The sequence below is a fragment of the uncultured Streptococcus sp. genome, assembly GCF_901875575.1.
Classification (GTDB): Bacteria; Bacillota; Bacilli; order Lactobacillales; family Streptococcaceae; genus Streptococcus.
The window spans coordinates 229,336-286,662 of record NZ_CABFMF010000011.1 but is presented as its reverse complement, the minus strand read 5'-3'; the positions used below and the strand labels follow the sequence as shown (position 1 = coordinate 286,662).

Genomic DNA, 57,327 nt, shown 5'->3' with positions numbered 1-57,327 from the left:
CAGTCGGAAACAAGCAACTCTGCTCCAACAGAGATAACCATTAAAAGTTCACTAGACGAAGTCAAACTTTCAAAAGTTCCTGAAAAAATTGTGACCTTTGACCTCGGTGCTGCTGATACTATTCGTGCTCTAGGATTTGAAAAAAATATCGTTGGAATGCCTACAAAAACAGTACCAACCTATCTCAAAGACCTAGCTGGAAAAGTTAAAAATGTTGGTTCTATGGTTGAACCAGACCTAGAAGCCCTTGCTGCTCTTGAACCAGATTTGATTATTGCTTCACCACGTACCCAAAAATTCGTAGACAAATTCAAAGAAATCGCCCCAACCGTGCTCTTTCAAGCAAGCAAGGAAGACTATTGGACTTCAACTAAAAGCAACATTGAATCCTTAGCAAGTGCCTTCGGCGAAACTGGTACACAGAAAGCCAAGGAAGAGTTGGCTAAGCTGGACAAGAGCATTCAAGAAGTCGCTACTAAAAATGAAAATTCTGACAAAAAAGCCCTTGCTATCCTCCTCAACGAAGGAAAAATGGCAGCCTTTGGTGCCCAATCTCGTTTTTCTTTCTTGTACCAAACTTTGAAATTCAAACCAACTGATACTCAATTTGAAGATTCTCGCCACGGACAAGAAGTCAGCTTTGAAAGTGTCAAAGAAATCAACCCTGATATCCTCTTTGTTATCAACCGTACCCTTGCCATCGGTGGTGACAACTCAAGCAACGATGGCGTCCTAGAAAATGCCCTCATCGCTGAAACTCCTGCTGCTAAAAATGGGAAAATTATCCAACTAACACCAGACCTCTGGTATCTCAGCGGAGGTGGTCTTGAATCAACAAAACTCATGATTGAAGACGCACAAAAAGGCTTGAAATAAGCAACTTCAAACTCATACTCTTCGAAAATCTCTTCAAACCACGTCAACGTCGCCTTGCCGTACTCAAGTACAGCCTGCGGCTAGTTTCCTAGTTTGCTCTTTGATTTTCATTGAGTATCAACTAACATCTTTACATAATAAAACGCATCCTATCAAGCTCACTCAAACCTGATAGGATGCGTTTTTATCATTTCACTAAAATATTTTTACCTAGCCTCATTTTTCTTCTTGATTCCGTTTAAGGGAAAAATGGTCTGGGACGGGGTCCTTACCTGTTTTCGACCAGGGATGGCAACGTAAAATTCGAGCCAAGCCCATCAAAACACCCTTGAAGCCATGTTTTTCAATAGCCTGAATCATATAGTTTGAACAAGTCGGCTCAAAGCGACAAGAGGGTGGAAAGGCTGGTGAAATAAAACGTTGGTAAAAGCGCACAGGTGCTATTAACATTCGTTTCATTATTTCTTGGTTACAGCCATGGTGTGTAGTTGGCTGATTTCTTTTTTGTTAAGACGACGGGATTCACCTGGACGGAGACCTGTCAAATCTAGATGTCCAAAACGGGTCCGTGACAACTTGTCCACTTGAAGACCGACAGCTTCAAACATCTTTTTAACCTGATGGTTACGCCCTTCATGGATGGTCAACTGCACCACTGAGCGGTTTTTGACTGGATCCACTTTGAGAATCTCATAGACAGCCGGCTTGGTTTTCTTACCATCAATCTCAAGTCCACGGGTCAAGGGGCGGAGATTATCCTTATTGGCCACACCTTTAACACGCGCGACATAGACCTTGTCAATCTCATTACGAGGGTGAATCATCTCATCCGTAAAATCCCCGTCATTGGTCAAAATCAAGACTCCTGATGTATCCCAGTCCAAACGACCTACAGGGTAGATGCGTTCTTTCACATTGGGCAAGAGGTCAACAACAGTCTTGCGACCCTTATCATCTGTCACACTGGAAATGACACCGCGTGGTTTGTTAAGCAGATAATAGACCTTTTCTTCGTTGTAGATAGGTTGACCTTCAACTTCAACCTTGTCGCCTGACTTGATGGTCGTTGCTAGTTCACGCACCACCTGGCCGTTAACCGTCACCAAGCCTTGCTTGATCAGCTCTTCTGCTTTTCTCCTACTGGCCACACCTGCGTGGGCAATATACTTATTGATTCTCATCTTCTTCTATCCTTTCACCAAACAATTGGCTTTCTTGGGCTTGAATCTCAAGCTCATCAATCACTGGTAATTCTTCCAAATGATTTATCCCCATGTAATCTAGGAAATAATCTGTAGTCACATAGAGGTTGGGACGCCCCAACACTTCTTTTTTCCCGTCTTCTTTGATTAGGTCAAAAGCCTGCAACTTTGCCAAAGCCCCACTCGAGTTGACTCCACGGATAGCATCAATTTCTATCCGTGTGATGGGCTGTTTGTAGGCAATGATAGACAAGGTTTCAAGGGCAGCTCGAGATAAACTCTGGTTGATAGGTGCCTTAGAGTATTCCTTCAAAATGGCTGCAAATTGAGGATTGGTCACTAATCTATAAGCACCACCAGTCTCAATCAGAGCCAAACTGGAATCTGGGTCCTTTTCATACTTCTGGGCTAATTTTTCTAAACTCTGTTGGATGCCTGTCGGTGGCAGTGAGAGGAATTCAGCTAACTGGCGAACTCTAATCCCATCTTCCCCCGCTACAAACAAGAGCGCTTCTATTTTTGCTAAAGTACTCATATTTCCTCTCTATCAAGTCTAGCTTTGAGGCACTTGACTTTCTTCCTTCTTTTCCATGAGATAGATATCCCCAAAACTCTCATTCTGCACTAGAGTTAACTCCTGAGTTTTGATTAACTCTAAAGTTGCTAAAAAGAGGGTGATGACCTCTTGAACATTCTGAGCTTCCTTAAATAAATCTTGCAATAGTAGTTGGTCTCTTCCAGCTAACGACTCTTTCACAATAACCATCATATCCTCAATCTTATACTCATCTCGTAAGATAGTCGTATGATTTTTAGAAAACTCCTCTTTTTTCTTATTTAGAATGTTCGAAAAAGCCAAGAAGAGGTCAATGGTCGTCTTGTCATGCACAAGCTCCGCATCTTCATAAATCAACTCTGTCGGTGCTTTAGAATAATACTGGGCCCGTTCTTGGTGCTTGGCTTCCAAGTGCTCACCCAAGAGCTTGAACTTGCGGTATTCTTCGATTTGAGAAAGAAGATCCTGCTCCAGATCGTCCTCCAAGTCGGTCACTTCTGCTACCTTTGGAAGGAGTTTGCGGCTCTTAATCAGCATGAGCTGACTGGCCATGACCATATACTCACCCGTCACTTCCAGACGCATGGCCTTCAGGGTTGAGACGTAGGCTAGATACTGTTCGATGACTTCCGTAATGGGCACATCATAGATATCCATCTGGTACTTAGAGACCAGGTGCAAGAGCAAGTCCAGGGGCCCTTCAAAATCTTTTAATTTAATATCCATTATCTATATTTTTCTAAGGTCAGAACTGTTTTTAATCCTAATTTTTTTGCAATTTCGTACAAATCGACCTTGTTTTCTATTTGTCTTAGAATGAACTGTTCACGTAAGGCTTGAGCTGATAGGGATGAAAAACCTTTCTCCTTGACAAAAGCTTCTAACTGACGAAAGGCCCACTGACGGGAATAGGCTTTCCCTCCCCTTTCAAAAAGATAGGTCTGGTCTATCAAGGGTTCTAATTCTGAAAGCAAGGTCGTAGGAATAGTGACAATCCTCTGCTGGGAAGCCTTCTTGATTCGTAACACCTGAAAATCCAGATTGATATCCTCAACCTCGAGAGCTAAAATCTCACTCGGCAAGAGTCCCATTTCCAAGATAAGTAGAGCCAGTAAACGCCCCTCTGGATAATTACTTTCCTGCCAAAAAGAGTCTAGGTTTAACAGTTCTGGTTTTGAGGTCTTCTTTTCAGCTTGTTTGGTTAATTCCAAGCGGTAAAATCCGTCCACTTCTCCTTTTTGATAGAGAAAGTAGAGAAATTGATTACAGGCCGAAATCTTTCGCTTCTGGGCGCTGATTTTTAGATTGGCTAGCTGGGCTTGGTAAATCTTGAGACTAGTCTCCGAAACCCGCTCGCCAACAATGTCTAAAAATTGCTCCAGATCATACTTATAGGACTGCTTGGAATTTGCAGACAAGCCCTGCTTTCCCTCTAAAAAGTCTGAAATGCTATCTCTCATTTGCATCGAATCTCATATTCCTTACTAAAGTCATGCAAGAGGGCATTCACTGCCTTGAGGATAGACTTGCGCGTGATAATCCCTTGGAAAATCCCTGACGCATCCACAACTGGCAAGAAGGACTCATCTACCAGCTTGTGCAAGACCTCCGTAATGGTAAAATCAGGCGAAACAACCGCTACATCCGTTTTGGTCATATGAACAATATCCGTATCTGCCATGATTTCTTGACTCAAGTCATGCTCCATCTGATAAGCCATAATATCTCTAAGCCCAATCGTCCCAACAAACTGTTTTTCATCTGTCACAACAGGAACACGGGTATAGGTCATCTGACTGAGCAATAGGGTCGCATGATCTGCATTATGAGTATTAATCAACACAGCTAGATTTTCAGCAGGGGTCAAAAAAGTTTCCTCCTGCCCCAACAAGAAAGTTTCAAACTCCTTGGCAATCATCGGCTAAACTCCTTGGACAAGCCTGGGTACACCTCGTGGTCTCGTGTCAAAAAGTCCACTTTGAAATAACTGTCATCAATCTCCACACGAGCATAGAGACATTCTCTAACGGTTCCACGTGGTTGACTGATGGAACCTGGATTTAGAAAGAGAGTCTTGCCTTCCATCCAAGCATTTGGCACATGCAAGTGACCATAGAGGCAGATATCGGCCTCTTCTTCTTGAGCCCAGTAGTCCAACTTTTGAAAATTGAAATTAATGTCAAACAAGTGACCATGGGTCTGAATGATTTTAGTTGGTCCCAACTGAGTCACCAAGCGTTCTGGGTAACCTGCATAGAAGTCCATGTTCCCTTTAACAACACGGATGCCCTCCCAAAGGAGAGAATCAGGACGTAATTCAGAATCTCCGTTATGAAAAACGGCATCAACTTTGCCTACATAACGATCACGGATTTCTTCTACAATCAAGCTATCCCCATGGGAATCACTCATTACAATGATGGTTTGCTTTGCCATGATGGAAATACCTCCAAAAGTTTCTTAACGGCTAAGGCACGGTGAGATTGACTATTTTTTTCTTCAAGGGTTAATTCAGCTGAGGACTTGCCTGTCTCTCCTACAAGGAAGAGAGGGTCATAGCCGAAGCCATTTTCACCCTTAGGTTCAAAGTTAATGTAGCCTGGCCAGTCTGCTTCAACAACCAAACTTTCCTTGTTTGGGCTGGCTACGACTAGGGTTGTATGGAATTGAGCCGAACGATCCTTGAGTTCAAAGACCATGGCCAATTCGTGCAAGAGTTTGGCATTGTTTTCACGGTCAGTAGCTCCCACTCCTGCGAAACGAGCTGACCAGACACCTGGCAAGCCACCAAGGACATCAACTTTAAGACCAGAATCATCTGCCAGAACCATCTTACCCGTTAACTGAGAAATGGTTTCTGCCTTGAGGCGGGCATTTTCTTCAAAGGTCATGCCTGTTTCTGCTACTTCAGGTAGGTCTGGATAATCATTGAGGTTTTCCACATCATAGCCAAGTTTGTCAAAGATAGCTCGGAATTCCTTTGTCTTGCCCTCGTTACGAGTCGCAATCAATAAGGTTTCTCTGACCTTGCTTGTCTCAAAGAAATCATGAACATTGACCCCTTCTTTAGGCAATTCTACATACAAGAGCTGCCCATTTTCAACCAAGAGAAGGGCTCCCTGACGTTGAATAACTTCCAAATTTCGTCCCATTTCTTGGTTAAGGATATCTACTACAAAAGACAATAGACGGTAGGGAGAACCATAGCGTAAAACAGTAACTGAAAGTGGAAAACCTCGTTCCTCGTCTCGAAAGATTTTGGCCAATCCAACTAGAGGAAAATCCAAGTCTTCATCAGTCAAAGTCCGGACACCACCAAAAATACTATAGGACCCAACATACCAGTCCTGGTCATCCTTGTATTCATAAATTTTATTTGTCATAATTCTACATGCTCCACATGAATCTCTTTTTCCAGCCATTCTTCACCAATTTGTGCAAAACTTTGGCTGCTGGCTGTTGTGTAAAAACGGTGATTAAGTGGTCCAGCATCGCGACCACGATTGATTTCAAAATAATTGAGTAAGACGGAGATATCTCGCACACATTCCGCTCCACTATCGATGAGTTTGACATTCGGTCCCATAACATTTTGAATAATAGGCCTGAGGAGCGGATAGTGGGTACAGCCTAAGATTAAACTGTCCACCTTACCAACCAAGGGTCTCAGGGTTTCATAAACAACCTTTTTAGTCACACTAGTTGATAAGGCTCCTGACTCGACCAAGGGTACAAACTTAGGGCATGCCAAACTTTCTACTTGTAGGTCTGGATCCAGATCTTGAATCTTTTTACGATAAATGTCAGATTGTACAGTCATAGGCGTTCCAATCACACCTATTTTCTTACCTTGACTGGATTTGATCGCAGCTGAGGCACCTGGCAGAATCACTCCAAGCACAGGAATATCTAGCTTAGCCTTAACTTCTTCCCAAACGACTGCTGTTGCAGTGTTACAAGCAAGGACAATCATTTTGACATCCTTAGTTAAGAGAAAGTTGACCAACTGCCAAGTATATTCACGAATTTGCTCATCAGAACGAGGCCCATATGGTGCCCGCGCTGAATCTCCAATATAGACGATTTCTTCATGAGGAAGCTGGCGCATGAGCTCGCGCACAACGGTCAAGCCCCCGACACCCGAATCCAAAAAACCAATTGGTCGATTATCCATACAGTCTTCTTTCTAGTTTTCTTTTTCTGATTGATAGTTCATCATGATTAACACAACTTGAATATATTACTGATAAATTGAGAAAATCAAACTAACTCCCTCTTAATCATAATCAAATATCAATAGAATGCAAGGAAAAAGGATTATCCTTGAGAACTATTAAACATAGTGAGAAGTCTGGAACTTTCATCCCAGACTTTTCCTATTTATTTCTTTTTATTGTTAGCAAGAGCTGCTTTTTGTTGACGGATGATTTGGTGGTAAACCTGTTGTACTTTTGCTTCGCTTGGTTTTTGACCATTTGCACTTAATAAAGTACGAACTGCTTCTGCATTCAAACGTGGGTTATCAGCAAATTCTTTTTCAATTTGCTTACGAACCAAATACATACCTCCAAGAGCGCCCCCTAAGGCTGCTAAAACAATCAATACAATTGCTAAAATAAGATTCATAACATTTCTCCTGTTCCTTTTTGAGTCTATACTATTATAACACAAAGAAGGCGAACTGACTAGTTTGATTTACGCTTTCAACTATAGATTAACTATCAATAAGAACTCCTCAATTGTTTAAACAGAGGACTCCTTTCTAAGTTTAACTTACATAGATAGCCAATGTTTGATAAGGTTTAAGCAATAGTTTGTCAAGCAATTCTATTTTCTCATAGTTTAAAGGTATGATCTGTCCATTTTGGTAGGCTAATAGATAAATGGTATCCCATGTGAATTCAGATTTGTAGATTTTGCAAAACGTAAGAAATAAAAGACTGAGACACCACATCTCAGCCTTTTTCTTTATCCCAAAACTAACTCATCACTGACTAGACTTTGGCCACTATTTTTCTGGAAGAGATGCATGAGATCTTCAACCGTCAGATGCTTTTTCTCCTCTCCCTTGACATCCACCACTATCTTGCCTTGATAGAGCATAATGAGACGATTTCCGTACTCAATCGCATGGTTCATATCATGGGTAATCATCAAAGTAGTCAACTGATGGTGTTCCACAATCTTTTGCGTCAAATCCATCACCATTTGACTAGTTTTTGGATCAAGAGCCGCAGTATGTTCATCCAAAAGCAAGAGTTTGGGTTTTACCAAGGCAGCCATGATTAGGGTCAAGGCCTGTCTTTGACCTCCCGAGAGGTATTGAGTATCTACTTTTAAGCGGTTTTCAAGACCAATATTCAACTCCTTCAAGGCCTCTTGGAACTGGATTCTATCCTTCTCCTTCACACCCCAGCCAAGTCCTCTCTTCTGACCACGTCTCAAGGCAATGGCCATATTCTCCTCAATCGTCAAACGAGAAGCTGTCCCCATCTTCGGATCTTGAAAAACACGGGCAATATCCTTGGCTCTCTTTCTTACACTCATATTTTTAATGGATTTGCCTGCCAATAAAAGGTCTCCTTCGTCCACCGATAGATTGCCAGCCAAGATATTCATCAAAGTGGATTTCCCTGCTCCATTTCCACCAATCACAGATATAAAATCTCCCTCTTCAACTTCTAAATCTAATCCTTTGAGGACATGGTTCTCATTGACAGTCCCTGCTTCAAATGTCTTGTGAATATTTTCAAGTGTTAACAAACTTGCCATAACTTTCTCCCCCTATTCATTTCTCAATTTCAGACCACGAATCTTTAATCTCTTTTGCAATTCTGGTGCAAATAAAACCAAGGCTAACAAAATTGCATTAAAGAGACGAACCAGATTTTGATCTAGATTTGGAATTTCATAGATATTTAAAATAATCAAACGGTAAACAATCGCACCGATTCCGATAGATAACAAGCGGCTTCCAATGGTTAAATCGTTAATCAGGACTTCCGCAATAATCACTGCACTCAAACCAACAACGATAGTTCCTGTCCCAGAAGTCACATCTGAAAATCCATCATTTTGAGCGAACAAGGAACCACATAGGGCAATCAAGCCATTTGAAATCATGTAACCAACAATCTTCATGCTGTCTACATTGACTCCATTTGCCTCACTCATAGGAATATTGTCCCCAGTCGAACGCAAGACAAGGCCAATCTCTGTTTTCATCAAAAGAGTCAAGACTAGACAGACAAGTAAGAGACAGGCTAAACTAAGTGAGAAAACAGTTTCTTCGTTTGTCAATCCCAAGCTCGCCAATTGTTTAAAGACGGTTGCAGAATCTCCCAAGGAAAGATTGGGCACACTTCCCATGATTTTAATATTGATGGAATAAAGCCCTGTCAAGGTCACAATCCCTGTTAAGAGAGCTGGAATTTTCATCTTGGTGTGGAGCATTCCTGATACAAGACCTGCGACCATACCTGCCAGCAAAGCCAGTAAAGTCGCAATCCAAGGATTTGTCCCTACCTGTATCTGTGATACAACGACAGCTGCCCCCAGAGGAAAGGCTCCCTCAGCAGTCATATCCGCAATATCCAAAATACGGAAAGTCAAGTAGACTCCAATAGCCATAATCGACCATAGCAAACCTTCTGATAAACTAGATAATACAAAATTCATCTTAAACCTCCTTATTCCTTACCTTCTAACTTACTGATATCAATTCCTAGCGCAGCCGCCATTTCTTGATTGGTATGCAATTCCAGTTTTTCAGGCAACTCAACTGCTATATTTTCTGGCTTCTCACCTTTTAAAACACGAACCAGCATTCGTGCTGTCTGACGTCCCAATTCTTCATAATTGGTTCCGTAGTTATACAAACCACCAAGCGCAACCATTTCTGTTGAACCACCAAATACTGGTACCTTGTGTTTAATAGAAACCTGCTTGACTGTTTCCATGGTTGACGAAATGATATTGTCCGTTGGTACAAAAACCATATCCACCTCTGTCATCAAGCTCTCTGCTGCCGCCTTGACGTTGTTACTATCCAAGATTGTTTTTTCAACAACGGTAAAGCCTCTTTCTTCCAGAAGACGCTTAGCTTCATCCTTTTGGACAACCGAATTTGACTCACTCTGAGTATAAAGAATTCCAATTGATTTAGCTTTTGGCAACACTTTCTTTATTAAGTTGATTTGGGTTGAAATGGCATCTGATGACTGGTCACTTGTCCCAGTTACATTGCCTCCAGGATGTTCTCTTGACTCAACCAACTTGGCACTGACTGGGTCTGTTACAGCTGAAAAGATAACTGGTGTCGTTTGCGTCGTATTGGCCAAGCTCTGAGCAGAAGGCGTTGCAATTGCTAGAACGACATCACTGGATTCTGCTAGTTGCTGGGAAATAGTTTTTAGATTTCTTTGTTCTCCCTGTGCATTTTGAAAATCAATCTCAATATTTTCCCCCTCAACATAGCCCTGTTTAGCCAGTTCATCCACAAATCCTTCTCTAGTAGCGTCCAAAGACTGGTGGGTAATAAATTGCGAAATACCGATACGAAACACATCTTTTTTCTTATCCGCCTTCAACTGATGCAAACTGATCAGAGAGGTCAAGAGAATCCCTACAACCAAAAGAGGGGCTAGTAATTTTCGAACAACTTTCATAATGAAACTCCTTCTCAGAAAAGATAAAACAAAAAACCGCCTAGATATTATCTAAACGGATGCTTGAAATAATCTAACAAGTTACAACTTAGCTAGCCCATTTAGATATTCATCTATATGGACCACAATCAAAAATCTTAGCCACATAGATACAAACAAATTGCTTGAACTGTTTGCATCCATGGTGACATGTCTACAAACACTATCTAAAGTAGCTAAAGTAAAAGTTTTGATTCATTGTTACAGCTTGTCTTTTAATCATTCTTTTTCTGCTTTCTTTTTTGATGTTTCTTATCTTACTACCTTTTTCATCACCTGTCAAGAATATTTCAGAATTTTTTAAATTTTTTCGAAAGGGCTAACTATTAATTTATATAAATATTTTTATTCCTTTAGCTCCAACTTTCTTTTTAAGTCATTTTATGGTAAAATGAAGAGTAATAATATTTATTAAAGAGGTAAAAATATGATTGAAGCAAGCAAATTGAAAGCTGGTATGACATTTGAAACTGCAGATGGAAAATTAATCCGAGTTTTGGAAGCAAGCCACCACAAACCTGGTAAAGGGAACACTATCATGCGTATGAAATTGCGTGATGTTCGTACTGGTTCTACTTTTGATACAAGCTACCGTCCAGAAGAAAAATTCGAGCAAGCAATTATCGAGACTGTTCCAGCTCAATACTTGTACAAAATGGATGAAACTGCCTACTTCATGAATACTGAAACTTACGACCAATACGAAATTCCAGTCGTAAACGTTGAAAATGAATTGCTTTACATCCTTGAAAACTCTGATGTTAAAATCCAATTCTACGGAACTGAAGTGATCGGTGTGACTGTACCTACTACTGTTGAGTTGACTGTTGCTGAAACACAACCATCTATCAAAGGTGCTACTGTTACAGGTTCTGGTAAACCAGCAACTATGGAAACTGGACTTGTTGTCAACGTTCCAGACTTCATCGAAGCTGGACAAAAATTGATCATCAACACTGCAGAAGGAACTTACGTTTCTCGTGCCTAATCTCTAGAAAGAGGTCATTCTATGGGAATTGAAGAACAATTTGGCGAAATCGTTATCGCTCCACGTGTACTTGAAAAAATTATTGCTATCGCTACTGCTAAGGTAGACGGTGTCCATTCATTTTCAAACAAATCCGTATCTGACACCCTCTCAAAACTTTCACTCGGCCGTGGGGTTTACCTTAAAAACAGTGATGAGGAGTTAACAGCTGACATCTATCTCTACCTTGAGTACGGTGTCAAAGTTCCTAAAGTTGCTGTAGCCATTCAAAAAGCAGTTAAGGATGCAGTTCGTGATATGGCTGATGTAGAGCTTACTGCTATCAACATTCATGTTACAGGAATCGTACCAGATAAAACACCAAAACCTGAGTTGAAAGACTTATTTAATGAGGACTTCCTCAATGACTAGTCCACTATTAGAATCTAGACGTGAACTTCGTAAATGTGCTTTTCAGGCACTTATGAGTCTTGAATTCGGCACTGATACTGAAACAGCTTGCCATTTTGCTTACACACATGATCGTGAAGATGCAGATGTGCAAGTTCCTGCCTTTTTAACAGACTTGGTGTCTGGTGTTCAAACTTACAAAACAGAGTTGGATAAACAAATTAATCAGCATCTCAAGTCTGGTTGGACCGTTGAACGCTTGACCTTGGTCGAAAAGAATTTACTGCGCTTGGGAATCTTTGAAATCACTTCATTTGACACTCCTCAACTAGTCGCTGTAAATGAGGCTATTGAATTAGCAAAGGTCTTTTCAGATCAAAAATCTGCTCGTTTTATCAATGGACTCCTCAGCCAGTTTGTAACAGAAGAAAATGAATAATCTAAAAGGTGTTTGGTCATTACCAAGCACCTTTTCTTTTCGACACTCAGTAAGAGTCACATAAAAACTAGAACTGATGATCAGCTCTAGTTTTTGTGTATTCCATTGAAGAATTAGTATTTTCTAAATCGTTGGTAGCGATCTTCTAGTAATTGTTCCAAGGGTAAATGAGCTAATTTAGTCAATTCCGTTTGAAGCTCTCCTTTAACCTTTTGAATCAGTTCTTTACTAGAAAGCCCTGTTTCAGAAATTACCTTGTCAACAATTTCCATTTCTAGCAGTTCATGTGAGGTGATTTTCATCAATTCTGCAGCTTCCATGGCACGACTACCATCCTTCCATAGAATAGAGGCGAATCCTTCTGGACTGAGAATAGCATAAATAGAGTTTTCCAGCATCCAAACACGGTCTGCAACGGCTAGAGCCAAAGCCCCACCTGAACCCCCTTCACCAATGACAATCGCGATAATAGGAACTTTCAGGTCACTCATTTCCATGAGATTGCGAGCAATTGCTTCACCTTGCCCACGTTCTTCAGCCCCCACACCAGGATAGGCACCAGCAGTATTGATAAAGGTGACAACTGGACGGCCAAATTTTTCAGCCTGTTTCATCAAACGCAAGGCTTTACGATAGCCTTCAGGATGAGGTTGGCCAAAATTTCGTTTGAGATTGTCTTGTAAGCTCTTTCCTTTTTGGATACCAACAACTGTTACAGCTTGCTCTCCAAGCCAGCCGATACCACCTACAACCGCACCATCATCTCGAAAAGATCTATCGCCATGTAATTCAATAAATTCATCAAAAATGCCTGTTGCAAAATCCAAGGTTGTCAATCGGCTCTGTTCACGCGCTTCTCTGACTATTTTTGCTATATTCATCTAAGACTTCCTCCATGCAATTTGACCAAACTAGCGATTGTATCTGGTAAATCTCTTCTCTTGACGATAGCATCTACAAATCCATGTTCAAGCAGGAATTCTGCCTTTTGGAAATCATCTGGTAAGGTTTCACGAACCGTATTTTCAATAACCCTGCGCCCAGCAAAGCCAACTAAACTCTGTGGTTCTGCCAAAATGATATCACCTTCCATGGCAAAAGAAGCAGTTACTCCACCTGTCGTTGGATCTGTCAAAACTGTCAAGTAAAAAAGGCCCGCATTTGAATGGCGTTTAACAGCTGCAGAAATTTTGGCCATCTGCATAAGACTCATAATACCCTCCTGCATACGAGCTCCCCCAGAAGCTGTAAAGAGGACCACAGGTAACTTTTCTAGGGTTGCATATTCAAATAAGCGAGTAATTTTCTCACCTACAACTGTACCCATAGAGGCCATGATAAAGTTAGAATCCATGATTCCCAAGGCTATATTTTGACCTTTAATGGAGGCAATCCCTGTTACAACTGCTTCATCAAGACCTGTCTTTTCACGTATTACCTCTAGTTTCTTTTGATACCCAGGAAATTTTAGGGGATCCTTGCTTTCAATCCCTGTAAACAATTCTTTAAAGCTTCCTGTATCGATTGTCAAATCAAGACGTTCTTGAGCAGAAATGCGAAATGTATAACTACACTGCGGACAAATACGATCACTTCCCAAATCTTTTTGATAGATGGTGTGTTTACAACCCGGACATTTGGAAAATAGTTCATCTGGAACCTCTGGTTTAGCTTGAGGTTTTTCCCTCACCGAACGATTGGGGTTGATTCGAATATACTTATCTTTTTTACTAAATAGAGCCATTGATTCCCCTTTTTGGTTTAAACTCTTGAAATCTTATTATTGTTTTTCTTGGTATTTTGGCAAGAATGTTTCCATCAAGAAGGATGTATCGTAATCTCCAGCAATAACATTGCGATCTGAAATTAAATCAAGCTGGAAATCCGCATTGGTCTGCACTCCCTCAATCTCTAATTCATAAAGGGCCCGTTGCATTTTCATCAAGGCATCGAAACGATTTTCCCCATGAACAATGACTTTGGCTATCATACTATCATAGAAGGGAGGAATGGTGTAGCCTGGATAAACTGCAGAATCTACACGTAAACCAACACCTCCACTTGGTAAATAGAGATTGGTAATCTTACCTGGACTTGGAGCAAAATTGAAGGCAGGGTTTTCTGCATTGATACGACATTCAATAGCATGACCTCGTAAAACAATATCTTCTTGCTTAACAGACAGAGGTTGACCTGCCGCAATGCGAATTTGTTCCTTAACGATATCCACACCCGATACAAACTCTGTTACGGGGTGTTCTACCTGGACACGGGTGTTCATTTCCATAAAATAAAATTGTCCACTTGCTTCGTCAAGAAGAAACTCAATAGTCCCTGCATTTTCATAGCCTACAGACTCTGCAGCGCGAACAGCAGCCGCCCCAATTTCATGGCGAAGGGTCTTTCCAATTGCAATAGATGGACTCTCTTCTAATACCTTTTGATTATTTCTCTGAAGAGAACAGTCACGTTCACCCAAGTGGATTACATTTCCATGTTCGTCTCCAAGAATTTGAACCTCAATATGACGAGCTGGATAAATAACCCGTTCTATGTACATAGCACCATTACCATAGTTGGCCTTAGCTTCACTTGAAGCAGTTTCAAAAGCGGAAACAAGGTCTTCTGGTTTTTCAACCTTACGAATCCCTTTTCCGCCTCCTCCCGCTGAGGCTTTCAACATAACTGGATAACCAATTTTTTCAGCAACCAGAAGAGCTTCTTCTGAGTCATGTACTTCTCCATCTGAACCTGGAATGACAGGAACACCTGCTTTGATCATCTGAGCACGTGCATTAATCTTGTCTCCCATCATATCCATGACATGACCAGATGGGCCAATAAACTTGATTCCTACCTCTTCACACATAGTAGCAAATTTGGAATTTTCACTGAGAAATCCAAAACCTGGGTGAATGGCTTCTGCCTCAGTCAAGACTGCAGCTGATAGAACCGCATTAATATTGAGATAAGACTCTGTTGGCTTACCAGGGCCAATACAAATTGCTTCATCTGCCAAAAGCGTATGAAGGGCTTCCTTATCAGCAGTTGAATAAACCGCCACCGTCGCAATGCCCAATTCACGCGCCGCACGGATAATACGAACCGCAATTTCACCACGATTGGCAATTAAAATTTTTCGAAACATGGAGAACCTCCTTAGCTCCCGATTGCAAAGGTAAGAGTACCACTAGCTGCAAGCTTGCCATCCACTTCAGCCTTTGCTTCAACCACAGCGATTGTGCCACGACGTTTTACAAACGTTGCTGTCATAACCAATTGGTCACCTGGTACAACTTGCTTCTTGAATTTAACCTTGTCCATACCAGCGTAAAAGACCAGTTTTCCTTTATTTTCAGGTTTTGACAACTCCAAGACACCAGCTGTTTGCGCCAATGCTTCCATGATAAGAACACCTGGCATAACTGGATATTGAGGAAAATGACCATTGAAAAAAGGCTCATTGATGGTCACATTTTTGATGGCGACAATGGTATCTTCGCTCACTTCCAACACACGATCCACTAGGAGCATAGGGTAACGGTGGGGTAGAGCCTCTTTGATTCCTTGAATATCAATCATTTGATACGTACCAATCCTTTACCAAACTCTACCATTTCTTCGTTAGAAACGAGAATTTCTGTTACCACACCATCCTTAGGAGCTGGGATCTCATTCATGACTTTCATAGCTTCGATAATTACCAATGTTTGGCCTTTTTTAACACTATCACCAACTGTTACAAAGGCAGGTTTATCTGGACCAGCAGCCAAGTAAGCCACCCCAACAAGTGGGCTCTCTACAACATCTCCCTCAGCAGCCACACTTGTTTCAGCTGGCGCCGAAATTTCTTCCACTGCAGTTTCTGCTGGAACAGATACAGGAGCTACTGGACTTGGTGTTGCTAGAACGGGTGCTGGAGCGACTTGAGGTGTAACTTCAGATACAAGTCTAGCTTCATTCTTGCTAAACTGCAACTCCTCCGTCCCATTTTTATAAGAAAATTCTCTCAAACTTGACTGGTTAAATTGGGCCATCAAGTCCTTAATATCGTTTAAATTCATAATTATTTACTCTCCCAACGTTTGAAGGCAAGAACAGCATTATGTCCACCAAATCCAAAAGTATTTGAAATAGCATAAGGAATTTCTTGCTCCAAGCCTTGTCCATAAACGACATTGGCTTCAATATAGTCTGATACTTCTCTTGTTCCTGCGGTCATCGGTACGAAGTTATGGCGCATAGCCTCAATCGTGGCAATAGCTTCCACTGCTCCTGCTGCACCAAGTAAATGACCTGTAAAGGACTTAGTTGAGGAGATAGGAACTTCCTTGCCAAGAACTGCAACAACTGCTCCACTTTCTCCCTTTTCATTAGCAGGAGTTGATGTCCCGTGGGCATTGACATAAGCCACTTGTTCTGGAGAAATTTCAGCTTCTTCCAAAGCTAGTTTAATAGCTTTGATAGCTCCTTGACCTTCTGGATGTGGAGAAGTCATATGATAGGCATCACAAGTATTTCCATAACCCACCACTTCAGCCAAGATAGTAGCTCCACGTTTTTCTGCATGTTCAAGACTTTCAAGAACCAACATTCCTGAACCTTCTCCCATAACAAAACCATTGCGGTTCTTGTCAAATGGAATTGAAGCGCGACTTGGATCCTCTGTAGTTGAAAGGGCTGTTAAGGCTTGGAAACCAGCAATCGCAAAAGGTGTGATAGAAGCTTCTGAACCTCCAACCAACATCACATCTTGGAAACCAAACTTGATGGAGCGGAAAGCATCGCCAATCGCATCATTTGATGAAGCACAGGCAGTATTGATTGATTTACAAATACCATTTGCTCCAAAACGCATAGCAACATTACCAGAAGCCATATTTGGAAGGGATTTTGGAAGAGTTAATGGCTTCAAGCGTTTTGGACCTTTTTCATGAAGGCGAAGAATTTGATCTTCAATTTCCTTGATACCCCCAATTCCTGAAGCAACAATAACACCAAAACGATCCTTGTCAAGAGCTTCTACATCAAGATTGGCATAGTTTACCGCTTCTTGGGCTGCATACAAGGCATATAAAGAATAGTTATCAAAACGATTTGTATCTTTTTTTACAAAGTATTTATCAAAAGGAAAATCTTGAATCTCTGCAGCAATGTGCACATCAAAGTCACTATGATCAAATTTAGTAATTTCACCGATTCCAATTTTCCCAGTTGACAAACTATTCCAAAACTCTTCTGGAGTATTCCCAATTGGAGATGTCACTCCATATCCAGTTACAACTACACGATTTAGTTTCATCTTTTTCACCTCTAGCTTTCGCTACATACTTAAGCCACCATCAATGGCAACCACTTGGCCAGTTAGATAATCCTGACCTGCTAAAAAAACTGTTAAATCTGCAACTTGCTCTGCTTCTCCAAATTCTTTCATTGGAATTTGTGCTAGCATAGCATCTTTTACCTTATCTGATAAAATAGCTGTCATATCCGACTTAATCATCCCAGGTGCAATCGCATTCACTCTGACATTTCGATTAGCAACCTCTCGCGCCACAGACTTGGTAAAACCAATCAAACCTGCCTTTGAAGCAGCGTAGTTTGCTTGACCAACATTACCCATCAAACCAACAACACTAGACATATTGATAATTGCCCCTTCTCTGGCTTTCACCATTTGCTTCAAGACAGCTTGAGTCATATTAAAGGTCCCAGTCAAGTTAACCTTGAGCACTTTTTCAAAATCCGCTTCTGTCATCTTGAGCATAAGGGTATCTTTGGTAATCCCTGCATTATTTACTAAGACATCTACTGAACCCAATTCTGCAATTGCTTGTTCGACCATGCCTTTTGCTTCTGCAAAATCTGACACATCTCCAGAGATGGGAATCACCTTAACCCCATAATCTCTAAACTCTGCTAACAAGTCCTCTGAGATTTCCCCACGGCTGTTTAAGACAATGTTTGCTCCTGCTTGAGCAAACTTGTGAGCGATGGCAAGACCAATTCCACGACTCGAACCTGTAATAAAGATATTTTTATTTTTTAGTTGCATTCTTTTCTCCTGTTTCCTCTTGTATTTGTGGGAGAAGGGATTACTTGTTTTCTAGTAAGACTTCTAAACTCGCCTGATCTTCAACATTGGCTAGTTTAGCTGTCTTATCAATTTTTTTGACAAAGCCTGACAAGACTTTCCCCGGTCCAATTTCGATAAAGTTGGTTACGCCTGCTTCTTGCATAACTGCAATACTTTCATAAAAACGAACTGGCTCCTTGACCTGACGCGTCAAGAGTTGAGCGATATCTTCTTTTTTCATGACACTTGCTTCCGTATTGCCGACTAGGGGACAAGTGAAATCTGAAAAACTTACTTGAGCTAGAGTTTCAGCTAGTTTCTGGCTAGCAGGCTCAAGGAGAGCGGTATGAAAAGGTCCTGAAACCTTGAGAGGAATCAAGCGTTTGGCACCTGCTTCTTGCAAGAGTTCAACAGCTCGATCAACTGCAGCCACTTCTCCACCAATCACGATTTGTGCAGGTGTATTATAGTTGGCTGGGGTAACCACTCCAAGTTCAGAAGCTTTTTGACAGGCTTCTTCAATGACCTCTACTGGCGTATTGAGAACTGCCACCATCTTACCAGAGCCTGCAGGAGCCGCTTCTTCCATAAAAGCCCCGCGCTTAGCAACCAAGGCAACCGCATCTTCAAAATCCAAGGCACCGCTGGCCACCAAGGCAGAGTATTCCCCAAGGGATAAACCAGCAACCATATCAGGCTGATAGCCTTTTTCTTGCAATAGACGATAGATAGCAACTGAAGTCGCTAAAATGGCTGGTTGCGTATAGCGAGTCTGATTGAGTTTTGCTTCTTCCGTATCAATGAGATAACGCAAATCATAACCAAGAACCCGACTAGCTTGATCAATCGTTTCTTTGACAATCGGATACTGATCATAGAGATCCCGTCCCATACCTAGATACTGGGCACCTTGGCCAGCAAATAAAAAGGCTGTTTTAGTCATTTCTTACAACTCCTGCCCAACGAGAGGCTTCTTCTTGAATTTTCTTAGCTGCTCCGTAATACAAATCTTTTAGGATTTCTTCAACGGTTTCTTCTTTGGAAACAAGCCCTGCAATTTGACCTGCCATAACAGATCCACCATCCACATCTCCGTGAACAACCGCTTTGGCTAGAGCACCTGCTCCCATTTGTTCAAAAATTTCCAAATCTGGATTTTCTTGTTTAAAGGCATCTTTTTCAGCCTGTTCAAAATCACGAGTCAACTGATTTTTAATAGCACGAACAGCATGACCAAAGTGTTGAGCTGAAATCGTAGTATCAATATCTCTAGCTTTTAAAATCTTCGCCTTGTAATTTGGATGAGCATTAGACTCTTTTGCAACGACAAAACGAGTTCCAACCTGAACAGCCTCTGCACCTAGCATAAAGCCAGCTGCAGCACCTTCACCATCCGCAATCCCTCCTGCAGCAATAACAGGAATAGATACAGCAGCAGCAACCTGACGCACCAAAGTCATGGTTGTTAATTTCCCAATATGTCCCCCAGCTTCCATTCCTTCTGCAATAACAGCATCCGCACCGATTTTTTCCATGCGTTTAGCTAGAGCAACACTTGGTACAACAGGAATAACTGTAATACCAGCATCATGGAAACGTTCCATGTATTTGCTTGGATTTCCTGCGCCTGTTGTCACTACCTTAACACCTTCCTCTATAACGAGGTCTACAATATCTTCCACAAAGGGAGACAAGAGCATGATGTTGACACCAAAGGTTTTATCAGTCAATGATTTGATTTTATCAATATTTGCCTTGACAACTTCTTTAGGGGCATTCCCTCCACCGATAATCCCTAGTCCTCCAGCCTTGGAAACAGCCCCTGCCAAATCACCATCAGCAACCCAGGCCATCCCTCCTTGGAAAATAGGATAATCAATGTTCAATAATTCTGTAATACGCGTTTTCATAGTGCCTCCATCATTTCTTGCTTACGTAATAGTTCGATACTGTCATAATTTGAAAATCAAACTATTGCCTAAACAAGAGGGAGCGGGTTTCCCTACTCCTTCTATCTTATATTCTTATTTTGTTTGCTCTTCAACGTAGGCAACCAAGTCACCAACTGTTTTCAAGTCATCTTCTGCTTCGATTTGGATATCAAAAGCATCTTCAATTTCTGAGATCACTTGGAACAAGTCCAATGAATCTGCATCTAAATCATCAAAAGTTGATTCAAGTGTTACTTCTGATGCGTCTTTTCCAAGTTCCTCAACGATAATTTCTTGTACTTTTTCAAATACTGCCATAATAGGACTCCTTTAAAATAAATAGTTTTTATAACAATGTGTTCACCACATGATTACCTAAATTGTAAGAATGAGCGTGCCCCAAGTCAAGCCTCCACCGAAGCCTGATAGCAAAATAGTCTGACTACCATCTAAACGGATAAAACCTTGTTCTACACACTCTGAGAGTAAAATCGGGATACTTGCTGCACTGGTGTTGCCATATTCCATCATATTGGCTGGAAGTTTGTCTCGGTCAACACCGATTTTTCTAGCCATTTTATCCAAAATACGATCATTAGCCTGATGAAGTAGCAGATAATCCAAGTCTGTCGCCTCTATAGGAGATTCATCAATAATCTGTTTGATAGACTCGGCTACATCTCGAATAGCAAAATCAAAAACTGCACGTCCATCCATCTTCAAAAATGAATCTGCATTTTCTTGATCTGAAAATGGAGAATGTAGACCTGAATACCCATACGTCAGACATTCACTACGACTCCCATCACTATTAAGACTCTCAGCCAAGAAATGCTCTTTCTCGCTAGCTTCTAGCAAGACACCACCAGAACCATCTCCAAACAAAACAGCTGTAGATCGATCTGACCAATCGACTGCTTTAGAGAGGGTTTCACTACCAATCACCAAGCCTTTTTGAAAGCGACCAGAAGAGATAAATTTTTCAGCAGTTGACAAGGCAAATACAAATCCACTACAAGCAGCTGTAAGATCAAAAGCAAAAGCTTTTTTTGCACCAATATTAGCTTGGACACGAGCAGCTGTAGAAGGCATCATAGAATCCGGAGTAATGGTAGCTAAGATGATAAAATCCAACTCCTCTCCTGTGACCCCAGCTTTTGCCATCAGTTTCTTAGCAACTTCTGTCGCTAAATCACTAGTAGATTCTTTCCTTGAAATATGCCTCTGTCTAATCCCTGTTCGACTTGAAATCCACTCATCATTAGTATCCATCATTTGAGCTAAGTCATCATTTGTAACTACTTGCTCTGGTACATAATGAGCCACTTGGCTTATTTTCGCAAAAGCCATTATCTCAAATCCTCCAAAAATTGATAAAGATTGGTCAAGCCCTTACTCATAACTTCCATCTCCTCAGGGCACATACCGTCGATGATTTTTTCAACCATAGCCTTGTGGAAACGTTTATGGAGCCTATGCACTAAGCGACCCTTCTTTGTCAAATGCAGATAAACAACACGACGATCCGAATCGGAACGAATACGCTCAATATAACCCTTTCTTTCTAGGTTATTCAAGCTTGTCGTAACTGTACCTAGGGTTACCATCAATTCTTTTGAAACTTTACTTGGTGTTACCTCTGGAAACTTCCCTATCACATCAATCGTATGCATTTCTTTGATGGAGATATCCTTGAAACGACTACCCCTCAAGCTAACTTCCTCGATAACAAGGACATTGTTAAAAATAGATGTTAAATATTCATTAATTCGTTGGTAGTCCAATCTTCTCCCCCCTTATCCAAAAAACTTTTATTATCAAAACATTTGACTTTAGAATTATATCAAACTACAAAGAATACTGCAAGTATTTTTTTCATTTTCCACTAAATTTAGGTCGTCTTCTTTCCGAATGTGCTCGAACTCCTTCTTTAAAATCCTCTGTCTGGGCAAGGGATGCTTGAAGATTTAGTTCTAGCTCAGCATAACCTCCCCAATCTTTAAATTGGCTCTCCCAAACCAACTTCTTGATTGCTGTATAAGAATTAGCTGATCCACGTCTTAATTTTTTAAGAAGCTGTTCTCTCGTCTTTTCTAATTTATCAGCTTCACAGACCCGATAAACAAGGCCCCACTCCAAAGCTTTTTCTGCAGTTAAAGCCTCTCCTGTCATAGCTAATTGGGCAGCACGTGTCACACCAATACTTCGGCTCAAGAGATAGATCCCCCCTGCATCTGGAGCCAACCCTACTCCGACAAAGGCTTGAATGAATTTGGCTTTATCTGTAGCCAAACAGAAGTCCGCTGCGACTGCCATATTTGCTGCAGCACCAGCAACTGCTCCATCTACCTCCATCAAAACAGGTTTTGCAATTTGCTTGATTTTATAAGAAATAGTATTGACCAATTCTGCAATTTTCGTCAATGATGGAATATCATCCTCATCTACTGCTCGCTTCATCTCTACTAAATCTCCCCCAACTGAGAAGACTTTCCCATTCGCATTAATTAAGATAAAATGCACAGCTGGATTCTCTTCCGCCAGGATTAAGGCTTCTAATATTTCCTCACACATGGGAATATGGAAACCATTAGCGACATCAGGACGGTTTAAAGTAATAATTGCCAAATCCTCTTCAAGCTGATAAATAATGTGTTCCATCTGGGCTCCTTTTTTATTTTTATAAGCAAGTTAAATTATTTTATTATCAAAGTATATCTTTTTTACTCTAAAAAAGCAAGAATAAGAATGTAATAAGTGTCTCAGCCGATTTTAGATTCCTTATCTTTTCCTGTAAAATAGCTTATTTCCTTCATTTGAAAAAAGACTTTCTTTCTGCTATAATCGTATAAAATACTTACTTTAGGAGTTCTTATGAAAGTTGTTAAATTTGGAGGTAGCTCTCTTGCCTCTGCTAGTCAATTAGAAAAAGTTTTGAATATCGTAAAAAGTGATAAGGAACGTCGTTTTGTAGTCGTTTCTGCGCCTGGTAAACGCAATGCTGAAGATACTAAGGTTACGGATGCCTTGATTAAATACTACCGCGACTATGTTGCTGGTAACGATATTAGCAAGAGCCAAAGCTGGATTATCGACCGCTATGCTGCCATGGTTAGTGAATTGAGACTGAAACCAGCTGTTCTAGAGAAAATTTCAAAAAGTATTCGTGCCTTGGCAACTCTTCCTATCGAAGAAAACGAATTTCTCTACGATACTTTCCTAGCAGCGGGTGAAAACAACAATGCCAAATTGATCGCTGCCTATTTTAACCAAAATGGTATTGATGCACGCTATGTTCACCCTAGAGAAGCTGGGATTGTGGTAACAAGTGAGCCGGGCCACGCTCGCATCGTTCCATCAAGTTATGACAAGATTGAAGAATTAACAAATGCAAATGAAGTCCTCGTCATTCCTGGTTTCTTTGGAGTTACCAAGGAAAATCAAATCTGTACCTTCTCACGTGGAGGATCAGACATTACAGGTTCTATCATTGCTGCAGGTGTTAAGGCAGACCTCTATGAAAACTTTACAGACGTTGATGGTATATTTGCAGCCCACCCTGGTATTATCCACCAACCACACTCGATTCCTGAGTTAACCTACCGTGAAATGCGTGAGTTGGCCTATGCAGGATTCTCAGTTCTTCATGACGAAGCTCTTCTTCCTGCCTACCGTGGAAAAATTCCTCTGGTTATCAAGAATACCAACAATCCTGACCATCCAGGTACTCGTATCGTTCTAAAACACAGTAGTGATGAATTTCCAGTTGTGGGAATTGCCGGTGACTCTGACTTTGTCAGCATCAACATGTCGAAATACCTCATGAACCGCGAGGTTGGATTTGGTCGCAAGGTTCTGCAAATCCTTGAAGACCTCAACATCGGTTGGGAACATATGCCAACTGGTATCGACGATCTTTCAATCATTCTCCGTTCTCGCGAACTAACTCCTATCAAGGAAGAAGAAATCCTTCGTCAGTTGGTTCAAAAAGCTGAAGTAGACCACGCAGAAATCGAACACGACCTTTCAATCATTATGATTGTTGGTGAAAAGATGAAGAGTCATATCGGAGTAACTGCTACTGCGACACGCGCTCTATCTGAAAACAAGATCAACATCCAGATGATGTCTCAAGGTTCTAGTGAAGTTTCTATCATGTTTGTTGTCAATAAAGATCAAGAAAAAGCAGCTATCAAAGCTCTCTACAATGCCTTTTTCGGTGAAAGTAAGGAAGACTAATCATGGCCCAATCTCTTAACAAAACAGTGCTACTCAATACAACAGGCACGTCCTACCTCTCTATAGCTGGAAAAGTTGGGAAATTTCTGGTCGGAGATCAGGCTCTGGAATTTTACCCAGATGTCAATGTGGAACAATTTATCCAGATTCCTTGGAACCATATCAACCAGATTGGAGCCAATGTCACTGGTCGTAAAATCAGTCGCCACTTCGAAGTCTTCACAGATCGAGGAAAATTCCTCTTTGCATCAAAAGACTCAGGGGCTATTCTTAAAATTGCTCGCGAAAAACTGGGCAATGACAAGGTCGTCAAACTTCCTACCCTGATTCAGACCATTGGTCAAAAATTTAAAAATCTATTTGCAAAAAAGTAGAAACTTTAGTATAATCATAGCAACGGATAAGTAAGTTATCTTCTTCTTTCAGAAAGTCTGCGGATGCTGCGAGCAGATAGGAGGGATAGGTGAAATTCTACCGTTGGTAACAATTACATACACAATTAAGTGCACACCTGTGAAGTTGGATGGAACCGTGGCCCTGCCACTCCAACGCTTTGTCAGGTGTGTTTTTTCATAAAGGAGATCTTATGTTAGATATCAAACGCATTCGTACAGACTTTGATGCTGTCGCAGAAAAATTGGCTACACGTGGTGTAGATGCTACTATCTTAAACGAGATGAAAGAAATCGATGCTAAACGTCGTGACATCTTGGTCAAGGTTGAAACTCTCAAGGCAGAACGTAACACAGTTTCTGCTGAGATTGCCCAAGCAAAACGCAACAAAGAAAATGCAGATGACAAGATTGCTGCTATGCAAACTCTATCCGCTGAGGTCAAGGCTTTGGATGCTGAATTGGCAGAAATCGATATTAAATTGACAGAATTTACCACGACTCTTCCAAACATCCCAGCTGACAGCGTTCCTGTTGGGGCTGACGAAGACGACAATGTGGAAGTTCGCCGTTGGGGTACTCCACGCGGGTTTGACTTCGAGCCAAAGGCTCACTGGGATCTTGGTGAAGATCTTGGTATCCTTGACTGGGAACGTGGTGGTAAGGTGACAGGGGCTCGTTTCCTCTTCTATAAAGGGCTCGGGGCTCGTTTAGAACGTGCTATCTACAACTTTATGTTGGATGAGCATGGCAAAGAAGGTTATACTGAAGTCATCACGCCTTACATGGTTAACCACGATTCTATGTTTGGTACTGGTCAATATCCAAAATTCAAGGAAGATACTTTTGAATTGAGCGACAGCAATTATGTCCTTATTCCTACAGCTGAAGTTCCTCTGACAAACTACTACCGTGATGAAATCCTGGACGGCAAAGACCTGCCAATCTACTTCACTGCTATGAGTCCATCATTCCGTTCTGAGGCTGGTTCTGCTGGTCGTGATACTCGTGGCTTGATTCGTTTGCACCAATTCCACAAGGTTGAAATGGTTAAATTTGCCAAACCAGAAGAATCTTATGAAGAATTGGAAAAAATGACAGCCAACGCTGAAAACATTCTTAAAAAACTCAATCTTCCATACCGTGTCGTTGCTCTCTCTACTGGAGATATGGGCTTCTCAGCTGCCAAGACTTACGACTTGGAAGTTTGGATTCCAGCGCAAAACAATTACCGTGAAATCTCAAGCTGTTCAAATACAGAAGATTTCCAAGCCCGTCGTGCCCAAATCCGTTACCGTGATGAAGCTGATGGCAAGGTAAAATTGCTCCATACCTTGAACGGTTCTGGACTTGCAGTTGGACGTACAGTAGCTGCTATTCTTGAAAACTATCAAAATGAAGATGGTTCTGTGACCATCCCAGAAGCTCTTCGTCCTTACATGGGTGGAGCTGAAGTTATCAAACCATAAAAAATAAGGTTTAGCTATTTCTAGCTAGACCTTTTTTCGTAACCAAATCAGATAAGCGCCTAATACAAAGAGCAAAATGATTAGGCAAATAACAGTTTCAGCCAGTACCAGATAATCCAGAAATGGAAGTTTCAAGATTCCCTGAGCCATTTTGAGCGAGGTAGCTGTGATAATGGTTGGGAAAGTGAGGGCTGAGAAAGCTGGTTGAAAGCCTTGTTTTAAAATATTGGGCAGACGAGTCAAAACAAAGAAAAAGAAGGATTGGGAAGACAAAATCATAACGATTAAGACCCAAGTCGGTAGACTGGCACCTCCAACCCGAACCAGGGAAGCCAAGAGTAGAGAGAAAGGAGCACAGTAAATCCCTTCTTGTCCAAGCATGGCTAGTGGGAGTGGATGTTTCTTTAAATCGCTATAAATAAGCGGGTAGAGATAGAAGGTCAAGAGAAATCCAAAACTCAAGGTCGCATAGGCAATTTCGATGATGCCTACAAGAGGATAGGTCAAGGCTGCTACTGCTATCCCCACATAAAGCACCGTCCAGCTAGGAGTCGCATGAACCCTCCGCCCCGGACAGGCAAATTTGATGGTAAAACCAGCAATCAAGGCCAAATCCAAGAGAAATGAAAACCACCAGAGACCCTGCGCTACCAAAGGAAGATGAGGGAAGACGCGAAAGACATAAGTCGATAAAATCATCCCTGCCATAGGAAAGGTGGCCATGCCAGATAAAAGAGGTGGCTTGGTCAATTCTTGCTTAGTTTCTGACCAATTAAAGAGATGAAGAAGCAGAAAGTAAATCCACAAAACCAAACCTGTCAAACTCAACAGATGGGACAGAACTGGCAACGTATCTAAAATAAGATTTCCAGCTCCAGCCAAACCAAGTAAACAGCCCGAAAATACTAAGGGGAGTTTTTTCATCACAACCTCCAATAATCATGTTAGTATCAGTATAGCATAAAAGCGCTTAAATGAGGACTTAAAAAACGAAGTTGAAAATTCAAACTTCGTTTTACTCCGATAAGGATTAAGCATAAGGTTGCAATTCTGGGTTAATTGGGGTATTGGCTAGGTTGTTGGCATAGTTACAGAGGCTTGCTAGACTGACACCAAGAACCACATCCAAGGCATTTTGTTGAGTGTAGCCAGCTTCTAGAAACTCAGACAAGGCTTCATCTCCTACACGACCCTTGGTATTGATAACTGCCAAAGTAAACTTAGCTAAGGTGTCCAATTTAGGATCTGTTTCAATTGGAGTACGATTACGAAGAGCTTGAAGAAGGTCATCGTTCATCTGGATTTGTTTGATTGAAAAGGCTGTGTGACCTGCAACACAGAAGGCACAACCATTGGTTACAGCTGCCGTGATTTGCACCACTTCACGCTCAACTGGTGTCAGGCTGTTGCGACGATTGATGGCTCCGACAGTACGGTAAGCCTCTAAAGCAGTCGGTGCATTAGCCAAGAGACCGATTAGGTTAGGAATATAACCATTGTTATCTTTTTCTACTGTTTCAAGAACTTCTTTCACTTCTGCTGGTGCTGATTCTACTGTATGGATGGTAAATGTTGTCATCATAAAACCTCTTTTCATGTTGTTGAAACCTAGTCTATCACAGATTCTATACCGTGTATAATATATATTTTAAATTGCACTGATAGAAATTTTTTATGAAAGCAAAAAATCACACGCGGTGTGTGATTCCATTATTTATTAAAATACTTTTTAGTCTCAGCAATAACAACTGGTGATAAAACCAAGAGGGCAATCAAGTTTGGCAGAGCCATCAAGGCATTAACAATATCTGCGATAATCCAAACCATATCCAACTCGATAAATCCTCCCAACAAGACCATGAGCACAAAGACCACACGGTAAATCCAGATAAAACGAACCCCAAAGAGGAACTCGAAACAGCGTTCTCCATAGTAGTTCCAACCTAGAATCGTTGTAAAGGCAAAAAGTACAAGGAAGATGGTCAAGAGGGCAGGCCCAAAGTGTGAAAATACTGTTGAGAAGGCTGACTGAGTCAAAGCCACTCCATTCAAGTCACTATTCCATACTCCAGTTACCAAGATGGTCAAACCAGTCAGAGTACAAATGATGAGGGTATCAATAAAAGTTCCTGTCATGGAAATCAAACCTTGCTCTACTGGTTCATTTGTCTTAGCTGCAGCAGCTGCAATGGGAGCAGAACCCAGACCAGATTCGTTTGAAAAGACACCACGCGCCACACCATTTTGGATAGCCATCCGAATGCTAGCCCCAGCAAAACCACCCACCGCAGCAACTGGACTAAAAGCTGATGTCAAGATTAGAGCGATTGTAGCAGGGAGTTTTCCAATATTGAAGAAAATAACTGTAAGTGTTCCTAAAATATAGATAATAGCCATAAAAGGAACAACAGCTGTAGAAACCTTTGAAATAGACTTGAGTCCACCAAAAACGGCAATCGCTACTAAGACAGACAAAACGAGAGCTGTGATAGCAGGAGAAATACTGGTTGTATTTTGGATTGATTCTGTAATCGAATTCACTTGAGTGAAAGTTCCGATACCTAATAAGGCAACTAAGACACCTGTCAGGGCAAAGAAGATAGCAAGTGGGCGCCACTTTTCTCCCATACCCAAAAGTATATAGTGCATGGGACCTCCTGCAACAGCACCGTTATCGTCTTTAGTCCTGTATTTAATAGCTAATAAACCTTCCGCATACTTGGTTGCCATTCCAAAGAAAGCCGCCATCCACATCCAAAAAAGAGCACCAGGACCACCAACTTTAATAGCAGTTGCCACCCCAATGATATTCCCAGTACCGACCGTCGCTGCTAGCGCTGTACACAAGGCCGCAAAACTGGATACATCCCCATGCCCCTTATCTTTGATAAAAATAAGCTGAAAGGCCTTAGAGAGACGCAAAACCTGCAAAAGTCCTAAACGGGCAGTTAGGTAAATCCCTGTTCCGACCAATAAAATCAAGAGGGGTGGACCCCAAGCAAAAGCATCAATTGATTTAAGCAATTCTAACATTCTATTCTCCTATCTTTTCAACCCCAAAAGAAAGAGCACATGCAAAATACATGTACTCTGGAATGCTTAGATATATGCTAAAAAGCCGTCTATCCTAGCTCTGTCCTTTTACCTGAGAGTTTGAGCAGTTGCCTGCCTTGCCCCTTCGGTGCCTTTACGGTCTCTCCAGAGTTCCGTCCATTTACAGTCATGAAAAATCAAACGATTCCCCACTTCTATTAAACTTCATTCGGTGTTGGTATTTAATTGATTCTTATTTTACAAAAACTGTCGGTTTTTGTCAATGTATTTTGGAAAACTTATTTTACTTTGTAGTAGAAACTTTCAGCATTTCCATGTGCATGAGGTGCTTGATGGATGATCATACGATCTTTACTGGTATCAGACGCATCTTTCACATAATTTGGTTCAGTTACTGTTGGAATCACAACACCTGCAGGAATCATATCCAGTTGAGCCCTAATAGTTGGAGCTTTATAACTTGTAATTATATATCCATCCCTAAAAACAGCATCATTTATATCTACATAAAATTCTGCTGGCTCTATTAATCCATTTTTACTAAAGACTAGATCTTGTCCACCATTTCCTCTACTCCATCTTCCCTCAATACTAGAAAAATCTCCATTTTTTATGGCATTAATATCCATTTTACCAGAAGTATTTTGATTTGATGAAGATGCTGATTCCGCAAATTTTTCTGTTACAGATTTCCAAGCCAGACTGGATAGATTCATTCGAGCACCAGGACTGACTTCATCCTCTGTCTTAGCTTCTTTAACCTTCTCTAGTTTGTCCCCACTACTATTCAACTTCCAAATGGTATGAATGATTTGTGGGTCTCCTGCGAACGGATTCCACTGGGTATAAAGGTTTCCATCTTCTAGAAGATAGGCTTTAAAACGTGTTCCAAGCATCTGCATTTTATTTTCAGCATTGGTGAGGCGAATAACCTTCTGATCTTTAAGTGTAAAAATATCTAAAACCTCACTACCATTTTTCGAAGATACAATCAATTCATCAATGCCGTTTTTATCCATATCAAGCATTGCATAGGTAAAGGCTTGACTGCGTTCTGCCATCCCTGCATAAACATTAGCAGTTAGATTGATGTTATCCTTTAAAGGTCACAATGGTTGCACCACTACCTCCCGCATTTTGTGGAGCATAGCCAAAACTCTTGATATGCTTGTTTCTTTGTAGATACTTGGTAACTCCCTCACGAATGACACCTGTACCGATACCATGGATGATATCAACCTGAGCCATATTATTAAGCAGGGCTTGATCTATAAAAGCGTCAAGTTCATTCATAGCTTCTTCGTAACGCTTACCACGGAGATCCAGTCTCGCTTGTGGTCCCCGACCAGATGCACGTTTGACAACATTGACTTGTTTCTTCTTGACTGGCTTTTCTTGTTGAGTCTGAACTAGGTCAAATTCTTTTTCTTCTAAGGTCATTTTAATCAGACCGACTTGAGCTTCCCAACGACCGTCCTTGAGTTGACTAGTCAAGGTACCTCGCTGACCATAACTAAGCACAATGATATCATCTCCAACTTTAGGAGTCCGTTTTTTCTTGGCCTTTTGAAGAACCTTGTTTTTTGATAAATCCACTTTTTCTGGTGCCAATTTTTTCAACTTAGCCTTAGCCTCAATGATTTCATGGGGCTTGAGTTGCGATTTACTGTGAAGATTTTTCAGAATCTGATCACTTTCACTTAGAGCTAAATCTACAATTTCAGCAGCCTGCTCACGCGCTTTGTTGAGCTCGGTTTCCTTTTCACGATTAAGCTCGTTGTAGAGTTTTTTGAGAGCACGGTTCATCTTGAGGTTTTCTTGTTCCACCTCACGGATATTGTCCAAGCGTTTGCGACTTTCCAAGGTCTGCTCTTCTAATTGCTCAATGATCCGGTTAACATCATTGTCCTGATTTACTTGTTGGCTAGCATCTCCTACAATAACCTCAGACAAGCCCAAACGTTTGGCAATCTCAAAGGCATTACTTCGACCAGGAACCCCCTGCATAAAGCGATAAGTTGGACGAAGCGAAGCTGTGTCAAACTCCATGCTTGCATTTTGCACAAAGGCTGTCTCAATACCATAAGCCTTGAGTTCTGGATAGTGGGTTGTCGCCATAGTCTTGACCTGACGAAGACGAAGATCTTCCAAGATGGCCATAGCAAGTGCTGCTCCCTCTTGCGGATCAGTTCCCGCCCCCAACTCGTCTAAAAGTAAGAGTGAGTTTTGATTCACCTGTCCAAGAATCTGGACAATGTTAGTCATATGACTCGAGAAGGTGGATAAGCTCTGCTCAATAGATTGTTCATCCCCAATATCCGCAAAGATTTGGTCAAAAACACCAACACGACTCCCTTTATCCGCTAAAATCGGTAAACCTGACTGGGCCATGACCTGAGTCAAGCCTAAGGTTTTGAGCATGATGGTCTTCCCACCTGTATTGGGACCTGTGATAACGATAGCTGTCAAGTCCTGCCCAAAATGAACATCATTTGCAACGGCATTTTTAACGAGAGGATGACGCACCTGAAGTAATTGAATCTCTTCTTGCTCTGAAAGTTTAGGAACTACAGCCTGCATTTCTTGGATAAAACGAACCTTGGCGCGAATCAAATCTAGGTGACCAATAATCCAAGCATCATTGGCAATCTCTGCCGCATGAGGACGGACACGTTCAGAAATTTCTTGTAGGATTCGAAGCATTTCATAGCGCTCGTCTGCTCTTAAACTAGCAATCTCTTCACTCAATTTGACCACTTCACGAGGCTCAATATAAACGGTATTCCCACTAGCAGAAATATCATGAACCACGCCTGCAATCTTGTTGCGATAAGTGTTTTTCACCGGCAAGACCTGTCGACCATTTCTACTAGCTACAATGCCTTCTGTCAACATCTGTGCTTTTTGCTTCAGTAAATCTTGCAAGACATCCCGAACCCGACTTTCACTATCATGGATTTTTCGACGGATACGAGCCAATTCCTCACTAGCAAAATTTTCAATAAATCCTGCATCATTAAAGGCTTGCAGATTGCCTTGTAAATGCGGGAAATCATGCAATTTTTCAAACCAGACGGCTAATTCTTGCAAGCTGACATTTTCTAAATTATCATAAAAACTTTGCAGCTCTCGGCTAGAGAGAAGCACGCGCTTCAAGAGCAAAAACTCCTCTATATTGAGGTTAGCCCCCATCTCTAGCCGTTTACAAACTCCCGCGATTTCCTTAGTTGCTTGAATTGTAAAATGCGGCTGTTCAACAAAAAGAGCCTGCATTTCCTCCATCTCAGCAAAGGCTTGTTTGATTTTATCTACCTTCCCTGTTGGAGCCAACTCCCTCAGTTGCTCCAAACCCTGTTCGGTCAACAAATGAGGCTCAAATAAGGTTTTGACCTTACTGAACTCTAATGTTTCTAATATTTTCTTGTTCATTTTTATTTCCTTATTTTTGATAGATAGGGGGGAATTGTATATTAATGATTACAATACCTAACTCTCCTTCTACTTTTTTAGTGAAATTTGTAAACAAAGGGCTAGGAAAATTCCTGCCCTTTTTATCCGATTAAATTTGCCACCCATACTTGTTTAAGTAAACTCGTTGTAATAGGGATACTCTGGATGATATGTTTTGCGACGATACTTTTTTCAAGAGGATTTTGTATAGCTGCCATAGGAATAGTTGCAAGTATAGTCAATCCCATTTGCAAGACAAATAAGGTCACAAGCATTGACAAGATACCTGCTGCAACTTGGAAGCATCTGCCTCCTAATGTTTGACTAGGAAGTAGGTGTAAAAAGAGACCAATCAAACGACTGATGCTGTAGACAATTCCAAATACAAGTAGATAGCCGATACCTGCATAAAATACCTTATCCAGCTGGAAAAGTTGATCCGAAGGAAAGAAAAAAGTTCCCTGTCCTTCTTGAGGATTTATATAAGGTATAAGTAAGTGAAATCGATCTCCAAGTACCTTATAAAATTGCCCTGAAATCGCGGCTGAAATAATGGCTGAAGTCAGGTAATAAACCTGTAAAAGAAGACCTCGACGATAGCCAATATAAAATCCCCAAGCCAAAATCAAAAGAAGAAGAAGTGAAATCATAAAGAATCCTCTATCTTGCTTTGCTCTTGCTTGCAAGTCACGAGTTTGTGACGGAGATCTTCTAATTCTTGTTCCTTATCATCAAACTCTATTTCGCGGCTGAGTTGAGTTGATAGGCAGTTGACTGCTAATAAAATAGCTATTGTTTCATCGTCTGCACTAGGCATTTGCTCTTTAATTGCTTGGTATTTTTCAGTCGCAACCTTGGCAATTTCTTCCATAAAAAGGTTTTCATGCTCGCTCGTCAAGGTTAATGATTTTTTCCCGAATGTAAATTTGAATCGATTTAAATTTGCCATAAAATTCACCTCACGATATTATACCAAAATTCGCTAATTTTGTCAGTTTTTTCCAATTCTCTCGTTTTTATGGTACAATAGAAACTATGGCAAGTATCACACTCACACCTAGTGAAAAAGAAATTCAAGCTTTTATTAGAACTAATCAAACCAGTATTACTTCTAGCAACAATCCCTATATACGCTATTTCTTAAGACTTCCTCAGGCAACGGTTTCCATCTATACTTCTGGAAAGGTTTTGTTACAAGGAGAAGGTGCTGAAAACTATGCTCGTTTCTTTGGCTTTCAAGTTGTAGAGGAAAAGTGTGGACAAAACCTCCCTTTGATTGGAACTGATGAGGTAGGAAATGGTTCCTACTTCGGTGGCCTTGCAGTCGTAGCTTCCTTTGTCACACCAGACCAGCATGACTTCTTACGAAAACTCGGTGTGGGTGATTCTAAAACTCTGACCGATCAAAAAATTCGTCAGATTTCTCCAATTCTCAAGAAAAAAATCCAACATCAAGCACTACTACTCTCACCAAGCAAGTACAATGAGGTCATCGGAGAACGCTACAATGCTGTTTCAGTCAAAGTGGCCCTCCATAACCAGGCTATCTATCTCCTCCTTCAAAAAGGAGTTCAGCCAGAGAAAATAGTGATTGACGCCTTTACTAGTGCTAAAAATTACGACAAGTACTTAATGCAAGAGGTCAATCGTTTCAGCAATCCTATCAGCTTAGAAGAAAAGGCTGAAGGGAAATACTTAGCCGTAGCTGTTTCTTCTATCATAGCGCGTGATTTATTCCTTGAAAATCTTGAAAATCTTGGTAATGAACTAGGCTACCAACTCCCTAGTGGCGCTGGAGTTGCATCCGATAAGGTAGCTAGCCAGATTTTGCAAGCCTATGGTATGCAGGGACTTAACTTCTGCGCCAAATTGCACTTTAAAAATACTGAAAAAGCACAAAAACTCATAGAAAGGTAAGTTATGAAATTATTTAAACGATTTTTAAAAGAATGGGGAGGCATCATCCTGATTATGACTCTCCTAGTTTTAAGCCGTCTCTTCCTTTGGAGCAACGTCCGTGTAGAAGGACATTCTATGGATCCAACCCTAGCTGATGGTGAAGTTCTTTTTGTTGTCAAACATCTTCCGATTAACCGTTTTGATATCGTGGTTGCCCATGAAGACGAAGGGAATAAAGATATTGTGAAGCGTGTTATTGGACTCCCAGGTGATACCATCCGTTACCAAAATGATAAACTATATGTCAATGGTAATGAAACTAATGAACCCTACCTAGCTGATTATATCAAACGTTTCAAAGATGACAAGCTCCAAAGTACATACTCTGGTACAGGTTTTGAAGGAGACAAAGGAACTTTCTTTAGAAGTATCGCTCAAAAAGCTCAAGCCTTCACAGTCGATGTTAACTACAATACTAACTTTAGCTTTACTGTCCCTGAAGGAGAATACCTTCTTCTCGGAGATGATCGCTTAGTTTCAAGCGATAGTCGTCATGTTGGTACTTTCAAAGCAAAAGATATTACTGGAGAAGCTAAATTCCGTTTATGGCCGATGAATCGTATCGGAACATTTTAAAACGACTAAAAGGCCGAGAATCATAACTCTCTGCCTTTTTCTTCTATTTAATTAGAAGATAAATCCTAACACCTTTCCAATCTAAATAGAAAGGTCAAACCCTGCTCTTACTCATTTATGTAAAGGAATTTTATGGAAGTTTATTTTTCAGGTACCATTGAACGTATTATTTTTGAAAATCCTAGTAATTTTTATCGCATCCTTCTCCTAGAAATCGAAGATACAGACTCAGAAGATTTTGATAATATTGAAATCATTGTCACAGGAACCATGGCTGATGTCATTGAGGGCGAAGACTATACTTTTTGGGGGCAAATCGTCCAACACTCAAAATACGGCGAACAATTACAAATCAGTCGCTACGAGCGAGCAAAACCAACTAAAAAAGGGTTGGTCAACTATTTTTCAAGCAGTCACTTTAAGGGTATCGGTCTGAAGACAGCTCAAAAAATTGTTGATATCTATGGCGACAATACCATTGATGACATTCTGCAAGATCCAAAAAAGTTAGAGAGTATTTCAGGACTCTCTGCTAAAAATCGTGAAGCCTTTGTTTCCACTCTCCGTCTCAACTACGGAACAGAGATGGTCTTGGCTAAACTTGCCAAATACGGCATTCCTAACAAACTAGCCTTTCAAATTCAGGATTTTTACAAGGAAGAAACACTAGATGTAGTTGAAAACTATCCCTACCAGCTAGTAGAGGATATTAAAGGCTTAGGATTTACCATCGCAGACCAACTAGCAGAGGAATTAGGAATTGAAAGTCAGGCTCCCGAACGCTTTCGCGCAGGACTCATCCATAGCCTTTTCCAGGCTTCTATGGAGACTGGAGATACTTATGTTGAAGCTAGGGATTTACTAGAACAAACCCTGACTCTCCTTGAATCCTCTCGTCCAGTCGAATTAAACCCGAGTCATGTTGCCCAAGAACTATCTTCTCTCATAGATGAAGACAAGGTTCAACAAATTGATACCAAAATCTTTGATAATAGCCTCTTTTTCGCTGAAGAAGGTATCCGTAGTCAGCTCATGCGTATCCTTGAAAAAGGAAAGCAAAAAAGCCACGACTTAGGTACCATTCAACAACATATAGCAACTGTCGAAGAAGAATTGGGTATTCACTATGATACTATCCAAAAGCAAGCTATCTATGATGCTATTCAAAATAAGGTCTTTATCCTAACAGGTGGACCTGGAACAGGTAAAACGACTGTTATCAATGGAATTATCGCTGTTTACGCCCTTTTAGAAGGACTTGATCTCAGAAAAAAAAGTAACCTACCCATACTACTAGCTGCTCCAACTGGTCGAGCTGCACGCCGCATGAATGAACTAACTGGTTTAGCAAGTGCTACTATTCACCGTCATTTAGGAATGACCGGAGATGATGACACCAGCCACCTAGAGGATTATCTGGACGCTGACTTTATCATTGTAGATGAATTCTCTATGGTAGATACGTGGCTCGCCAACCAGCTCTTCTCTAACATCTCTTCTAATAGTAAAATTCTTATCGTAGGAGATAGCGACCAGTTACCTTCCGTCAGTCCTGGTCAAGTCTTAGCTGACCTACTCCATATCCCACTGATCCCCCAGACCCGCTTGGAGAAAATTTATCGCCAGAGTGAAGAATCCACTATCGTAACCTTAGCTAGCCAGATCAGACAGGGGATACTACCCTTAGACTTCACCCAGAAAAAGGCAGACCGTTCCTATTTTGAAATTGCAAGTAGCCATATCCCAGCAAGTATTGAGAAAATCCTAGCTGCAGCCCTAAGAAGTGGTATCCCTGCTCGTGATATTCAAGTTCTAGCCCCCATGTATAGAGGAACAGCTGGGATTGATGCCATCAATCAGCTCATGCAGGATCTCCTCAATCCCCATCAAAAAGACCAAATCAGTTTTGAAGCACCTCAATGTCATTATCGCAAAGGAGACAAGATTATTCATTTGGTCAACGATGCGGAAATCAATGTCTTTAATGGTGATTTAGGATACATCACAGACTTGATTCCTGGAAAATACACCGAATCCAAACAGGACGAGATTATTCTTGATTTTGATGGCAACGAAGTCTCTTATCCCCGTAACGAATGGTACAAGATTCGTCTCGCCTATGCCATGAGTATTCATAAGTCCCAAGGAAGTGAATTCCCAGTGGTCATCCTTCCCATCACCAGTTCTAGCAAACGTATGCTAGAGCGAAATCTGATCTACACAGCTATCACACGCGCAAAAAGTAAGCTCATACTGCTAGGGGAACTACAGGCCTTTGACTATGCAACCCAACACATTGGAACTGCCCGCAAGACTTATTTGATCGAACGTTTCAATGATCTAATAGAAACCTCTAGCAACTCAAGCACAGCCTCTGCTGAAGTCAGCACTCAAATCAATTCCAAACAATCTTATATCCTTACCGAGGAAAACTGGTCTAGTATTCCAGCTATGATTGGAATAACAGATGAAGATTTAAAAGAGATTTTTGAGACTTCCACTAGCTAATATTTCTAATGAGTAAGATTACTGTCACTATTATAAAATCTAGAAATTCTATAGACATAAAAAGGAGTTGCTCTCAAATGAGCTAACTCCTTTTTTCATTATTTCACATGTTTTGCAAGTTCTTCTTGCGCTTTTTTATTGGATTCTTCTTTTTCTTTCATCCATTTATCTTGAGCTTTTTGATATTCATCTGTAGTGACAGCCTTGTCTTGAAGTTCAAGGTATTTGTATCGGAGCGGATCACTTGTCCCCTTGTTACCTGCGAAAGAGAATGGTAAAGTAAATGGTACCATTTTAGACAAGATTGGACGCCCTGTACGAGATGTCGTTGGAATGACTAGGGCACTATCTGTCAACCAAGCTTGGGCAGCAGCGTATTTATCATATCGTTTAGCAACATCTGTAGTCTCATCACCAGCTTCAGTAACCAATTTTTCGTAGTCATATAGGCCTACTTTTTTAGCAGCTACATTATCTTTCCCTGAGTCAAATCCTAAATATGTTTTAGTGCTTTCACCAACTGATGGTTTGATGATATCAAGGTAGGTTGATGGATCGGCAAAGTCTGGACCCCAACCGACGTTATCAGAAATATCCCAATCCTCACCGGCAGCAGTTTGTGCAAATAAAGTTACATTAAGCACTTCATCTTTTTGCAATTGTTGGATATCAATAATGACATTATCGGTTCCTAAAGTTGCTTCCAAGGATTGTTTCATAGATTGGACGCGCTGAACTTTTGTAGTTGCTGTTTGGTCAACAGGCATATCTAGGTGAATTGGGAATTGTACTCCCTCAGCTTGTAGGGCTGATTTAGCTTTAGCAAATTCTGCCTTGGCTTTTTCTGGATTGTAAAGACCGTCTTGTGCGTCAGCAAGATTAACACCCTTCCATTCATCCCCGTAAGTCACCAATTTTTCTTTGACCATATCGCCAAAGTTTTTACCATCTGCTTGAACAAATGTTGGTGGAACAAAGATATTACGTAAGATTTTGCTTGCTCCAGTTTGTCCATTTAACTGAGAAGCATAGGCTGTACGGTCAAAGCCAAAGGCAATAGCCTGACGGAAATCCTTGTTTAAGAGTGCTTTTTTAGTAGAAGTCTTTTGTTCCTCACTAGTTTTAGAAGTATACTTATAGGACTGACGGTCGATATTTGTTCCCACTACATAAGTCGTAGAGTCCTGTTGCGTATAGACAATATTGTCCTTCATTGATTTTTCAAGCTCTGCGAAACTTGCACTTGTTGGATAGAGACGAGCCACTGAAAGGCTACCGTCTTTAAAGTTTTCTGCAGGTTTACTAGTATCTTGACCGTCCCAGAATGATAATTTAACTTTGTCAATATGGACATTGTCCTTATCCCAGTAGTTAGGATTTTTCGCAAATTCAACAGCAGATTTGATTACAATAGATTTTAACAAATAAGGACCATTATACAAGATACTACTTGGATCCGTAGCTTTGGCAAAATCATCCCCTTTTGAATTCAAAAACTCTTCATTGACTGGTGCTAAGACACCCATTGTTGTTTTAGAATTCCAAAAACTTTCAGGTTTGTTCAAAGTGTATTGGACTGTTTGATCGTCAATCGCTTTAATCCCAACTTGAGAGAAATCTTTCATTTCCCCTTTAGCGTAGGCGTCCAAACCTTTAATTGAATCTTGTACCAAGTAAAGGCCTTCAGATTTCTTATCTGTCGCATATTTAAGACCTGTTACAAAGTCTTGAGCCTTAACAGGAGCATACTCTTCTCCCTCAGATGTATACCACTTAGCATCCTGACGAATCTTATAAGTATAAGTCAAGCCATCCTTAGAAACTGACCAGTCCTCTGCCATCGAGGGAACCAAATTCCCATAGCGGTCACTCTCCAACAATCCATCAATCACGTTACTAGTAATGTCGGCAGTTGCTGCCTTACCAGTTGTTAAGTAGTTGAGATTATCTGGGTGTGTCTCATAGGTGAATGCAAAGGTCTGCTCACCTTTAGCGCCTGAGCTCCCAGAACATGCAGCTAGAACACCTGCTGCTAATAGAGTCACTCCTGCGAGAGCCAATACTTTTCTTGTTTTCATAGTATTCTCCTTTGATTTTTCCATATATTATAACCTCTTTTCAATTTCATGTCAATATATTTTTCTGAATTTTAAGAGTTTTCTATAGATTCCGATAAAAACCTGGGTAAATAAAGTCAGACCAAACTTTTATTTTCATAAACCTTGCTTATATCATACTACATTTTAAAATCATAGCATGTTTATACCAATAAACTTTTTCAAAACAAAATATAATTAAAATTTTAGTTAATAATATAGTTCACCTACACTAAACTTATTACTTCATAACTTTAGTGTGTTTCCTTAGCAATTGAATGAAACAAGTAAAAAGACAAACACCCTAAATGATGTTTGTCTTTTTTAATATCGTTAAGCAAGTGCTTCATTCTTATTTCACATGTTTTTCTGCTTCTTTTTGAGCTTTTTCGATTGCTTTTTTACTTTCTTGCTCCCACTTGCTCTTAGCTTCTTCGTACTGCTTAGTTGTCACCGTATCCTTTTGCAACCTCATGTATTTGTAGTTAAATCCATCACCCTTGATCCCAACTAACGAGAATCCCCTTGTAAATGGAGTCACTTTGGTTACAGAGGCTCTTCCACCATTTGACATAGCTGACATTAGTAAAGAATTGTCAATCATCCAAGCCTGAGCTTCAGCATATTTTTCATAACGTTTTTCAACATTGCTATTCTCGCGGTCTGCTTCTTTCAGCATGTTTGTGTAGGTATCCAAACCAAGGCTCTTAATCTTTTCTAGATCAGCTTTAGAGTCTAGTCCAAATATCTTAAGATAGAAACCATCTTCCGCATTAAAAGGATTTAGATAAGTAGATGGATCTTGATAATCTGGTGACCAACCATCAAGATTCAAATCATAATCACGATCGGCAGGTGTTGGTGCTAAAAAGGCAACGTTAGTGTATTCATCGGTAGAAAGTTGATGTACATCAATCACAATATTGTCAGCACCCAAAACTGTTTCAAGCGTCTGTTTGAGTGAATTCATACCTGCCGCTACATTTTTATTGGTTTGATCAACAGCTACATCTAGATGAATGGGGAAGGTCACACCTTGACTTGAAAGTTCTTTTTTAGCTTTATCAAATTTCGCCTGAGCTTTTTCTTTGTTAAAATAAGCATCTTGGGCATCAGCCAAGTTCATGTTTGACCACTCTGTCCCGTAGCTTACTAATTTTGAAGCCACTACTTCTCCAAAAGTTTTATCTCCAACTTGAACGAATGTTGGTGGAACTAACATATTGCGAAGAGTCTTGTTAGCCGCTTCTTCCCCATTTGATTGGGCAGAATATGCTGTACGATCCAAAGCAAAGTTCACCGCTTGTCGGAAGTTTTTATTTAACACAGCTGCTTCAGTTGATTTTTTCTGCTCATCTGTTGTTTTAGAGGTATGATTATAGGCCTTACGATTGACATTAAAGTTAAAGTACCAAGATGTCTTATCCTGCAAACTATAAATGATATTATCCTTATATTTTTCTTTTGTCTTAGCAAAATTTGAACTATTTGGATAAATACTTGCAATTGAATAAGCTCCACTTTCAAAATTACGGATAGTCAATTCTTGATCTGAACCATCAAAGTATGCCAATTTTACACGTTCAATAGATACTTTATCTTGATCATAGTAATGTGGATTCTTAACATATTCGATAGATGATTTTGATGTGAACTCTTTTAACAAATAAGGTCCACTATATAGAATACTATCTGGAGTCAAGGTCCCAAAATCTTTGCCTTTTGAATTCAAAAATTCTTCGTTAACTGGGAAAAGGATACTATTGGTCGTTTTTGAATTCCAATACGGTTCCGGACGTGATAAAGTGTATTCTACAGTATGCTCATCTAAAGCTTTAACGCCTACTTTTGAAAAATCAGAATCAGCACCTGTAATATAATCATTTAATCCCTTGATAGAATTTTGAATCAAATCGAGCGCCTGTGATTTGTTATCTACTGCATATTTAATACCCGTAACAAAATCTTGAGCTTTTACTGTAGCATACTCTTCACCATCAGCTGTAAACCATTTCGCATCTTTTCTCAGTTTGTAAGTATATGTTAAACCATCTTTAGAAACTGTCCAATCTTCTGCTAGGGATGGGACAAGGTTCCCGTAATTATCATTTTCTAACAATCCATCTACCAAGTTAGTAATAATAGAGGTATTATCTGCATAATAGTCTAATAAGTAGTTAAATGTTGTTGGATTTCCACTAAAGGTTGATGAGTAAATTTTTGTATCTGTACCCGACTGGCTACAAGCAGCTAACAACAAACTTGCTGCAAAAGTTAAGCCTAAACCAAGGATTTTCTTTTGAGTTTTCATGTCTTCTCCTTATATGTTAGTTTTTGTAACATAAGATTATTTTACCAAAATTCACTCAAATTGTAAAGATGCTTAAACTTTATAATGAAATTTTATAAAATTTATACATGAAAGAATCTGGGACAAAGTCTAACCTTAAATATAAAAAGCGAACAAAACGAGTTATCTAACACTCAGAATTCTGTCTTGTTCGCTTTTTTGTCTAATCTATCGATTTTAAAATTTTATAATAAAGAATTCCTAGAATCACAATCTTTTTGTCCCAGCCTCTTTACTCTTGAATACATTTCTTAATTGTGGCTTCATTAAGCCCTACTGTACTTACATAATAACCTTCCGCCCAGAAATGCCGATTCCCAAACTTGTACTTGAGATTGGCGTGTTTGTCAAACATCATGAGTGCACTTTTTCCTTTTAAATAACCCATGAAACTCGAAACACTTATCCTTGGTGGAATACTTACTAACATGTGTACATGGTCTGGCATTAAGTGACCCTCGATAATTTCAACTCCTTTATAACTACACAAGCGATGAAATATTTCGCCTAAACTACTTCGATATTGATTATAAATGACTTTTCGTCTATACTTAGGGGTGAACACAATGTGATATTTACACATCCACTTTATGTGTGATAAACTATGTGTCTTTTGTGCCATATTTTTCTCCTTTCGCTTTACAATTGGCTTGAACACCTTTATTGTATCGCGTTTGGAGTTTTTTGGTATAACCTTCGACGCGCACCCGCATAGCGGGTGGTTTATTTGTCTTGCACCTAACGGAGCGAGACGGACTAATAGTCACACAATTAAAAAGCTAGAGTTCCACAATTGGAAATCTCTAGCTTTTTTTGGAGATAAGGGACTATTGTCCCAGACTCCTTCTTATTCTTATTGCCAAGCACCTGAGTTAACAAAATTTTTTTGAATAGATCAAAAAAACCTCTGAGATTCTTCTCAAAGGTTCTGATTGTGCTAATTGCTGTTCTCAACCGCTGCAGTGACAAAGGCAGTGTAGAGTTCTTCTGGGCGATTTGGACGGCTTGACAGTTCAGGGTGATACTGACACGCTACAAAGAATTTATTTTCAGGGATTTCCACGATTTCTACCAAACGATTATCTGGAGAAACTCCTGAGAAGACAAATCCTGCTGCCTCAAACTGCTCACGAAAGGCATTATTAAACTCATAACGGTGACGGTGACGGCGTTGCACCACTTCTTGATTGTGATAAGCAGCCGCAGCCTTAGAACCACGTTTCAACTTCGATGGATAAAGTCCCAAACGAAGAGTTCCACCCATATCCTCAACATTAATCTGATCACGCATAATATCAATGATAGGGTATTTTGTTTCTGGTGCAAGCTCTGCAGAATTGGCACCTTCAAGCCCCAAAACATGACGAGCAAACTCGATACAAGTCAACTGCATTCCCAAGCAGACACCCAACATGGGAACATCATTTTCACGCGCATAGCGGATGGCTTGGATTTTCCCTTCCGTACCACGTTGGCCAAAACCTCCTGGTACGATGATTCCGTCCGCATCAGACAAGAGTTCCGCCACATTCTCTGCTGTCACATCATTGGCATTGACCCAATTGATTTTAACTTCTGCGTCGTTGGCATAACCAGAGTGTTTCAAGGCTTCGACCACTGAGATATAGGCATCCTGTAACTCCACATACTTACCGACAAGTGAAATCTTGACTTGTTTCTTGAGGTTCATGACCTTGTCCACCATGACTGACCATTCTGTCATATCCGCTGCTGGTGCATCTAATTTCAAATGGTCACAGACAATTTGGTCCATGCCTTGTGCCTGCAAGTTCAATGGAATTTGGTAAAGGTGTTCAACATCCAACGATTCGATAACGGCTTCTGGTGCCACATCACAGAACTGGGCCAGTTTGTTTTTAATACCCTGACCAGCTGGCTCTTCTGTACGAATAACCAACATATTGGGCTGGATTCCCAAGCCACGTAATTCTTTGACAGAGTGTTGAGTTGGTTTGGTTTTCATTTCACCGGCAGCCTTTAGATAAGGAAGCAAGGTTGTATGGATGTACATGACATTATCTGCACCCACATCTGCCTTCATCTGACGAAGAGCTTCTAAGAATGGAAGGGACTCGATATCGCCGACTGTTCCACCAACCTCTGTAATAATGACATCAGAATCGGTCGTTAGAGCGGCACGCTTGATTTTTTCTTTCAAAGCATCTGTGATATGAGGAATAACCTGAACAGTTGCACCAAGGTATTCTCCACGGCGTTCCTTACGAAGAACTTCACTGTAAATTTTACCAGTTGTCACGTTGGAATATTTGTTAAGATTGATATCGATGAAACGTTCATAGTGGCCCAAGTCCAAATCTGTCTCAGCTCCATCATCTGTCACAAACACTTCCCCGTGCTGGTAAGGACTCATGGTTCCCGGATCGATATTGATATAAGGGTCAAACTTTTGAATAGTTACTTTAAGACCACGATTTTTCAATAGACGACCTAGACTCGCTGCCACAATCCCTTTCCCAATAGACGATACCACACCACCAGTTACAAAAATATATTTCGTAGACATAGATTCCTCTTTCTAAAATGCTCAAGGCCTTGCTAACTACGAGGGGACATAGAAAACAAGACCCTACTAATAAGAATAATCTGGAACGACTGCACCAGATTCACAGCCAATACTCTTCGAAAATCTCTTCAAACCGCGTCAACGTCGCCTTGCCGTATATATGTTACTGACTTCGTCAGTTCTATCTACAACCTCAAAGCAGTGCTTTGAGCAACCTGCGGCTAGTTTCCTAGTTTGCTCTTTGATTTTCATTGAGTATAAAATACAAGAAGATAACTTCTTGAAAAAACAAAAATAGCTCCCTAAGAACTAGGGAGCCCCGACCTCTAAAAGAGGTGCCCGAACAATATGATACCTTAAAGCAGATTATTTGTCAACTCGAATTGGTAAAACATGAAAAAAGAGATTGATTTCAGAAAACCAAAAATAGAACAGCATTCCAACAGATGAATTGCTCAACTATTCTGCCCAAGCAAGAAAAAAAGGAGATCAGGCGACCTCCTCTGTAAAGTCTTTTACTCTTCTTCACTCGTTTCAGCATCATCATCTGAAAACTCGTCATCTTCTTCGTTGAGATCCACGTCTTCACCTAAGTCATCAGGGGCAATCTCGTTGATTTCTGCATCGTAAGCTTCCACTTCATTTTTCTCATCATCTGGATTTTCATCATCATATGAAAGAGCTGGATCGGCTTCGTATGCATCCTCGTCTTCTGGATCATCTGCATTGTAGTCAATAGCATCTGAATCGCCATCCATGAAGGCATTGACGCGTTTTTTCTTAGCTTTTGGTGCCACTTCATCGTCATCATTTTCTTCAAGAGCGATGATTTCTTCGTCAATTTCGTCCACACCATACCATGAACGAAGACCCCATTTGTTGTCTCCAAGAGAGATGAAGCTACCGTCAAAGTTCAACTCTGTGTAGAACAAAGGCAAAGCTTCGCGGATATCGCTATTTGATGTTCCAAGGTAGTTTTGAATTTCGTTTACAAGATCGCTAAAATGCATCTCGTGATCGCGACCACGAAGTTCCAAGATAGCACGCGCTACCTCAATCATAGATAGTTCACTTTTTTCTTGCCCAGCAAATACTTCTAATTCCAAAGCGTTTCTCCTCATTTATACTACTATCGCCAGAGCAAATAGACTCTGACCTCATTTTATCATTTACTCTTTATTGTACGATAATTTTGCGAAATAGTCAAAGGTTAAGAAAAAATAAAGGTGAAATATTTCAGCTAATTGAAAGACCTGTGTAACATGACCACAGGTATATTGATTTATTTATAACTCAAGACTGCAACTCCAATACCAACCACAAACTGCAAGAGGATTCCTACAGAGATAAAGGATTATTTGTTGCGTCAAATCAAGTAAAAAGTTCATTTCAGGTCCTGCCAACCAGTAACTTCGTTTTCTTTCCTTTATTTCATTTTCCCTAGAATAGTGAAAAATCCTTCTCTTGTTAATGAGTTTCATAAGAAAAAGGCTGGAGAATCCAACCTTCTCTATTTATTCAGCTAAGAGTACTTCTTTGATGGTTTGCTTTTGGAGTTTTCTGTTGGATAGATAAAAGAGGCTTTCATAAACCACAGCAAAACCGATCAAAGTCCAGAAACAAACATTCCCATCAAAGTGATGCTCAATCTTTTCAGGAACCGTATCGTTGATCACACCAATCAAGATTTCCATGATAGCGTACTGATAAGCCGTCCCAAGAACAAATCCTAGATAGGCCCAGAAACGATAGGGAGATAGGATATGGCCTTGGCATTCACGATCTGTGTAGCCAAAAGCCTTCATAAGAGCCAGGGTTTCGCGACTTTCTGAGACGACAATCCCCAATGACAAAAAGAGAATAGAGAAAGAAAGGATCAAGCCAATCATGATCATCATGGTTTGGATGATGTCATCTGTGTAGTCCCTTAGACAAAAGGACAATTGAACCATGGCCGCAAAACACATAGAGCCAAAGACTACAAAAAACAGGATAGATTTTCTCCCCCAAATTAGTGACGAAGACAGCTCTTTTAGGAAGTCTTTCTCTTTCTTAGGAGCCCTCTTTCTCCTTTTGACCTTGATTGGTGTTGGGGACTTTTTCAATAAGCGAAGAGCCGGCGTTTGTAGTTGTCTTCTAGCATAACCAACCGCGATAAGCATAAAAAATGCCGTTGGAAGAACCACAAAAGCAAGCAAGAGCTGCCAATGAAAATGAATGGTGATTTCTGGCAGGATCCCCTTTTCATTCCGGAAGTCATAAAAATGCCCCATAATAAGAAAAGAAGCGAAATAGCCAAGAAGCGCTCCGGCACCAAAACTGAGCCCAAATGCCCAAAATCGTTTAGCCAACTGGCCATTGCTATAGCCCAAAGCCTTTAAAATTCCTAATTGTTCCTTGTGATCATCGACAAATTGTTTGATATAAAAACACATGAGAAGGACCGACGTCAAGGACAAGACGACTCCACTGACCATAGCCACCATCCAGGAAAGCGAAACCTGAGCGTCATAGTAGGTCTGAATCATGGGATTGGTTTTAGAAATCTCCAACTGCTCGATGTCCAAGTAAAAATTCAAGAAGAGATTGGCCACAAAGACCGCACAAGCTCCAATGATACTTACGACAACTAATTTTCGAATATCTTTTACTGAAAACATGGCTTACCATCCAATCTCATAAGCAGTCTGTGGCTGATCATTGGTCACAACTTCGGTAATCTTGCCACTATTGACACGAATGATGGTTCTTGCCATATCCGCAATATTTTGGTTGTGCGTCACCATGATGAGGGTAAAGCCCAGCTTTTCCTTTAACTCCCAGATATAGTCGAGAATCTTGCGCCCCGTTTCTTCATCCAGGGCTCCCGTCGGCTCATCTAAGAAAAGAATCTCTGGCTTTTTGGCCAAGGCCCGAGCAATGGAGACTCTCTGCTGTTCCCCACCTGACAATTCACTCGGATACTTGTCCAGCTTATCGCCAAGTCCCAAATCCTCGATAATCTGCAAAAAATCATGATTGTTTGCCAGGTCTGCCCCCATCTTTACATTCTGTCTGACTGTTAGATTAGGCAATAAATAATACTGCTGAAAAATAAAGGCAATTTTCTCACGTCTAAAGGCTGTCAATTGAGTATCTGTGAGTTGAGCTAAATCCTGTCCTTGAATGAGGATATGTCCCTCGTCTACCTTTTCTAAACCTGACAGAACGTTTAAGAGAGTTGACTTGCCTGATCCAGAAGGACCGAGGATAACCACATCATCCTGGTCTTGAATCTGCAAATCAATCCCTTTTAAAACCTTGGTTTGGCCGTAACTTTTGTGCACATTTTCTAGTTGAATCATTTCTTTCCTACCATTTCTTTGATGAGAGATTGACAAACCTCTGTCAATAATCCAATCACTTCTTCCATGCTAAATTGATAAATGCCAGAAGCAACCATTGAGGCCATCCCGTGTGAGTAGATAAATAGATGCTGGTACAAGCGATCAGCCTCCTCTACAGTCAAAGGATAGTCTGCGACGATCGAATCCAGAACCAATTGGTAACTATGATCCTTTATGGGAAGAAAATCTTGAAAGCGACGAATCGGATCTTTGCTGGGATTTTGGAAAAGCAATTGAAAGAGTTGGGGTTCTTTTGAAGCGAAAAGGATATAAGTAACCCCGACGGATCGAAAAGGCTTCTCATCTTCTAAGGCCTTACGAATATACTCTACCACGACCATTTCCGCAGCACTAATAACCTCTGCTTGTAACTCGGCCATATTGGTAAATTGCCCAAAAATGACTCTTGGTGTGGCTCCCAGTTGCTCCGCTAATGCTCGAGCCGTCAAACTAGCCATGCCCTCTTCTCTCACCAATTGTAAAGCTGTCCCAATGATAGCCTCTTTACTAAATTTAACCTTTGGTGGCATAAGACTCCTTTCGCGCAACGTTTGTTGCGCAACGTTTGTTGTATAAAGAATACCATAAAAAAGAAAGACTTGTCAAGAAAAAACTGTAAAACACAAAACAAAAAGACAGCGAACTTTTTATTTCTTTGCTACCCAGCCGATGGCATCGATTGGTGGATTTTCGGTATCAATCCAGATGAATTCAATGCCGATTTCGCCATTATTAAACTTGGTCAAACGAATTCCGTTGATTTCCAGTTCATTTAAACGTTGACCTGTCAAGACTTCTCTTTCCTTCAACTGGAAAAGTTAAGGGGAAACTAATACAAATCTTCTAAGCTTCTATATTCAATGATTTCATTTTTTATAATATTCTTTTTAAACTCAAAATGTTTTAAAGGATTATCGATTAACACTAACTTTGGAATATCATCTAGGTTGGTAACTAAGGATAAAATAAAATCTGATTGGAATTCTTTTGCAGTTAAACGCACACGCCCCTTAGATTTTCGGATACCTTTTACTTCGACAAGGTAAGAATGCTCTTGGACATCTACCTGAAAGTCATATCCATCACCATAAAGACGGGCATCGGTTAACTGTCCACCTTGGAATTTTTCTTCTTTATCAAAGTTGAGTATAAAATAATTTTCTGCTTCCATTCCAGTTTCTTGTAGACGTTTGAATTTAGTTCGAATTATTGGTTTTTCAATGGTAGTAATGCCTGTTCGCTTTCCTTCACTGGCAAGTAACATTTTAACGATTTCAGCATAACTATGAACATCTTCATTTCCAAACATCATATCAATTAAATCTTTACGAAAACGGTAAACTTCAGCTTTCTGCCACCAACCTTTTCGATTATTGTCAAAATAAGGATCAAATAAATCCATTCTATTTTTTACAACTCCAGTTGTTTCAGCAATTTCCAAAGAAACCACATAGTGATAAAACTCCGACTTACTAGAACATTGAAATTCTTTTATAAAAAGCTTGTCAAACTTGGCCAGACCGTAGCCAATTAAATTTAACAATTCATAATGAGGGTGTTTGGACATCACTTTCTCCATCAATAGATATTGATTCCATCATACCAAAAAAACACGGCATCACACCGTGTTTTGATAGATTAATATTATTTTTTTAAGGCATTAATAATGTTTCTTGTAAGTTTTTTACCCGCACCTTGATTTTTGGGATGAGTCCGTAGATATGCGTGGACTTTAGTACCAGTATCAGAACGAGTATATCCATTTGTATTGACAATTTTGTTTTGTAAGATTTTCTTTAGAATTCCCATTTTACTTACCCTAAAAATTTCAAATTAACTTCTTCATCTCATCAATACGTGCGACGGTCGCGTCGTATTTAGCTTGGTAGTCGGCTTGTTTGTCGCGTTCTTTTTGGACGACTTCTGGTTTGGCATTGGCTACGAAGCGTTCGTTAGAGAGCTTCTTGCCGACCATGTCCAGTTCTTTTTGCCATTTAGCTAGTTCCTTGTCGAGACGAGCGAGTTCTTCTTCGACATTGAGGAGGTCTGCGAGTGGCAAGTAGATTTCTGCTCCTGTGATGACGCTTGACATTGCGAGTTCAGGTGCAGGGATGGTTGATGCGATTTCCAAGTGTTCAGGATTTGTGAAGCGTTTGATGTAGTTGACATTGCTGTTAAAGAAGGCTTCCAAGTCGCTATCACTGGTCTTAACAAGAATCGTGATAGGCTTGCTTGGTGCTACGTTTACTTCCGCACGCGCATTCCGAACAGCACGGATTAAGTCTTTGAGGCTTTCTACACCAGTATGAGCAGCAAGGTCTTCAAAGGCTGGGTTGACAGTTGGGTATTCTGCTGTCACGATAGAGCCTTCTGAGATTTGTCCAAAGATTTCCTCTGTCACGAATGGCATGATTGGGTGAAGGAGACGAAGAATCTTGTCCAAGGTGTAAAGGAGAACAGAGCGTGTGATAACTTTCTCTTCTTCGTTGTCGCTATAAAGGACTTCCTTAGTCAACTCAACGTACCAGTCCGCAAACTCGTCCCAAATGAAGTTGTAGAGGATGTGGCCAGCCACACCAAACTCAAACTTGTCAAAGTTTTCAGTGACTTTGCCGATCGTTTCATTGAGGTTGTGGAGAATCCAGCGGTCTGTGACATTTCCAGCTTCCTTGTTGACAACTTTTTCCACATTAGCAGTTGCTTGCTCAAGGGTCAAGCCTTCATTGTTCATGAGGATGTAGCGAGAGATGTTCCAGATCTTGTTAATAAAGTTCCAAGAAGCATCCATTTTCTCGTAAGAGAAGCGCACGTCTTGACCTGGTGCAGAACCGTTTGAAAGGAACCAACGAAGGCTATCTGTTCCGTACTTATCAATAACATCCATTGGATCAATCCCGTTACCGAGAGATTTAGACATCTTGCGTCCTTGCTCATCACGAATGAGACCATGAATCAAGGCATTTTTGAATGGCGACTTGCCAGTAAATTCCAAACCTTGGAAAATCATCCGAGACACCCAGAACGGAATAATATCATAACCAGTCACCAAAGTTGATGTTGGATAATAACGTTTAAAGTCTGCTGAGTCGACATCCGGCCAGCCCATGGTAGAGAATGGCCAAAGGGCAGAACTGAACCACGTATCCAAGACGTCTTCGTCCTGAGTCCAACCGTCACCTTCTGGAGCTTCTTCGCCGACATACATTTCACCATCAGCATTGTACCAAGCAGGGATTTGGTGACCCCACCAGAGCTGACGAGAGATTACCCAGTCGTGGACATTTTCCATCCATTGGAGGAAGGTATCGTTGAAACGAGGTGGGTAGAATTCAACCTTGTCCTCTGTGTCTTGGTTGGCAATGGCATTCTTGGCCAATTGGTCCATCTTGACGAACCATTGTGTAGACAAGCGTGGTTCAACCACTACACCTGTACGCTCTGAGTGACCAACACTGTGGATACGTTTTTCGATTTTAACGAGGGCGCCGATTTCTTCCAACTTGGCAACGACTGCCTTACGAGCTTCAAAACGGTCCATGCCTGCAAATTCAAGGGCCAAGTCATTCATGGTTCCGTCATCATTCATGACGTTGACTTGTGGCAAGTTATGGCGTTGACCAACCAAGAAGTCGTTTGGATCGTGAGCAGGTGTGATTTTCACGACACCTGTACCAAACTCAGGATCAGCATGCTCATCCCCAACGATTGGGATTAATTTATTAGCAATTGGAAGGATGACGTTTTTACCGATCAAGTCCTTGTATCGTGGATCTTCTGGATTGACCGCAACTGCAACGTCCCCAAACATAGTCTCAGGACGAGTTGTCGCAACTTCAAGGGCTCGTGAACCGTCTTCCAGCATGTAATTCATGTGGTAGAAGGCACCTTCCACATCCTTATGGATAACTTCGATATCAGAAAGGGCAGTGCGAGCAGCTGGGTCCCAGTTGATGATAAACTCACCACGGTAGATCCAGCCTTTCTTGTAAAGGTCCACAAAGACCTTACGAACAGCTTTTGACAAACCTTCGTCAAGAGTGAAACGCTCACGAGAGTAGTCTACAGAGAGCCCCATCTTGCCCCATTGTTCCTTGATAGTAGTGGCATATTCGTCTTTCCATTCCCAGACCTTGTCGAGGAATTTTTCACGACCTAGGTCATAACGTGTAATGCCCTCTCCACGCAAGCGTTCCTCAACCTTAGCTTGAGTCGCAATCCCCGCGTGGTCCATCCCCGGAAGCCAAAGGGTATCAAAACCTTGCATACGTTTTTGACGGATGATGATATCCTGCAAAGTCGTATCCCAAGCGTGACCAAGGTGAAGCTTACCAGTTACATTTGGTGGTGGAATCACGATTGAATAAGGCTTGGCTTTTTGATCGCCTGAAGGCTTGAAAACATCAGCATCAAGCCATTTTTGGTAACGACCAGCCTCAACCTCGGCTGGATTGTATTTAGGTGAAAGTTCTTTAGACATATGTGTGTCCTTTCTCTATTTTGTTCATTTTATTTTGAATTTGCTTAGCAACCTCTTCTGCAGACAGATTCGTATTATTTATTTTAAAGTAGTGGTGCAACTCACTAGGTCGACGTTGGGAATTTAATTGAAGTGTTTCAGCTGTATCTAAAATTTCTCTTTCAGATACCTCAATATGTCGTTTTAAGGGTTTGTGCTTTAATCGATTCTCCGTTCGATTTCGACGTAAGCGCTCTTCAAGGCTTGTTTCCAATTCAACAAAAAGAATCTCTTGATGATAGTCATTCAACAAATCTTGAATTTGCTTCAAATACAGCAGCTGGTACTGATTTGAAAAATCAATTACGTCAGTTAAAATTACTGATCGCCGATTTCTTGCACTTGCTCCAAGGAAAGAAAAGGTCATTCCACGAACAAATTCCCACATTTCCTCTGTAAAGTCCTGATAGATTTCCAGTGCAAAATCGATGGCTTGATGGTTATAAAATAGGGTTGCATCTGTCAGTCGAGATAACTCTTGACCAATCGTCATTTTTCCTGAAGCTGGAGCACCGATAATGAAAAGATGCATCAATTCACCTCCCACTCACTCTTCAGCAAGCCATATATCAGACTGTCACAACGGTTGCCTTGGGCATCCTTTCTATCTCTTATTCGAGCTTCGAGGGTAAATCCAAGTTTTTCTGCGACTCGTTGACTTTGGACATTATAACCAAAACAAGTCAGTTCGATCTTGTGAAGACCCAAATCTTTAAAGGCTAGGTTAATCAAGGTACGCGCTGCTTCTGGTACATAGCCTCGACCCCAGTAGTCTGGATGCAAGGTATAGCCAAGCTCTAGCACATCATCCGCATGGCGATGGTTGAAGTCAACAGAACCAATGACTTTATCGGTTCCTTTAACGACAATCCCATAGCCAGCTGGGAGATTGTCCTTTTGATTGCGTTCGGGAAGGATATGCTCCAGATAATAAATCTCATCTTCCAAGATCTTGACGGGCGGAAAACCTGCTGGATAAGCGACCTCTGGGAGACTAGCATAGTCAAAGATATCCTCTGCATCCGCCACTGTACGAACTCGTAAGACGAGCCGATCGGTTTCTAATCGGTCTGGTAATTGTGCTTGCACCATCTTCCTACCTCGCTTCCCATAAAAAAGCCCCTGCCATATCCATGACAGGGACGAATGTGTTATCCGCGGTACCACCCAAATTCGGGCAGAGCCCGCCACTCTCGTCTTTAAAATAAAAGACAGTAATATTTCAATTTTTCATCCATCAGCAACCAGTTTTGACACATTTGTGGACTTCTCAGCGCTGCCACTTTCTGTAAAATGTGGGATTCAAAACACCTCTAATGGCTCTATTGTAGCAAGATTTTTTCGGAAATGCAAGGCACAAGAAAAATTACTTGAACTTGATACCATTTTCTTTCAATTTCTTAATAGTAGCTGGGCCGATTCCTTTCAAGGCAAGGAGTTCTTTTTCAGTCCAGTTTTTGAAATCTGAAGCAGACTTGATTCCTTCATCATAGAAAGTTTTGGCACGGTCAAGTGGAAGTCCACCCAAGTTTGCTGCAAAATCTTCTACAGAATTGGCTACTTTTTGAGCTTGCTCTTTGGTAGCTTCTACTGCTTGTTCAACTTTTTTAGAAACAGCCTTACTAGCTTGGCTTGCTGACTGTTCTGCACGTTTCACGACTTTTTTTGTCTCTTCTACAACCTTAGTCACAGTACTTGAAAATGCACCTGCACGACGGAGGCTATTTCGTAATTGTTTTTTACGATTGAGTTTCTTTGACATGATAAAATCCTTTCAATAAAAAATCCCTGTTCTGACAAGGATTTAATAAAATTATTTTATCAAGATTTTAGTAAAAAATCAAGAATCTATCTCGTTTAATAATTTCGCTCACCGAATAAGCCATCTGGCAAATCATGGAATCCCTTGCCTGCTTTGAAGTTTTCAAACTTACCAAGCAAGAACTGATAAGCATCCAAACGACTTTCGTAGCGAATCATGGCATCTTTGGCACGTTCGTCTTGGTCTTCTTCGTAGACTTTTTGACTTTCCTTGTGCGCCATGTCGTTAATCATAATCTGGGTATTGACCCAGGCTTCAAATTCCTTCATAAATTCTTGTTCGTAACTCATTTTTTCTCCTTATTCTAATCCACGGAAATAGTCCGTGTCAATCTCACGGTAGGGCTGGATATCCTGAACATACTCCAACACACCTTGAAATTCTCCCTCTTCATCATGAACTGCAGCGTAGGTAATATGAACAAACTTACCTCGAGACTCTGACTTGAACCACATTTCATACTTATCCTTGACCCCTTCACGAAGCCCCTTCATGATGGTTTTGACCTTGTCCAAGTACTTAGGCGGATGACAGAGTTCGACATTGCGCCCGATTTGAGACGGCGTCCGTTTGAAAATCATCTCATCAGCTGGCGTATTGTCATTGTAATACTGGAAAATATCGTCTTTATTTACAAAGGTAATCTCCATAGGGAGGTGATTGAGGATGAGATTAGCCTGCTCGACTGAAAGATAGCCATTGCCAAAAGCCTGTTGACTATGGCGGTCCAGCACTGCTTCCTTTTCCTTAGGAGTAAAGGTAATGGTGAACTGGCCTTCTGGCGTATCAATAACTTGCTGAACTTGACCCTCTGCCGTATCTAACTGTACAGGCTCCTCTGCACTCTTTTCCTCAATAAAACTCTGACGTTCTGGCACCCATTTCTCAGACGGACGGATGATGGCATAGCCATAGACGTCACTCTCCTCCGCAATCTGAAGCCAGTCATCTTGGGTGAAGGACTCAAGGAGAATCATGAGAAGGATGGACTCTTCCTTGAAAATCATACTTTCAAACTCTGTCGCAAAGGCTTCAAAAGTTTCCCTTACAGTGCTAATCGACACTTCTGGTAGTGACTTGGCTGTCGCTAAAGCTGTTTGAAAAAGTTCCCTGATCTGATCATCCACTCCCCACATAACTTTGGGAGGTGAATCGTGTCCATAACGCTCCATGATAGGAAAGAAGAGTTCTTCTTTACGTTGGTAGTGGATGTCAAATTGCCCCAAAAGCCCCATCTGACGGACCAAGCCCTTGCGCATCTCCGCAAGCATTTCTTCATCTTCCATAGACTCATAGGTATCTAACAATCTACGAATGCGAATCAAGGTCGCACGGAGGGCTAGATTTTCTTCTTTGAAAATCCGAACTGGGTGACCTGGGTGCTCGGTATCTGCAACTTCGACATCCTTAACAGCATTTTTAAAAAGATTGGCATGGACATCACAGAGTTCCATGACATCTTCAAAGGTAACACCTGAGTCTGAGTTCATCAGCTCGTGCTCCATAAGGGAAATCTCGATAGCTGAAACACCTGTAAAGGTCGCATCAAAGCGCTCCTGAACCGACTCAGGAGAGGCTCCATTATGCAATTCTAACAAAATATCCCGTAGGACATGAATCCTTTCATCTGCCATCAGTCTAATCCAATCACTTCGTAGCCATTCGCTTCCAGTGTGCGGACAATCTTGTCCATAGGGGTTCCTTCCAGCTTAGAACCCTGTTTAAGCGATACTTTGCGACCGATAGTATTACGCATCAAGGGATTAGCAAGGGGTTTAAAACCCAGCTCCACTAGGATTTCCAAGACTTCTGGATGCTTATCCACCACTTCTGCAACAGGAATTGACACATCGATGATATTGTCCATGACGACCTCCATTATCGTTTATAAATGATATTATTTATTTTATTATACCATAAGGAGGACTGGCACACACCAAAAAAGAGGGTTACCCCTCCTTCTTAGTTCTTATCCAGATTGCGTAGCATTTCGTCAATCTTGTTTCCATATTCGATGGATTCGTCTTTGACGAAAGTCAAATCTGGGATTTTGTACAATTTCAAATTGCGACCAAGTTCACGTTTGATGGTACCAGTTGCTTTTTCAAGCCCGATTTGGGCTTTTTGATTATCTGAAGCAAGGTTACTCAAAATGGTGTAGTAAACCTTGGCAACAGATAAATCACCTAACATCTGAACATCTGTGATGGTCACACCTTGGACACGCGGATCACGGACTTTCTTTTGCAAAATCTCATTAACTTCACGTTTGATTTCCATGCCCACACGATCCGTACGAAAATGATTTGCCATATCTCTTCCTTTCACTTTTATAATGAACCAAAAGCTAGGCCAGCAGACCTAGCTATTTTTAAACTTCTTGATTTTTAATTCAAATTGAAACGAAGTTCAATTTGAAATCATCCGCTTCTTTCGCTGTGGTGAAAGTGATGGGACTGATTTATCAGTCCCATCACAGGGGATTTTTGAGACCCTAGGCTCAAAAATAAGCAATGAAACCATCGGTTTGCTTGCGTCCCTCACCACCTAAGAAAGGAGCAAAAATCTTATCGTTTGATTTCTTCCATGACATAGGCCTCAATCACATCATCCATCTTGATATCATTGTAGCCATCGATCATCAATCCACCTTCACGGCCGTTTGTCACTTCTTTAACGTCGTCTTTGTAGTGTTTCAAGCTTGCGAGTTCGCCATCATAGATAACAACACCGTCACGGATAACACGGACTTTAGAGTCACGGGTAACCTTACCGTTGATAACCATGAATCCACCGATAGT

At 40.9% G+C, this 57,327-nt stretch carries 61 protein-coding genes, 2 pseudogenes and 1 riboswitch (2 of these 64 cut by a window edge); of the genes and pseudogenes, 10 read left to right on the top strand and 53 right to left on the bottom strand.

Annotated elements, in window-relative coordinates; translation table 11 throughout:
- Positions 1-876, top strand: partial view of a siderophore ABC transporter substrate-binding protein gene (locus tag QZ114_RS04015; protein ID WP_295499912.1) — the 3' portion only. Its footprint begins 96 nt before the window's first position; only the last 876 of its 972 coding nucleotides appear in the window; the start codon falls outside the window, past its left edge; its stop codon occupies positions 874-876.
- Between the two features lie 216 nt (positions 877-1,092).
- On the opposite strand, the gene yidD is transcribed toward QZ114_RS04015, so the two are convergent.
- The 14 genes and pseudogenes from yidD to QZ114_RS03945 all read right to left on the bottom strand — a co-directional run bounded on the left by yidD (position 1,093) and on the right by QZ114_RS03945 (position 10,301).
- Entirely contained in the window at positions 1,093-1,335 is a 243-nt protein-coding gene (gene yidD / locus QZ114_RS04010) for a membrane protein insertion efficiency factor YidD (RefSeq protein ID WP_261196378.1), read from the bottom strand.
- A complete protein-coding gene (locus tag QZ114_RS04005; RefSeq protein WP_001222228.1) occupies positions 1,335-2,057 on the bottom strand; it encodes a pseudouridine synthase in 723 nt (240 codons plus the stop codon). The genes yidD and QZ114_RS04005 overlap by 1 nt, the downstream gene beginning before the upstream one ends.
- Positions 2,044-2,613, bottom strand: coding sequence for an SMC-Scp complex subunit ScpB (scpB, locus tag QZ114_RS04000; protein WP_295499898.1), 570 nt, complete (start codon positions 2,611-2,613; stop codon positions 2,044-2,046). Before scpB ends, QZ114_RS04005 begins: the two co-directional genes overlap by 14 nt.
- Before the next feature lie 18 nt (positions 2,614-2,631).
- Positions 2,632-3,360, bottom strand: a complete 729-nt coding sequence (locus tag QZ114_RS03995) for a segregation/condensation protein A (protein WP_295499895.1) — start codon at positions 3,358-3,360, stop codon at positions 2,632-2,634.
- Entirely contained in the window at positions 3,360-4,094 is a 735-nt protein-coding gene (gene xerD / locus QZ114_RS03990) for a site-specific tyrosine recombinase XerD (protein WP_295500267.1), read from the bottom strand. The genes QZ114_RS03995 and xerD overlap by 1 nt, the downstream gene beginning before the upstream one ends.
- A complete protein-coding gene (cbpB, locus tag QZ114_RS03985) occupies positions 4,091-4,552 on the bottom strand; it encodes a cyclic-di-AMP-binding protein CbpB (RefSeq protein WP_295499893.1) in 462 nt (153 codons plus the stop codon). Before cbpB ends, xerD begins: the two co-directional genes overlap by 4 nt.
- Positions 4,549-5,070, bottom strand: a complete 522-nt coding sequence (locus QZ114_RS03980) for a metallophosphoesterase (RefSeq protein WP_295499891.1) — start codon at positions 5,068-5,070, stop codon at positions 4,549-4,551. The genes cbpB and QZ114_RS03980 overlap by 4 nt, the downstream gene beginning before the upstream one ends.
- Positions 5,046-6,017 (bottom strand): nucleoside-triphosphate diphosphatase, encoded by a 972-nt coding sequence (locus tag QZ114_RS03975; RefSeq protein WP_265472982.1) that lies wholly within the window; start codon positions 6,015-6,017, stop codon positions 5,046-5,048. The genes QZ114_RS03980 and QZ114_RS03975 overlap by 25 nt, the downstream gene beginning before the upstream one ends.
- Positions 6,014-6,808, bottom strand: a complete 795-nt coding sequence (gene racE / locus QZ114_RS03970; protein ID WP_295499888.1) for a glutamate racemase — start codon at positions 6,806-6,808, stop codon at positions 6,014-6,016. Before racE ends, QZ114_RS03975 begins: the two co-directional genes overlap by 4 nt.
- A 206-nt stretch (positions 6,809-7,014) precedes the next feature.
- Positions 7,015-7,260, bottom strand: coding sequence for a YneF family protein (locus QZ114_RS03965; protein ID WP_001048971.1), 246 nt, complete (start codon positions 7,258-7,260; stop codon positions 7,015-7,017).
- 142 nt (positions 7,261-7,402) lie between these two features.
- Positions 7,403-7,504 (bottom strand): annotated as a pseudogene (locus QZ114_RS03960) (alpha,alpha-phosphotrehalase); the annotation flags it as partial.
- 98 nt (positions 7,505-7,602) lie between these two features.
- Positions 7,603-8,406 (bottom strand): ABC transporter ATP-binding protein, encoded by an 804-nt coding sequence (locus QZ114_RS03955; RefSeq protein WP_042900324.1) that lies wholly within the window; start codon positions 8,404-8,406, stop codon positions 7,603-7,605.
- A 12-nt stretch (positions 8,407-8,418) separates the two neighbouring features.
- Positions 8,419-9,312 carry an ABC transporter permease gene (locus QZ114_RS03950; protein WP_295499884.1) on the bottom strand — a complete coding sequence of 298 codons (894 nt, stop codon included), beginning with the start codon at positions 9,310-9,312 and terminating at the stop codon, positions 8,419-8,421.
- Positions 9,313-9,323: 11 nt separating this feature from the next.
- Positions 9,324-10,301: an ABC transporter substrate-binding protein gene (locus tag QZ114_RS03945; RefSeq protein ID WP_295499882.1), complete on the bottom strand. Its 978-nt coding sequence runs from the start codon at positions 10,299-10,301 to the stop codon at positions 9,324-9,326.
- 466 nt (positions 10,302-10,767) lie between these two features.
- On the opposite strand from QZ114_RS03945, the gene efp reads away from it, so the two are divergent.
- The 3 genes from efp to nusB are packed head-to-tail and all read left to right on the top strand — an operon-like array spanning position 10,768 to position 12,157.
- Complete coding sequence (gene efp / locus QZ114_RS03940) at positions 10,768-11,328, top strand: elongation factor P (protein WP_000568643.1); 561 nt, start codon at positions 10,768-10,770, stop codon at positions 11,326-11,328.
- Between the two features lie 21 nt (positions 11,329-11,349).
- A complete protein-coding gene (locus QZ114_RS03935; protein ID WP_295499879.1) occupies positions 11,350-11,739 on the top strand; it encodes an Asp23/Gls24 family envelope stress response protein in 390 nt (129 codons plus the stop codon).
- Positions 11,732-12,157, top strand: a complete 426-nt coding sequence (gene nusB, locus QZ114_RS03930; protein ID WP_295499877.1) for a transcription antitermination factor NusB — start codon at positions 11,732-11,734, stop codon at positions 12,155-12,157. Before QZ114_RS03935 ends, nusB begins: the two co-directional genes overlap by 8 nt.
- A 113-nt stretch (positions 12,158-12,270) precedes the next feature.
- On the opposite strand, the gene QZ114_RS03925 is transcribed toward nusB, so the two are convergent.
- From QZ114_RS03925 to QZ114_RS03865, 13 genes are all read right to left on the bottom strand, one after another.
- Positions 12,271-13,038, bottom strand: a complete 768-nt coding sequence (locus QZ114_RS03925) for an acetyl-CoA carboxylase carboxyl transferase subunit alpha (protein WP_295499875.1) — start codon at positions 13,036-13,038, stop codon at positions 12,271-12,273.
- Positions 13,035-13,901: an acetyl-CoA carboxylase, carboxyltransferase subunit beta gene (accD, locus tag QZ114_RS03920; protein ID WP_295499873.1), complete on the bottom strand. Its 867-nt coding sequence runs from the start codon at positions 13,899-13,901 to the stop codon at positions 13,035-13,037. Before accD ends, QZ114_RS03925 begins: the two co-directional genes overlap by 4 nt.
- Positions 13,902-13,937: 36 nt before the next feature.
- Entirely contained in the window at positions 13,938-15,305 is a 1,368-nt protein-coding gene (accC, locus tag QZ114_RS03915; RefSeq protein WP_295499871.1) for an acetyl-CoA carboxylase biotin carboxylase subunit, read from the bottom strand.
- A gap of 11 nt (positions 15,306-15,316) precedes the next feature.
- Entirely contained in the window at positions 15,317-15,739 is a 423-nt protein-coding gene (fabZ, locus tag QZ114_RS03910) for a 3-hydroxyacyl-ACP dehydratase FabZ (RefSeq protein ID WP_042901453.1), read from the bottom strand.
- Complete coding sequence (accB, locus tag QZ114_RS03905; RefSeq protein WP_295499869.1) at positions 15,736-16,221, bottom strand: acetyl-CoA carboxylase biotin carboxyl carrier protein; 486 nt, start codon at positions 16,219-16,221, stop codon at positions 15,736-15,738. Before accB ends, fabZ begins: the two co-directional genes overlap by 4 nt.
- Before the next feature lie 2 nt (positions 16,222-16,223).
- Complete coding sequence (gene fabF, locus QZ114_RS03900; protein ID WP_295499867.1) at positions 16,224-17,459, bottom strand: beta-ketoacyl-ACP synthase II; 1,236 nt, start codon at positions 17,457-17,459, stop codon at positions 16,224-16,226.
- Between the two features lie 21 nt (positions 17,460-17,480).
- Positions 17,481-18,212, bottom strand: a complete 732-nt coding sequence (gene fabG / locus QZ114_RS03895; protein WP_295499866.1) for a 3-oxoacyl-[acyl-carrier-protein] reductase — start codon at positions 18,210-18,212, stop codon at positions 17,481-17,483.
- 40 nt (positions 18,213-18,252) lie between these two features.
- Positions 18,253-19,176: an ACP S-malonyltransferase gene (gene fabD / locus QZ114_RS03890; protein ID WP_295499864.1), complete on the bottom strand. Its 924-nt coding sequence runs from the start codon at positions 19,174-19,176 to the stop codon at positions 18,253-18,255.
- The gene (gene fabK / locus QZ114_RS03885; protein ID WP_295499862.1) at positions 19,169-20,143 is read right to left on the bottom strand and encodes an enoyl-[acyl-carrier-protein] reductase FabK; all 975 of its coding nucleotides are present in this window, start codon (positions 20,141-20,143) and stop codon (positions 19,169-19,171) included. The genes fabD and fabK overlap by 8 nt, the downstream gene beginning before the upstream one ends.
- 114 nt (positions 20,144-20,257) lie before the next feature.
- The gene (locus QZ114_RS03880) at positions 20,258-20,482 is read right to left on the bottom strand and encodes an acyl carrier protein (protein ID WP_000257838.1); all 225 of its coding nucleotides are present in this window, start codon (positions 20,480-20,482) and stop codon (positions 20,258-20,260) included.
- Positions 20,483-20,539: 57 nt separating this feature from the next.
- Positions 20,540-21,514: a beta-ketoacyl-ACP synthase III gene (locus tag QZ114_RS03875; protein WP_295499860.1), complete on the bottom strand. Its 975-nt coding sequence runs from the start codon at positions 21,512-21,514 to the stop codon at positions 20,540-20,542.
- Entirely contained in the window at positions 21,514-21,948 is a 435-nt protein-coding gene (locus QZ114_RS03870; protein ID WP_295499858.1) for a MarR family winged helix-turn-helix transcriptional regulator, read from the bottom strand. The genes QZ114_RS03875 and QZ114_RS03870 overlap by 1 nt, the downstream gene beginning before the upstream one ends.
- Before the next feature lie 91 nt (positions 21,949-22,039).
- A complete protein-coding gene (locus QZ114_RS03865; protein WP_295499856.1) occupies positions 22,040-22,825 on the bottom strand; it encodes an enoyl-CoA hydratase in 786 nt (261 codons plus the stop codon).
- A gap of 213 nt (positions 22,826-23,038) precedes the next feature.
- Here QZ114_RS03865 and QZ114_RS03860 point away from each other — a divergent pair, with 213 nt between their 5' ends.
- The 3 genes from QZ114_RS03860 (at position 23,039) to serS (ending at position 26,264) form a co-directional block, all read left to right on the top strand.
- Positions 23,039-24,403 (top strand): aspartate kinase, encoded by a 1,365-nt coding sequence (locus QZ114_RS03860; RefSeq protein WP_295499854.1) that lies wholly within the window; start codon positions 23,039-23,041, stop codon positions 24,401-24,403.
- A 2-nt stretch (positions 24,404-24,405) separates the two neighbouring features.
- The gene (locus QZ114_RS03855) at positions 24,406-24,777 is read left to right on the top strand and encodes a DUF956 family protein (protein ID WP_261266403.1); all 372 of its coding nucleotides are present in this window, start codon (positions 24,406-24,408) and stop codon (positions 24,775-24,777) included.
- Positions 24,778-24,989: 212 nt separating this feature from the next.
- A complete protein-coding gene (serS, locus tag QZ114_RS03850) occupies positions 24,990-26,264 on the top strand; it encodes a serine--tRNA ligase (protein WP_295499849.1) in 1,275 nt (424 codons plus the stop codon).
- Between the two features lie 24 nt (positions 26,265-26,288).
- Here serS and QZ114_RS03845 read toward each other — a convergent pair whose 3' ends face one another.
- The 7 genes from QZ114_RS03845 to zapA form a co-directional block, all read right to left on the bottom strand.
- Positions 26,289-27,188 (bottom strand): TDT family transporter, encoded by a 900-nt coding sequence (locus QZ114_RS03845; RefSeq protein ID WP_295499848.1) that lies wholly within the window; start codon positions 27,186-27,188, stop codon positions 26,289-26,291.
- A gap of 106 nt (positions 27,189-27,294) precedes the next feature.
- Positions 27,295-27,843, bottom strand: a complete 549-nt coding sequence (locus tag QZ114_RS03840) for a carboxymuconolactone decarboxylase family protein (protein WP_004256949.1) — start codon at positions 27,841-27,843, stop codon at positions 27,295-27,297.
- A gap of 131 nt (positions 27,844-27,974) precedes the next feature.
- On the bottom strand, positions 27,975-29,297 hold the full coding sequence (locus QZ114_RS03835) for a sodium:alanine symporter family protein (RefSeq protein ID WP_295499847.1): 1,323 nt from the start codon (positions 29,295-29,297) through the stop codon (positions 27,975-27,977).
- 90 nt (positions 29,298-29,387) lie between these two features.
- Positions 29,388-29,476, bottom strand: a riboswitch (glycine riboswitch).
- 120 nt (positions 29,477-29,596) lie between these two features.
- Complete coding sequence (locus QZ114_RS03830) at positions 29,597-30,379, bottom strand: DUF6287 domain-containing protein (protein WP_295499846.1); 783 nt, start codon at positions 30,377-30,379, stop codon at positions 29,597-29,599.
- Between the two features lie 31 nt (positions 30,380-30,410).
- A complete protein-coding gene (locus QZ114_RS03825; RefSeq protein WP_295499844.1) occupies positions 30,411-32,747 on the bottom strand; it encodes an endonuclease MutS2 in 2,337 nt (778 codons plus the stop codon).
- 122 nt (positions 32,748-32,869) lie between these two features.
- Complete coding sequence (locus QZ114_RS03820; protein WP_295499842.1) at positions 32,870-33,418, bottom strand: CvpA family protein; 549 nt, start codon at positions 33,416-33,418, stop codon at positions 32,870-32,872.
- Positions 33,415-33,717, bottom strand: coding sequence for a cell division protein ZapA (gene zapA / locus QZ114_RS03815; protein ID WP_295499840.1), 303 nt, complete (start codon positions 33,715-33,717; stop codon positions 33,415-33,417). Before zapA ends, QZ114_RS03820 begins: the two co-directional genes overlap by 4 nt.
- Before the next feature lie 86 nt (positions 33,718-33,803).
- On the opposite strand from zapA, the gene rnhC reads away from it, so the two are divergent.
- From rnhC to QZ114_RS03800, 3 genes are all read left to right on the top strand, one after another.
- Entirely contained in the window at positions 33,804-34,685 is an 882-nt protein-coding gene (rnhC, locus tag QZ114_RS03810; RefSeq protein WP_295499838.1) for a ribonuclease HIII, read from the top strand.
- A 3-nt stretch (positions 34,686-34,688) separates the two neighbouring features.
- Positions 34,689-35,303, top strand: a complete 615-nt coding sequence (gene lepB, locus QZ114_RS03805; protein ID WP_295499836.1) for a signal peptidase I — start codon at positions 34,689-34,691, stop codon at positions 35,301-35,303.
- Between the two features lie 132 nt (positions 35,304-35,435).
- The gene (locus QZ114_RS03800; RefSeq protein ID WP_295499834.1) at positions 35,436-37,811 is read left to right on the top strand and encodes an ATP-dependent RecD-like DNA helicase; all 2,376 of its coding nucleotides are present in this window, start codon (positions 35,436-35,438) and stop codon (positions 37,809-37,811) included.
- A 98-nt stretch (positions 37,812-37,909) separates the two neighbouring features.
- On the opposite strand, the gene QZ114_RS03795 is transcribed toward QZ114_RS03800, so the two are convergent.
- From QZ114_RS03795 to infB, 19 genes and pseudogenes are all read right to left on the bottom strand, one after another.
- The gene (locus tag QZ114_RS03795) at positions 37,910-39,889 is read right to left on the bottom strand and encodes a peptide ABC transporter substrate-binding protein (protein WP_295499832.1); all 1,980 of its coding nucleotides are present in this window, start codon (positions 39,887-39,889) and stop codon (positions 37,910-37,912) included.
- Positions 39,890-40,259: 370 nt separating this feature from the next.
- Positions 40,260-42,218, bottom strand: a complete 1,959-nt coding sequence (locus tag QZ114_RS03790) for a peptide ABC transporter substrate-binding protein (protein ID WP_295499830.1) — start codon at positions 42,216-42,218, stop codon at positions 40,260-40,262.
- 277 nt (positions 42,219-42,495) lie between these two features.
- Positions 42,496-42,879 (bottom strand): annotated as a pseudogene (tnpA, locus tag QZ114_RS03785) (IS200/IS605 family transposase); the annotation flags it as partial.
- Positions 42,880-43,194: 315 nt separating this feature from the next.
- Positions 43,195-44,802 carry a CTP synthase gene (locus tag QZ114_RS03780; RefSeq protein WP_295499828.1) on the bottom strand — a complete coding sequence of 536 codons (1,608 nt, stop codon included), beginning with the start codon at positions 44,800-44,802 and terminating at the stop codon, positions 43,195-43,197.
- A 515-nt stretch (positions 44,803-45,317) separates the two neighbouring features.
- Entirely contained in the window at positions 45,318-45,908 is a 591-nt protein-coding gene (gene rpoE / locus QZ114_RS03775; protein WP_000418407.1) for a DNA-directed RNA polymerase subunit delta, read from the bottom strand.
- A 408-nt stretch (positions 45,909-46,316) separates the two neighbouring features.
- Positions 46,317-47,462 (bottom strand): FtsX-like permease family protein, encoded by a 1,146-nt coding sequence (locus QZ114_RS03770; protein ID WP_295499825.1) that lies wholly within the window; start codon positions 47,460-47,462, stop codon positions 46,317-46,319.
- 3 nt (positions 47,463-47,465) lie between these two features.
- The gene (locus QZ114_RS03765; RefSeq protein WP_295499823.1) at positions 47,466-48,146 is read right to left on the bottom strand and encodes an ABC transporter ATP-binding protein; all 681 of its coding nucleotides are present in this window, start codon (positions 48,144-48,146) and stop codon (positions 47,466-47,468) included.
- Positions 48,143-48,718, bottom strand: coding sequence for a TetR/AcrR family transcriptional regulator (locus QZ114_RS03760; RefSeq protein ID WP_295499821.1), 576 nt, complete (start codon positions 48,716-48,718; stop codon positions 48,143-48,145). The genes QZ114_RS03765 and QZ114_RS03760 overlap by 4 nt, the downstream gene beginning before the upstream one ends.
- A 117-nt stretch (positions 48,719-48,835) precedes the next feature.
- Complete coding sequence (locus QZ114_RS03755; protein WP_295499819.1) at positions 48,836-48,997, bottom strand: hypothetical protein; 162 nt, start codon at positions 48,995-48,997, stop codon at positions 48,836-48,838.
- 20 nt (positions 48,998-49,017) lie between these two features.
- Positions 49,018-49,755, bottom strand: a complete 738-nt coding sequence (locus QZ114_RS03750) for a DUF3883 domain-containing protein (RefSeq protein WP_295499818.1) — start codon at positions 49,753-49,755, stop codon at positions 49,018-49,020.
- Positions 49,756-50,016: 261 nt separating this feature from the next.
- Positions 50,017-52,665, bottom strand: a complete 2,649-nt coding sequence (locus QZ114_RS03745) for a valine--tRNA ligase (protein WP_295499817.1) — start codon at positions 52,663-52,665, stop codon at positions 50,017-50,019.
- Positions 52,658-53,236 carry an AAA family ATPase gene (locus QZ114_RS03740; protein ID WP_295499814.1) on the bottom strand — a complete coding sequence of 193 codons (579 nt, stop codon included), beginning with the start codon at positions 53,234-53,236 and terminating at the stop codon, positions 52,658-52,660. The genes QZ114_RS03745 and QZ114_RS03740 overlap by 8 nt, the downstream gene beginning before the upstream one ends.
- Positions 53,236-53,796 carry a GNAT family N-acetyltransferase gene (locus QZ114_RS03735; protein WP_295499812.1) on the bottom strand — a complete coding sequence of 187 codons (561 nt, stop codon included), beginning with the start codon at positions 53,794-53,796 and terminating at the stop codon, positions 53,236-53,238. Before QZ114_RS03735 ends, QZ114_RS03740 begins: the two co-directional genes overlap by 1 nt.
- A gap of 274 nt (positions 53,797-54,070) precedes the next feature.
- The gene (locus tag QZ114_RS03730) at positions 54,071-54,466 is read right to left on the bottom strand and encodes a helicase (protein WP_042900374.1); all 396 of its coding nucleotides are present in this window, start codon (positions 54,464-54,466) and stop codon (positions 54,071-54,073) included.
- A 95-nt stretch (positions 54,467-54,561) separates the two neighbouring features.
- The gene (locus QZ114_RS03725; protein ID WP_000119706.1) at positions 54,562-54,816 is read right to left on the bottom strand and encodes a DUF1912 family protein; all 255 of its coding nucleotides are present in this window, start codon (positions 54,814-54,816) and stop codon (positions 54,562-54,564) included.
- Between the two features lie 9 nt (positions 54,817-54,825).
- Positions 54,826-56,160 (bottom strand): DUF438 domain-containing protein, encoded by a 1,335-nt coding sequence (locus tag QZ114_RS03720; RefSeq protein ID WP_295499809.1) that lies wholly within the window; start codon positions 56,158-56,160, stop codon positions 54,826-54,828.
- Positions 56,160-56,393, bottom strand: coding sequence for a DUF1858 domain-containing protein (locus QZ114_RS03715; protein WP_000368734.1), 234 nt, complete (start codon positions 56,391-56,393; stop codon positions 56,160-56,162). Before QZ114_RS03715 ends, QZ114_RS03720 begins: the two co-directional genes overlap by 1 nt.
- Positions 56,394-56,488: 95 nt before the next feature.
- Complete coding sequence (gene rbfA, locus QZ114_RS03710) at positions 56,489-56,839, bottom strand: 30S ribosome-binding factor RbfA (RefSeq protein ID WP_001273601.1); 351 nt, start codon at positions 56,837-56,839, stop codon at positions 56,489-56,491.
- A 254-nt stretch (positions 56,840-57,093) separates the two neighbouring features.
- Positions 57,094-57,327, bottom strand: partial view of a translation initiation factor IF-2 gene (gene infB, locus QZ114_RS03705; protein WP_295499807.1) — the 3' portion only. The gene runs 2,571 nt beyond the window's last position; the window shows 234 of its 2,805 coding nt (coding positions 2,572-2,805); the start codon falls outside the window, past its right edge; its stop codon occupies positions 57,094-57,096.

Coding starts and splice junctions, on each gene's coding strand:
- QZ114_RS03955 (WP_042900324.1), bottom strand. CDS start 8,406: ATGGCAAGTTTGTTAACACTTGAAAATATTCACAAGACATTTGAAGCA.
- QZ114_RS03745 (WP_295499817.1), bottom strand. CDS start 52,665: ATGTCTAAAGAACTTTCACCTAAATACAATCCAGCCGAGGTTGAGGCT.
- QZ114_RS03800 (WP_295499834.1), top strand. CDS start 35,436: ATGGAAGTTTATTTTTCAGGTACCATTGAACGTATTATTTTTGAAAAT.
- QZ114_RS03830 (WP_295499846.1), bottom strand. CDS start 30,379: ATGGCAGAACGCAGTCAAGCCTTTACCTATGCAATGCTTGATATGGAT.
- fabZ (WP_042901453.1), bottom strand. CDS start 15,739: ATGATTGATATTCAAGGAATCAAAGAGGCTCTACCCCACCGTTACCCT.
- scpB (WP_295499898.1), bottom strand. CDS start 2,613: ATGAGTACTTTAGCAAAAATAGAAGCGCTCTTGTTTGTAGCGGGGGAA.
- lepB (WP_295499836.1), top strand. CDS start 34,689: ATGAAATTATTTAAACGATTTTTAAAAGAATGGGGAGGCATCATCCTG.
- QZ114_RS03760 (WP_295499821.1), bottom strand. CDS start 48,718: ATGCCACCAAAGGTTAAATTTAGTAAAGAGGCTATCATTGGGACAGCT.
- yidD (WP_261196378.1), bottom strand. CDS start 1,335: ATGAAACGAATGTTAATAGCACCTGTGCGCTTTTACCAACGTTTTATT.
- QZ114_RS03965 (WP_001048971.1), bottom strand. CDS start 7,260: ATGAATCTTATTTTAGCAATTGTATTGATTGTTTTAGCAGCCTTAGGG.
- QZ114_RS03780 (WP_295499828.1), bottom strand. CDS start 44,802: ATGTCTACGAAATATATTTTTGTAACTGGTGGTGTGGTATCGTCTATT.
- cbpB (WP_295499893.1), bottom strand. CDS start 4,552: ATGATTGCCAAGGAGTTTGAAACTTTCTTGTTGGGGCAGGAGGAAACT.
- fabG (WP_295499866.1), bottom strand. CDS start 18,212: ATGCAACTAAAAAATAAAAATATCTTTATTACAGGTTCGAGTCGTGGA.
- QZ114_RS03995 (WP_295499895.1), bottom strand. CDS start 3,360: ATGGATATTAAATTAAAAGATTTTGAAGGGCCCCTGGACTTGCTCTTG.
- QZ114_RS03840 (WP_004256949.1), bottom strand. CDS start 27,843: ATGACAACATTTACCATCCATACAGTAGAATCAGCACCAGCAGAAGTG.
- QZ114_RS03925 (WP_295499875.1), bottom strand. CDS start 13,038: ATGAATATAGCAAAAATAGTCAGAGAAGCGCGTGAACAGAGCCGATTG.
- QZ114_RS03980 (WP_295499891.1), bottom strand. CDS start 5,070: ATGGCAAAGCAAACCATCATTGTAATGAGTGATTCCCATGGGGATAGC.
- QZ114_RS03795 (WP_295499832.1), bottom strand. CDS start 39,889: ATGAAAACAAGAAAAGTATTGGCTCTCGCAGGAGTGACTCTATTAGCA.
- QZ114_RS03725 (WP_000119706.1), bottom strand. CDS start 54,816: ATGAGTTACGAACAAGAATTTATGAAGGAATTTGAAGCCTGGGTCAAT.
- QZ114_RS03860 (WP_295499854.1), top strand. CDS start 23,039: ATGAAAGTTGTTAAATTTGGAGGTAGCTCTCTTGCCTCTGCTAGTCAA.
- QZ114_RS03975 (WP_265472982.1), bottom strand. CDS start 6,017: ATGACAAATAAAATTTATGAATACAAGGATGACCAGGACTGGTATGTT.
- QZ114_RS03730 (WP_042900374.1), bottom strand. CDS start 54,466: ATGTCAAAGAAACTCAATCGTAAAAAACAATTACGAAATAGCCTCCGT.
- QZ114_RS03855 (WP_261266403.1), top strand. CDS start 24,406: ATGGCCCAATCTCTTAACAAAACAGTGCTACTCAATACAACAGGCACG.
- efp (WP_000568643.1), top strand. CDS start 10,768: ATGATTGAAGCAAGCAAATTGAAAGCTGGTATGACATTTGAAACTGCA.
- accC (WP_295499871.1), bottom strand. CDS start 15,305: ATGTTTCGAAAAATTTTAATTGCCAATCGTGGTGAAATTGCGGTTCGT.
- racE (WP_295499888.1), bottom strand. CDS start 6,808: ATGGATAATCGACCAATTGGTTTTTTGGATTCGGGTGTCGGGGGCTTG.
- QZ114_RS03935 (WP_295499879.1), top strand. CDS start 11,350: ATGGGAATTGAAGAACAATTTGGCGAAATCGTTATCGCTCCACGTGTA.
- QZ114_RS03865 (WP_295499856.1), bottom strand. CDS start 22,825: ATGGAACACATTATTTATCAGCTTGAAGAGGATTTGGCAATTATTACT.
- serS (WP_295499849.1), top strand. CDS start 24,990: ATGTTAGATATCAAACGCATTCGTACAGACTTTGATGCTGTCGCAGAA.
- QZ114_RS03790 (WP_295499830.1), bottom strand. CDS start 42,218: ATGAAAACTCAAAAGAAAATCCTTGGTTTAGGCTTAACTTTTGCAGCA.
- zapA (WP_295499840.1), bottom strand. CDS start 33,717: ATGGCAAATTTAAATCGATTCAAATTTACATTCGGGAAAAAATCATTA.
- QZ114_RS03845 (WP_295499848.1), bottom strand. CDS start 27,188: ATGAAAAAACTCCCCTTAGTATTTTCGGGCTGTTTACTTGGTTTGGCT.
- fabF (WP_295499867.1), bottom strand. CDS start 17,459: ATGAAACTAAATCGTGTAGTTGTAACTGGATATGGAGTGACATCTCCA.
- fabK (WP_295499862.1), bottom strand. CDS start 20,143: ATGAAAACGCGTATTACAGAATTATTGAACATTGATTATCCTATTTTC.
- rbfA (WP_001273601.1), bottom strand. CDS start 56,839: ATGGCAAATCATTTTCGTACGGATCGTGTGGGCATGGAAATCAAACGT.
- QZ114_RS03720 (WP_295499809.1), bottom strand. CDS start 56,160: ATGGCAGATGAAAGGATTCATGTCCTACGGGATATTTTGTTAGAATTG.
- QZ114_RS03715 (WP_000368734.1), bottom strand. CDS start 56,393: ATGGACAATATCATCGATGTGTCAATTCCTGTTGCAGAAGTGGTGGAT.
- QZ114_RS03835 (WP_295499847.1), bottom strand. CDS start 29,297: ATGTTAGAATTGCTTAAATCAATTGATGCTTTTGCTTGGGGTCCACCC.
- fabD (WP_295499864.1), bottom strand. CDS start 19,176: ATGACTAAAACAGCCTTTTTATTTGCTGGCCAAGGTGCCCAGTATCTA.
- accB (WP_295499869.1), bottom strand. CDS start 16,221: ATGAATTTAAACGATATTAAGGACTTGATGGCCCAATTTAACCAGTCA.
- QZ114_RS03950 (WP_295499884.1), bottom strand. CDS start 9,312: ATGAATTTTGTATTATCTAGTTTATCAGAAGGTTTGCTATGGTCGATT.
- nusB (WP_295499877.1), top strand. CDS start 11,732: ATGACTAGTCCACTATTAGAATCTAGACGTGAACTTCGTAAATGTGCT.
- QZ114_RS03750 (WP_295499818.1), bottom strand. CDS start 49,755: ATGTCCAAACACCCTCATTATGAATTGTTAAATTTAATTGGCTACGGT.
- QZ114_RS04005 (WP_001222228.1), bottom strand. CDS start 2,057: ATGAGAATCAATAAGTATATTGCCCACGCAGGTGTGGCCAGTAGGAGA.
- xerD (WP_295500267.1), bottom strand. CDS start 4,094: ATGAGAGATAGCATTTCAGACTTTTTAGAGGGAAAGCAGGGCTTGTCT.
- rnhC (WP_295499838.1), top strand. CDS start 33,804: ATGGCAAGTATCACACTCACACCTAGTGAAAAAGAAATTCAAGCTTTT.
- QZ114_RS03820 (WP_295499842.1), bottom strand. CDS start 33,418: ATGATTTCACTTCTTCTTCTTTTGATTTTGGCTTGGGGATTTTATATT.
- QZ114_RS03735 (WP_295499812.1), bottom strand. CDS start 53,796: ATGGTGCAAGCACAATTACCAGACCGATTAGAAACCGATCGGCTCGTC.
- QZ114_RS03765 (WP_295499823.1), bottom strand. CDS start 48,146: ATGATTCAACTAGAAAATGTGCACAAAAGTTACGGCCAAACCAAGGTT.
- QZ114_RS03770 (WP_295499825.1), bottom strand. CDS start 47,462: ATGTTTTCAGTAAAAGATATTCGAAAATTAGTTGTCGTAAGTATCATT.
- QZ114_RS03825 (WP_295499844.1), bottom strand. CDS start 32,747: ATGAACAAGAAAATATTAGAAACATTAGAGTTCAGTAAGGTCAAAACC.
- QZ114_RS03875 (WP_295499860.1), bottom strand. CDS start 21,514: ATGGCTTTTGCGAAAATAAGCCAAGTGGCTCATTATGTACCAGAGCAA.
- QZ114_RS03740 (WP_295499814.1), bottom strand. CDS start 53,236: ATGCATCTTTTCATTATCGGTGCTCCAGCTTCAGGAAAAATGACGATT.
- QZ114_RS03945 (WP_295499882.1), bottom strand. CDS start 10,301: ATGAAAGTTGTTCGAAAATTACTAGCCCCTCTTTTGGTTGTAGGGATT.
- accD (WP_295499873.1), bottom strand. CDS start 13,901: ATGGCTCTATTTAGTAAAAAAGATAAGTATATTCGAATCAACCCCAAT.
- QZ114_RS03880 (WP_000257838.1), bottom strand. CDS start 20,482: ATGGCAGTATTTGAAAAAGTACAAGAAATTATCGTTGAGGAACTTGGA.